This window comes from Streptomyces macrosporus, assembly GCF_039533145.1.
In the GTDB taxonomy this organism is placed as follows: Bacteria; Actinomycetota; Actinomycetes; order Streptomycetales; family Streptomycetaceae; genus Streptomyces; species Streptomyces macrosporus.
Map to the genome: position 1 here is coordinate 496,772 of NZ_BAAASZ010000017.1, position 57,270 is coordinate 554,041.

A 57,270-nucleotide genomic window follows, 5' to 3' on the forward strand; every position below is an offset into this window, starting at 1 on the left:
CTCCCGGGTCGGGGAGGACGGCCGCCGGTCCGGGGGCGGTCGGGGACGTCCGGGTGTGTTCCGTCCAGGCGGAGCCGTCCCACCAGCGGTCCGGCGCCGGCCCGGGGCCCGTGTGCCCGGGGTCCGGGTACCAGCCGGGCGGTGTCGTCGTGCTCACGCCGTGAACAGTATCGGCATCCGGCCCGGCCGGCACAGGTGTGCTACAGCGGGGTCACGTAGGCGCCGGAGATGCCTCCGTCGACCAGGAACTCGGCGGCGTTGACGAACGAGGAGTCGTCGCTGGCCAGGAAGGCGACGGCCGCGGCGATCTCCTCCGGCTCGGCGAAGCGGCCCACGGGGACGTGGACCAGGCGGCGTCGGGCGCGCTCGGGGTCCTTGGCGAACAGCTCCTTCAGCAGCGGGGTGTTGACCGGGCCCGGGCACAGGGCGTTGACCCGGATGCCCTCGCGGGCGAACTGCACGCCCAGTTCGCGGGACATCGCCAGCACCCCGCCCTTGGAGGCGGTGTAGCTGATCTGCGAGGTGGCGGCGCCCATCACGGCCACGAAGGAGGCGGTGTTGACGATGGAGCCCCGGCCCTGGCGGCGCATGTACGGCAGGACGTGCTTGCAGCACAGGTAGACCGAGGTGAGGTTGGTCTCCTGGACCCGTTGCCAGGCGTCGAGTTCGGTGGTGAGGATGGAGTCGTCGTCGGGCGGGGAGATGCCCGCGTTGTTGAAGGCGACGTCGACCGAGCCGTAGGTGTCGTACGCCGTGGCGAACAGCGCCTCGACCTGTCCGGGGTCGGTGACGTCGGTGGGGACGTAGAGGCCGCCGATCTCCTCGGCCGCCGCCTTGCCGCGCTCGGGGTCGACGTCGGCGCACACCACGCGGGCCCCCTCGGCGGCCAGGCGGCGGGCGCCGGCCAGCCCGATGCCGCTGCCCGCCCCGGTGACGACGGCGGTGCGGCCCACCAGACGGCGGCACACGGGGGTCTCGTCCGCCGCCGCGTTCCCGGCGGTTCCCGCTCCGGCTGATTCGGTCACTGCTGCTCCTCGGTGCCGATGAAGACGTTCTTGGTCTCGGTGAAGGCGGCCAGCGCGTCCGGGCCCAGTTCGCGGCCGAGGCCGGACTGCTTGTAGCCCCCGAAGGGGGTCCAGTAGCGCACGCTGCCGTGGGAGTTGACGGAGAGGTTGCCCGCGGCGACGGCGCGCGCCACGCGCAGGGCGCGGCCGACGTCGCGGGTCCACACCGAGCCGGACAGGCCGTAGTCGGTGGCGTTGGCCAGCCGGACGGCGTCGGCCTCGTCGTCGAAGGGGAGGACGACGGCGACGGGGCCGAAGACCTCCTCCACGGCCACGGGGTCGTCCGCCCGTTCGGGGGTGAGCACGGTCGCGGGGTACCAGTAGCCGGGGCCGGGGGGCACCTCGCCGCGGATGGCGGCGGGGGCGTCCTCGGGGACGTGGGAGCGGACCCGCTCGCGGTGGGCGGCGGAGATCAGCGGGCCCATCATCGTCGCGGGGTCGGCCGGGTCGCCGACGGTGAACGCCTTGACGGCCGGTTCCAGCAGTTCCAGGAAGCGGTCGAGGACCGGGCGCTGGACGAGGACGCGGCTGCGGGCGCAGCAGTCCTGTCCGGTGTTGTCCAGGAAGGAGGCGGGGGCGGCGGCCGCGGCGCGCTCGACGTCGGCGTCGGCGAAGACGATGTTGGGGCTCTTGCCGCCGAGTTCGAGCGTCACGCGCTTCACCCGCGCGGCGCACCGGGCCATGATCTCCTTGCCGACGGCCGTCGACCCGGTGAAGACGACCTTGGCGACCCCGGGGTGCTCCACCAGCGCGGTGCCCGTGACCGGCCCCGCGCCGGGCAGCACCTGGAACAGGTGCTCGGGGAGGCCCGCCGCCAGGGCGAGTTCGGCGAGCCTGAGCGCGGTGAGCGGGGTGGTCTCGGCGGGTTTGAGGAGGACGGCGTTGCCCGCGGCCAGCGCGGGGGCGGTGCCCCAGGCGGCGATGGGCATGGGGAAGTTCCAGGGGGCGATGACGGCGACGGTCCCCAGCGGTTCGGCGAAGGTGACGTCGACGCCGCCGGGCACCGGGATCTGCCGGCCCGTCAGCCTCTCCACTCCCCCGGCGGCGTACTCCAGCAGGTCCCGGACGTTGCCCGCCTCCCAGCGGGCGTTGTTCACCGGATGGCCGGCCTCGCGGACCTCCAGGCCGGCGAGTTCCTCCAGGTGGTCGTCGACGGCGTCGGCGAAGCGGCGCAGCAGCCGGGCGCGGTCGCCGGGGGCGAGGGCCGCCCAGCGCTCCTGCGCGGCGGCGGCCCGGCGGACGGCCGCGTCGACCTCGGCGGGCGTGGTGGCGGGGACGGTGGCGATCACCTCCTCGGTGGCCGGGTTCACCACGTCGTGCTCGTGCGCGTACTCCGCTTCGAGCGCGGTCGCGGTCACGGTGTCGGTGTCGGTGGGGCTGTCGGTCGCGGTGTCGGTCGCGGTGTCGGTCGGGCTGTCGGGCAAGGTCGCGTCCCTCACATGCGCTCGAAGGAGCGGTAGCGCTCCCAGTCGGTGACGGCCGTGTCGTACGCCTCCTGCTCGACGCGGGCCATGTTCGTGTAGTGCTCGACCACCTCGTCGCCGAAGGCGTCCCGCGCGAGCCGGCTGCCCCGCCACAGCTCGGCGGCCTCGCGCAGGGTGGCGGGCACGCGTTCGGCCCCGGCGGTGTAGGCGTTCCCGGTGCAGGGCTCGGGGAGTTGCAGTCCGCGGTCGATGCCGTACAGGCCGGCCGCGACCATGCCCGCGACGGCCAGGTAGGGGTTGACGTCCCCGCCGGGGAGGCGGTTCTCCAGCCGGAGGGAGGCGCCGTGGCCGACGACCCGCAGGGCGCAGGTGCGGTTGTCCGGCCCCCAGGCGACGGCGGTGGGGGCGAAGGAGCCGGGGCGGAAGCGCTTGTAGGAGTTGATGTTGGGCGCGTGGAGCAGGGTGAACTCGCGCAGTGCGGCGAGCTGGCCGGCCAGGAAGTGCCGCATCAGCGGCGACATGCCGTGGGGGGCTCCGTCGTCGGCCAGGACCGGCCGCCCGTCGGCGTCGCGCAGCGAGAGGTGGATGTGGCAGGAGTTGCCCTCGCGCTCGTCGTACTTGGCCATGAAGGTGAGCGCCATCCCCTCCTGGGCGGCGATCTCCTTGGCGCCGGTCTTGTAGACGGAGTGCTGGTCGCAGGTGGTCAGCGCGTCGGCGTAGCGGAAGGCGATCTCGTGCTGGCCGAGGTTGCACTCGCCCTTGGCCGACTCCACCGTCATCCCGGCGGCGCCCATCTCGTTGCGGATGCGGCGCAGCAGGGGCTCGACGCGGCCGGTGCCGAGGACGGAGTAGTCGACGTTGTACAGGTTGGCCGGGGTCAGTCCGCGGTAGCCGCGTTCCCAGGCCGACTCGTAGGTGTCGCGGAAGACGATGAACTCCAGCTCGGTGCCCGCGTACGCCGTCCAGCCGCGCTCGGCGAGCCGGTCGAGCTGGCGGCGCAGCACCTGGCGCGGCGAGGCGGCCACGGGCGAGCCGTCGTGCCAGGCCAGGTCGGCGATGATCAGCGCGGTGCCCGGGGTCCAGGGGGTCGGGCGGAGCGTGACGGGGTCGCCGTGCAGGGCGAAGTCGCCGTAGCCCTTCTCCCAGGAGGACATGGCGTAGCCGTCGACGGTGTTCATGTCGGCGTCCACGGCCAGCAGGTAGTTGCAGCCCTCGGTGCCGTGTTCGAGCACCTCGTCGAGGAAGAAACGGGCGGCGAACCGCTTGCCCTGGAGTCTGCCCTGCATGTCGGTGAAGGCGAGGACGACGGTGTCGATCTCCCCCGCGGCCACGCGCCGCCGGAGTTCCTCGACCGTGAGCGGGGGTCTGCGGTCTGCCACGGGAGACCTCCTGTCGGGAGCCTGGGTCATAAGGTATTCACCGATACCTTTGATTGGGAAGCGGATGCCATGAACGACTCGCCGAGCGGTACGGACGTCTCGCCGGAGCCGGCCGCGTCCGAGACGGGCCCGGACCGGCTGGCGCGCGTCCTGCGGCCGGTGCGGGCGGGCAACGGCTTCGAGGAGGCGCTGGAGCGGATACTCCGGGTCATCCGGCTCGGCCTGGTGCCCCACGGCGGACGCCTGCCCGCCGAGCGGGAGCTGGCCGAACGGTTGGGCATCAGCCGGGTGACGCTGCGGGACGTGCTGCGGGTGCTCCAGGACGAGGGCCTGGTGGAGAGCCGGCGCGGACGCTACGGCGGCACGTTCGTGCGGTACCCCGGAGGACCGGCCGGCGCGGCCGGCCGGTCGCGCCGGCCGGCGGAACCGAGCCGGGCGGAGGTGGAGGACACCCTGCGCTTCCGGGAGGTGCTGGAGGTGGGCGCGGCCGGGTTGTGCGCCGCCGAGAGGCCGACCGGCGAGCGGGCGCGGCGACTGCGCGACGCCCTGGCCGCCACCGGCGACGCGCCCCCGGCCGACTACCGGCGGCGGGACACGCTGCTGCACCTGACCCTGGCCGAGCTGTCCGGCTCGCCGACGCTGGCGACCCAGTACGCGGCGGTGCGGGCGGACCTCAACGACCTGCTGGACCGCATCCCGCTGCTGGTGCGGAACCTGGAGCACTCCCAGCGGCAGCACGCCGCGCTGGTCGAGGCGGTGCTGGAGGGCGACGAGGAGGGGGCGCGCGCGGTGATGCGCGAGCACTGCGCGGGGACGGCGGCGCTGCTGCGCGGCTTCCTGGCCTGACCCCGGCCGACCCCGATCCGGCCCCGGTCCGGCCGCGCGCCCCCGCGTCCGCACCGCGCTCCTCCCGCACGGGGGTTGCGCGGCGCCTCGGAAACCGCAAAGGTGTGCGGTCACACCTTTACGGCATGTTCCACGGCATCCTCGGGGCGGGAGCGGCCCATGACCGACGGCGTCCGATCGCCCTCGTCCGCCACGCGGGGTGGGACCACGCCGCAACCGTGCCCGGCGCGATCGACGCCGCCGGCTTCGGCCCGGCGCCCGGACCGGGAGGACTGCGCCGGCCCCGCCGCACGCCCGGTGGCATCCTTAACCTTCCCGCCGGCGCCGCGCCGGAGGAGGAGCGCGCGGCGCCGGCGAGGACGGAGGCAGGGTCCGGAACGCGACCGAGGGACGCCCGACGGACCGCACACCCGACACCCAGGAGGTTTCCGTGCCCACCCCGCTCATCGGTGTCAGCACCTATCTGGAGCCCTCCGTCCGGTGGGGGGTGTGGCGACAGCCCGCCGCGCTGCTGCCCGCCGGGTACCACCGGCTGGTCCAGCGCGCGGGCGCCCTGGCCGCGCTGCTGCCGCCGGACGACACTCCCGGCGCCGCCGCGGCGGCGGTGGCCCGACTGGACGGCCTGGTGATCGCGGGCGGCCCGGACGTGGAGCCGGTGCGGTACGGGGCCGCGCCGCATCCGGAGACCGGGCCGCCCGCGCGGGAGCGGGACGCCTGGGAGCTCGCCCTGATCGACGCGGCGCTGGCCGCCGGGCTGCCGCTGCTGGGGATCTGCCGCGGGATGCAGCTGCTCAACGTCGCCCTGGGCGGCACACTGGTCCAGCACCTGGAGGGCCACAAGGGGCCGGACGGCGTCTTCGGCACGCACACCGTCACCCCGGTGCCGGGCACGGAGTCGGCCCGGGTGCTGGGCGGGGAGGACGCCCGGGGCGTGGTGGTGCCGACCTACCACCACCAGGCCGTGGGCCGGCTCGGCGACGGGCTGGTCGCGTGTGCCCACGCCGACGACGGCACCGTCGAGGCGGTCGAGCTGCCGGGCGCGGCGGGTTGGACGCTGGGGGTGCAGTGGCATCCGGAGGCGGACACCGGCGAGGACGTGCGGGTGATGCGCGCGCTGGTCGACGCCGCGGAGCGGCGCGCGGCGCGGCGGCCGGTGGCGGTCACCGCGCCGCCGTACCGGGGCCGCTGTCGGTCGGGTCGGCCATGATGTCCCCATGACCACGCCGCGAAAGTGCCTGCTGCTCGACACCGCGTCCCTCTACTACCGCGCCTATTTCGGGGTTCCGGAGTCGGTGCGGGCCCCCGACGGCACCCCGGTCAACGCGGTGCGCGGGCTGCTGGACTTCGTCGCCCGGCTGGTGCGCGACCACCGCCCGGACGACCTGGTGGCGTGCATGGACCACGACTGGCGGCCCGCGTGGCGGGTGGAGCTGGTCCCCTCCTACAAGGCGCACCGGGTGGCCGAGGAGACGGACGAGGGTCCGGACGCGGAGGAGACGCCCGACACCCTCGCCCCGCAGATCCCGGTGATCGAGGAGGTGCTGGACGCGGTCGGCATCGCCCGCGTCGGCTCGGCCGGCTACGAGGCCGACGACGTCATCGGCACCCTCGTGCGGCGCGCCGGCGGCCCCGTGGACGTCGTCACCGGCGACCGCGACCTGTTCCAGCTCGTCGACGACGCGCGCGGGGTGCGGGTGCTCTACCCGGTCAAGGGCATGGGCGACCTCACGGTCGTCGACGAGGCGGCCCTGCGCGAGAAGTACGGCGTGGCGAGCGGGGCGGCGTACGCGGATCTGGCGCTGCTGCGCGGCGACCCCAGCGACGGCCTCCCGGGCGTCCCCGGGGTCGGCGAGAAGACCGCGGCCCGGCTGCTGGAGGCCCACAAGGACCTCGACGGCATCCTCGCCGCCGTCGACGACCCCTCCTCCGGCCTCACCCCCGCCCAGCGCGGGAAGCTGGACGCGGCGCGGGAGTACCTCGCCGTGGCGCCGAAGGTCGTGCGGGTCGCGGACGACGTGCCGCTGCCGGATTTCGACCCGACGCTGCCGACCGAGCCCCTCCACGCCCAGGAGCTGGAGGAGCTGGCCGAGCGGTGGGGGCTGGGCGGCTCGTTGCGGCGGCTGCTGGACGCCTTGGCCGCGTGAGAGCCGACTCCATCGGGTAGGTTGGGTTAGGCATACCTAACCCAACCTGTCGAGGAGTCCCGTGGCAGAGCGTCCGGCCCGTCGTGCACCGCGCCTGAATCGGGCCCGAGTGGTGCGCAAGCGGTACCTGAGTCCCCGGATGGTCCGCGTGGTGCTCGGTGGTGAGAGCCTCGCCGGTTTCCCGGCGGGCGCGTACACCGACCACTACGTCAAGCTGCTGTTCCCGGCCGAGGGCGTGCGGTACCCCGAGCCGTTCGACCTCACCGCCATCCGCGCGAGCCTTCCGCGTCACCAGTGGCCCGTCACCCGCACCTACACCGTGCGCGCCTGGGACCCGCGGGCGTGCGAGCTGACCCTGGACTTCGCCGTGCACGGCGACGAGGGCCTGGCCGGGCCCTGGGCGATGCGCGCCGAGCCGGGCGAGGAGGTCCTCTTCCTCGGGCCCGGCGGCGCCTACCGCCCCGATCCGGAGGCCGACTGGCACCTGCTCGTGGCCGACGAGAGCGCGCTGCCCGCCGTCGCCGCCTCGCTGGAGGCGATGCCCGACGGGGCGTTGGTGCACGCGTTCGTCGAGGTCGCCGGCCCGGAGGAGGAGCTGGCGCTGTCCCTGCCCCCGACGGCGGACCTGCGGTGGCTGCACCGCGGCGCCGCGCGGATCGGCGACCGGCTGGTCGAGGCGGTGCGCGCGCTGGACTTCCCGCCCGGCGACGTGCAGGCGTTCGTCCACGGCGAGGCGGGCTGGGTGAAGGAGCTCCGCCGCCACCTGCGCGTCGAGCGGGGGGTGCCGCGCGAGCGGCTGTCCGTCTCCGGCTACTGGCGTCTGGGCCACGACGAGGACGGCTGGCAGGCGTCGAAGCGGGAGTGGAACGCACGGGTGGAGGCGGAGCAGGAGGGGGCGCCGGAGGCGTCCGGCGTCAGCGTTCCAGCCGTCCCGTCGGGCAGCGCGGCGGAGCGCTGACCGGGTTGCAGCGGGCGGTGGCGCCTCCCGGCAGCCGCGCGACGTAGTCGGAGCCGTACCGCGCCGCCATCCCCGGCGCGGGGAAGTCGGTGCTCACCATCTGGGCGCCGGATTCCAGCGCCGCCCGCAACCGGCTCGTGTCCCCCGACGCCGCCTGGTCCAGCGGCACGTCGGAGCGGGTGCGGACGTAGTAGCCGCGTGCCACCAGGTCCTCGATGACGGCCCGGTTCTCCCCGGTGGGGTCGTTCCACTTCACGAAGGCGGCGTCCGGGCGCCCGGGGCGGGAGTCGGTGAACAGCACCCGCCCCTGGAGGCTCTCGCGGCCCCCGGCCCGGTAGGCGTCCTGGAGGGTCCGGTCGTCGTTGTCCATCAGGAACATCACCGTGCCGCGGGAGGCGGCCAGGGTGGGCCAGCCGTGGCGGAGCACGGACTGCTCCAGGGTCTCGCCCCGGCGGCGGACGTCGTCGGGGGTGATGGTGGCCTCGTCGCCGAAGACGGTGCGGATCTCCGCGTCCAGCGCGTCGAGCATCGCGGTGTCCCACGGCGGGCTCTTCGCCCCGCCCCTCTCCTCCAGCCGCGGGTCGGTCCGCTTCAGCTCCAGCAGGATCGGCACGGTGACGTGGCCGGGGTTCCGCCGCGACCAGTCCCTGACCTGGGTGAGGCACGTCCGCAGGGTGACGCAGCTGGTCTCCTGGTCGAAGTCGGCCCAGTGCAGCACCTTGAAGCCGGGCGTCCGCCAGGCGGGGTCGGTGGGCGCGGGCAGGCCCGCCTCCTCACGGACCAGGGGGTCGGCGTAGAGGCCGCCCTCGGGGTCGGGGAAGACGTCCAGCTCGATGCCGCGGACGCGCTGCTCGGCGAACTGCGCCGGCAGCGAGGCGTGGCTGTACAGCAGGGTGCCGAAGTTCGGGTCGTACCGCTCCATGACCTTCTGCTCGGCGAAGGAGACCTCGCGGTGGTAGCTGTTGTGCGTGGCCATCACCTGGATCTGGTTGATCCTCGGCTCTCCGGCGGGGGCGCCGGGCCGGGCCTCGGCCGCCGACGACGCCGACAACGCCGACAGCAGAGCCGCGACGGCGGCGAGCGCGATCGCGGCGGGGACCGGGCGGCGGAGCCGGAACCTGTTCGGGGTGCGCACATCGACCTCCCGTGGTGGCGGGCGCGGGCCCGCGGGGGGACACGGTGGAACGTGCCAGGAGCCTGCCGGGTCCGAACGACCCTCGTGTGCCCGGCAGTTGACGCACGCCTGAACATGCCCGCGGCCCGGCACGCGGTCAACACCGCGTGCCGGGCCGGGAGTTCCGTCCGGTCGGGGGCCGTCAGCCGACGGAGCTGTACGCCACCACGCCGCGCAGCAGCTTGTCGACCGCCCGGCGGGCGTTGCGCGCGACCGTGCCGCCCTCCGGAGCCGCCGCGGCGATCTGGCCGAGGACGTCGACGAGTTGCTTGCACCAGCGCACGAAGTCGCCGGCGGGCATGTCGGTCTCGCGCAGCACCTTGTCCAGGCCGTCGCCCTCCGCCCAGCGGTGGGCGGCCCAGGCGAAGCCGAGGTCGGGCTCGCGCTGGCCGACGCCCTCGGCCTGGTTGATCCGGTGCTCCTCCTCCAGCGCGTCCAGCCGGCCCCAGATGCGGACCATCTCGCCGAGCGCGTGCCTGGCCTTCCCCCCGGGGAGGGTGGGCGGCAGCGCGTCGTCGACGTTGCGGGACTCGTAGACCAGGGCCGAGGCGCAGGCGGCCAGTTCGGTCGGGGACAGCCCCTCCCAGACGCCCTCGCGCAGGCACTCGCTCGCCAGCAGGTCCAGTTCGCCGTAGAGCCGGGCCAGCCGCCTGCCGTCCTCGGTGACCTCGTCGCCGCGCAGGTAGCCGAGGTCGGAGAGCACGCCGCAGACCCGGTCGAAGGTGCGGGCGATGGTGTTCGTCCGGCCTTCGATGCGGCGCTCCAGTTGGCGGGTGTCGCGCTTGAGGCGGTGGTAGCGCTCGGCCCAGCGGGCGTGGTCCTCGCGCTGGTCGCAGCCGTGGCAGGGGTGGGCGCGGATGGCCTTGCGCAGCCGGGCGATCTCGGTGTCGTCGGCCGCCGCCGAGCGCTGCCTGCGGCGGTTGCGCGCGGGCTCGTGGTGACCGGCCTTCGTCCGCAGCGCGGAGGCCAGGTCGCGGCGGGACTGCGGGCTGCGCGGATTGAAGGACTTGGGGATCCGCATCCGCTCCAGCGGCTCGACGGGCACGGGGAAGTCCGCGGAGGCCAGGCGTTTGACCTGCCGTTCGGCGGTGAGCACCAGCGGGCGCGGACCGTCGCCGTGGTCCCAGCCCCGGCCGCCGGGGCTGCGCCCGGCCGGAACGCCCGGGTCCAGCACCAGTGCCAGCCCCGCGAACTTGCCGGTGGGCACGTGGATCACGTCGCCCGGCCGGAGCTTCTCCAGGGAGTCGGCCGCCGCGGCGCGCCGCTGGAGGGCGCCCTGGCGGGCCAGTTCGGTCTCGCGGTCCTTCAACTCGCGGCGCAGCCGCGCGTACTCCTCGAAGTCGCCGAGGTGGCAGGTCATCGCCTCGCGGTAGCCCTCCAGGCCCTCCTCGTTGCGCTGCACCCTGCGGGAGATCCCGACGACCGCGCGGTCGGCCTGGAACTGCGCGAAGGAGGTCTCCAGCAGCTCGCGCGAGCGGTGCCGCCCGAACTGCGAGACCAGGTTGACCGCCATGTTGTACGACGGCCGGAAGGAGGAGCGCAGCGGGTAGGTGCGGGTGCCGGCGAGTCCGGCCAGGGCGCCCGGGTCCATGCCGCGCTGCCACAGCACCACCGCGTGTCCCTCGACGTCGATGCCGCGCCGCCCGGCGCGCCCGGTGAGCTGGGTGTACTCGCCGGGGGTGATGTCGACGTGCTGCTCGCCGTTCCACTTGACCAGCTTCTCCAGGACCACCGACCGGGCGGGCATGTTGATGCCCAGCGCCAGGGTCTCGGTGGCGAAGACGGCCTTGACCAGGCCGCGCACGAACAGCTCCTCGACGACCTCCTTGAAGGTGGGCAGCATGCCCGCGTGGTGCGCGGCGATGCCCCGCTCCAGGCCCTCCAGCCACTCGAAGTAGCCCAGGACGTGGAGGTCCTCGTCGGGGATGGAGGCGGTGCGCTCCTCCACGATCTCGCGCACCCGGGCCCGCTGCTCCGCGGTGTTCAGCCGCAGCCCGGCGTACAGGCACTGCTGGACGGCCGCCTCGCAGCCGGCGCGGCTGAAGATGAAGGTGATCGCGGGCAGCAGTCCCTCGGAGTCCAGCTTCTCGATCACCTCGGGGCGGCTGGGCGTCCAGATCCGGCTGCGCTGGCGCCGCTCGCGCTCCCGGTCGGCCTCGCGCACCAGCCGCCCCCGGCGGCGGTCGCGGAAGGCCGGCAGGCGGCTGTTCTCCAGCTGCGCCATGCGCACCAGGTCCGGGTTGACCTCGCGCCGGCCGTTCCTCTCCTCGAACAGGTCGTACATCCGCCGTCCGGCCAGGACGTGCTGCCACAGGGGCACGGGCCGGTGTTCGGAGACGATCACCTCGGTGTCGCCGCGGACGGTGTCCAGCCAGTCGCCGAACTCCTCGGCGTTGGAGACGGTCGCGGAGAGGGACACCAGGGTCACCGAGTCGGGGAGGTGGATGATGACCTCCTCCCAGACGGCGCCGCGGAAGCGGTCGGAGAGGTAGTGGACCTCGTCCATCACCACGTATCCCAGGCCGCTCAGGGCCTGGGATCCGGCGTAGAGCATGTTCCGCAGCACCTCGGTGGTCATCACGACCACCGGCGCGTCGGAGTTGATGCTGTTGTCGCCCGTCAGCAGGCCGACCCGCTCCACGCCGTAGCGTTTGACCAGGTCGTTGTACTTCTGGTTGGACAGCGCCTTGATGGGCGTGGTGTAGAAGCACTTGCGGCCCTGGGAGAGGGCCAGGTGGACGGCGAACTCGCCCACGATCGTCTTGCCGGAGCCGGTGGGCGCGGCGACCAGCACGCCCTTCCCGGCCTCCAGGGCCTTGCACGCCTCGATCTGGAACGGGTCCAGCTCGAAGTCGTACATCTCGCGGAAGGGAGCCAGAGCGGTGGCCTGTTCGGCGGCGCGTTTCCGAGCGGCGGCGTAACGCTCTGCGGGGGACATGTCCTCGGTCATCGTATTTACGAGCCTACCGGCCGGCACCGACACAACAGCCGATCTTCACGGGACGCCGGCCCGCGGCGCGGTGAGCACCCGCACGGCCCGGGGCACCGCCTCGGCCGTCAGCGGCAGGCGGCCCAGCGGCTCGCCGTCGGCGTAGCCGGTCACTCCGGGTGCCTCCAGGGTGACCTTCGCCACCCGGTGCACGGTCACCGCGGGGTGGTCGAGGTGGGTGCCGGAGTAGACGCGCGGGAAGACCCGCAGCAGGGTGGTGCGGCTGCACTTCCCCACCACGGTGACGTCCAGCAGCCCGTCGTCCAGCCGGGCGCCGGAGCAGATCCGCATCCCCCCGCCGTAGGAGGGCCCGTTGCCGACCGCGACCAGGGTGGCCTCGATCTCGCGCGCCGGCCCGTCCTCGAAGGCGAGGCGGTAGGGGATGGGGCGCAGGGAGGCCAGCTCGACCAGCATCGCGAGGTCGTAGCGGAGCCGGCCGGCGGGCCGGCGCATGCGGTTGCCGCGGTCGTTGACGCGGGAGTCGAAGCCCGAGGCGAGCACGCTGCCGAACCAGCGCCCGCCGACGCGGCCGAGGTCGACGGTCCTCTCGTGTCCGGCCTTGAGGGCCTCGGCGATCACCCGGCCGGCACCGGCCGGATCGCGGATCGGCAGGTCCAGGGCGCGGGCGATGTCGTTGCCGGTGCCGACCGCGACCACGCCCAGCGGGGTCCGTGTCCCCGCCACCGCCTGGAGGGCGAGGGAGGCCATGCCGTCCCCGCCGACGGCGATCAGGGCGCCGGTGCCGCCGCGGACGGCCTCCCGCGCCCGCTCCAGCGCGTCGTCGGCGGTGACGCCGACGACCGTCCGCACGGCGAAGCCCGCCTCCCGCAGGGCGCGGGCGGCGGGCTGGGCGGCGTGCGCGCCGCGGCCACGGCCGGCGGTGGGGTTGACGAAGAGGGTGATCTCGCTGGTCACGCGCGGACGATACCGACTCAGGTGGCGTCGTCGTAACCGTTCCGCCTGGTCGGACCGTCGTCGGAGGAGCTCTCGGGCAGCGCCGCGGGGGCCTCGACGGGCTCGATCGCGCCGACCGCCTCCGGAGTGTGGTCGAGCGGGGACGCCTCGTCGTCGCTCAGCCCGGCGTAGGGGTCCTTGCGCCTGCGGCGGCGGTCGTTGACGAGACAGACCCCGACGGCGGCGAAGTACAACAGCACGATCGGCAGGGCCAGGGCGCCCATGGTCAGCGGGTCACCGGTCGGGGTGGCGACGGCGGCGAAGAGCGTGATGCACACCACCATGATCCGCCACCAGCCCAGCAGCTTGCGCCCGGTGACGATGCCGCCGAAGTTCAGCATCACCAGCAGCAGCGGCAGCTCGAAGGCCAGCCCGAAGACGATGACGAGCCGCGTGACGATGTCGAGGAAGTCGTCCAGCGGGATGAGGTTGCCGGCGGCCTCGGGGGTGAAGCCGATGAGGGTCTTGGCGGCGGCGGGCAGTGTGAGGTACGAGAGGTAGGCGCCGCCGAGGAAGAGCGGCACACCGGCGCCGACGAAGGCCCGCGCGTACTTCTTCTCGTGGCTGTGGAGGCCGGGCGCGAGGAAGGCCCACAGCTGGTAGAGCCACACCGGGGAGGCGAGCACCACACCGGTGGTGAGCGACACCTTGAGCATGATCGTGAAGGGCGCGATCAGGCCGTTGACCGTGATCTCGGCGCAGGCCTCGCCCTTCTCCGCCGCCCGGCCGAAGCCCTGGGTGCAGCCGACGGACTCACGGACGGGCTCGGTGATGAAGTCGGCGATCTCCTTGTAGTAGAGCATCGCGACCACGGTGACGGCCAGGATGGCCAGCACCGACTTCATCAGGCGGTTGCGCAGCTCCCGCAGGTGTTCCGCGAGCGGCATGCGCCCTTCCGGATCCCTCTGCGGCTTCCCCTGTTTACGGGCGGACTTGAGCAACCCACGTCCTCGGTGTCAGCGGTCTTGGGATGTGCGAGCGGTGTCGGTACCGGCTCGGGTCAGTTCTTGCCGGCCTGCTGGTTGGGCTCGGTCACCGGGCGGGAGCTGGTCACGTCGCCGGGCGCGGCCTGGATGGTCTTGGGCGCGGACTGCTGGGCCGAGGTGTCCTGCCGGGCGGTGGCCTCGTCCTCGCTCTCCTTCTTCATCGCCTTGGCCTCGCTCTTGAGGATGCGGGCCGACTTGCCGAGCGAACGGGCCATGTCGGGGAGCTTCTTGGCGCCGAACAGCAGCAGGATGACGAGGAGAATCAGAACGATCTCCATGGGCCTCAGATTGCCGATCATGTGCCACTACCTTCTCGCCGGGGCGGCGGTGTCCGTGCCTGCCCTACTGATGCGGACGGGCTCCTCGTGCTGGTGCGCTGGCAGCGATCGTAACCCTGAGGGGTGAACAGGGGGCAATGCCTCTGCGTCATCCCGGTGCCGACCACGGTCGCCGCCCTCACGTCATTTTGAAGAGTACCGCCCCGGCGCCCGGGTATGGAGAGCGCGCCGGCCGCGGTGTTCCGCCGGGCGCGTCCGCGGCGGGGACCGGACGGTCAGCGCTTGGTCCGCCCCGCCCGTGCGGCCGTCGGGGTCGCGGCCCGCTCCAGGTCCTCGGCGGCGCGGGCGAGGCGCTCGCAGCCGTCGCCCACCGCGCGGGCGAGGCGCCGCACCTCCAGTCCGACCCGTACGGCGAGCACGCCGAGCACGGCGATTCCGCAGAAGGCGAGGGTGAGGAAGATCATCGGCCAGGCCATGGGGCGAGCGTAGTGGACGAACCGGTTCCGCCGGCCCCGGGCCCCTCCCCCGGAGTCAGTCCCCGTACGCCGCCAGGGCCGCCCGCGCCGCGTCGCGGGCGCTGTCGGCCAGCTCCTGGGGCGAGACGATCCGGCCGTCGCGCCCCAGCCGCAGGGCCAGGCGCTTCAGGGAGGCCGGGTCGGGGGTGCGCAGGGTGATGCGCAGGCCCCCCTCGGGAAGTTCCTCGGCGCTGTCGTGCGGGTAGTACTCGGCGACCCAGCGTCCGCCCGGCCCCACCTCGACCACCACCTCGGGGTCCGTGGCGGAGGGCTGGACCAGCCCCTCGGACAGGTCGCGCAGCTCGACCGGCGGCGGGTCGGAGGGCTCGTCGAGCAGCTTGATCTCGGCCACCCGGTCCAGCCGGAAGGTGCGGCGCGCCTCGGACAGGCGGCACCACGCCTCGACGTAGGTGTGGCCGACGGCGAACAGCCGGATCGGGTCGATCTCGCGCTCGGTGAGCTCGTCGCGCGCCGGCGAGTAGTAGCGGATCCACAGCCGCCGCCGCTCGGCGATGGCCCGGTCCACGTCCGCGAAGACCCCGCCCTCGGACTCGAAGGTCACCGACAGCCGGGAGCTGGCCCCGGCGCTCTCGCCGGCCGCCGCCTCGATCTTGGCGGTGGCGCGCTGGAGCGCCTCGCGGTCGCTCTCGCGCAGCCCCGGCAGGGTGGCGACGGCCCGGGCCGCGACCAGCAGGGCGGTGGCCTCGTCGGCGGCGAGCCGCAGCGGCTCGCCGGTGCCGGAGCCGACCGCGTCGGCGTTGTGCCACCAGATCCGCTCGCCGTCGGTGTCGATGTCGAGCAGGTCGCCGCCGCGGAAGCTGGTGCCGCACATCGGCAGGACGTGGAGGTCGGAGATCAGTTCGTCGGTGGTGATGCCGAAGGCGCGGGCGACGTCCTCCACGCGGGCGCCGGGGCGTTCGCGCAGGTACGTCACCAGGGACAGCATCCGGCGGGTCTGGTCGATGGCGTTGCCGGCCATGTCGGTGGTCCCCTCCTCAACCCTTGGCGACGGCGCGCAGCCGGTCCACCACGTCGGCCCGCAGCTCGGCGGGCTCCAGCACGATCACGTCCGGTCCGAACTCCACGAGCCAGGCGTCCAGCCCGTGGCCGTAGGGGATCTCCAGCTCGTCCCAGCCGTCCCCGACGTCCCTCACCTCCGTGGCCCGGGCCCGCAGCGGGTAGCCGGCGCCCTGCCTGAGCCTGATGCGGGCGGTGGCGGTGGCGATCTCCCCGGCCCAGCGCTCCACGGTCTCGCGCACGGTGACGTGGTCGGGCACCTCGGCGGTGTAGGACCCGGCGCGGGAGCGGACCGGGCCGGTGATGCGGGACAGCCGGAAGACGCGCTCGGCCCCCCGGTCGCGGTCGAAGCCCGCCAGGTACCAGTGGCCGCGCCAGCACTCCAGCGTCCACGGCTCGACGTGCCGGGTCTCGGGGTGGGCGGCGTTGGACTTGCGGTACGCGAAGGTGACCGGACGCCGGTCCCGGCACGCGAGCATCAACGGCTCGAAGGCGGGCTCGCGGGCGGGGATGCGCGGCTCCAGGGCGCTGTGGCCGCCGTAGGGGTCGCCGGCGTCGTCGGTGTCGGTCAGCGGCATCCCGGCGGCGCGCAGCTTCTGCAGGGCGCCGCTGGCGGCCCCGGCGAGGCGGGCCTGCTGCCAGACCTTGGCGGCCAGGGTGAGGGCGGCGGCCTCCTCGGCGTCCAGGGTGATGGGCGGGAGGCGGTTGCTGTCGCGGCGGGCCTGGTAGGCGATCTCGCCGTCCAGGTTCTCCACGGTCTCGATGACCATGCCGAGCTCGCGCAGGTCGTCCTTGTCGCGCTCGAACATCCGGTTGAAGGCGTCCTCGCCGCCGGCCCGGCCCGGTCCTCCCCCGACCTCCAGGTACGCCTCGATCGACGCCCGCAGTTCGCGCTTGGTCAGCGGGCGCCTGGCCCCCAGCAGGCACAGCGCCAGATTCATCAGCCGCTCGGCCTTGGCAATGGCCATCGACGCCCTCTCTCGTGCTCGTCCCGATCGTCGACCGTACCGCTCCGGGGACGCCTGGTACAAAGCCAGGGCCCGTGCCGTACGGCACGGGCCCTGGCGCGGCTTCCGGCGTCCTCCGGGGCGTGCGGCTCGCGCCGGCTCCCCTCGGACCGGAGGTCTCAGACGGAGACCAGGTCGCAGACGAAGATGAGCGTCTCGCCCGGCTTGATCCGGCCGCCGGCGCCCCGGTCGCCGTAGGCCAGGTGCGGCGGGATGGTCAGCTGCCGGCGGCCGCCGACCTTCATGCCCTGGACGCCCCGGTCCCAGCCGGGGATGACCTGGCCGACACCGAGCTGGAAGCGCAGCGGGGTGCCGCGGTTCCAGCTCGCGTCGAACTCCTCGCCGGTGGAGAAGGCGACACCCACGTAGTGCACGGAGACGGTGTCCCCGGCCTTGGCGACCGGCCCGTCGCCCTCCCAGATGTCCTTGATCTCCAGGTCCGCCGGGGGCTCGCCGCCCGGGAAGTCGATCTCGGGCTTGTCGATGCTCACGAAGTTGCTCCTACGAAGTTCTTTCGGTCAACCGTGCCAGTCTCGCAGACCCGGCCCCGCGGCGACCGCCGGGAACCGTCAGACCTTGCCGACGATGTCCACGACGAACACCAGGGTGTTCCGGGCCAGCTCGGACTGCGGGTTGTCGGCGTAGGCCAGGTTCGGCGGGATGACCAGGAGCACGCGGTCGCCGACCTTCTTGCCGACCAGGCCCTGGTCCCAGCCCTTGACGACCGAGCCCGTGCCGATCTGGAAGGCGGTGGCGCCCCCGTGGTCCCAGGAGGAGTCGAACTTCTCGCCGTCCTCCCACTTGACCCCGGTGTACTGGGCGATCAGGCCCTCGCCGGCTTCGACCTCGGGCCCGTCGCCCTCGATCAGCACCTGCTGCTTGAGTTCCTTGGGAGCCTTCTCGCCCTTGGGGACGGTGATGGTGGCGGCCTTCCGCTCGCCGGCCTTCACCGCGGGCATGCCCTCCTCGGCGGGAGCCTGCTCACCGCTGACCTCGGCCTTGGCCTCGGCCTTGGTGGCGGCGACGGCGTCGACCACCCAGACCATGCTGTCCGACTCGTTGATCCCGAGCTGCGGGTTGATCTGCTTGCCCATGATCGCCCCGGCGGTGCCCTCGACCAGGACACGGCCGCCGGTGCGCTCGCCGATCAGGGCGTTCATGACCGGGGCGGGCAGCCCCTGCTGCTCCCCGTCGAGCCGGACGACCTCCTGGCGCCGGGGGTCGCCCTTGCCGGCGCCCTCCGGCTGCTGCTTCCAGGTGTTGATCAGCTCTTGCCCGTTGTTGGTCATGAGGACGTTCATGCGGACGAAGTCGCCCTCGTCCATCGTGTCGCCCTTGCCCTCGGCCACGACCTTCGTGGCGGCCTCGTCGGGGGCCTCCGCGTCCTCCGGAACGGTGACCTTGGGCTCCTCGCCGACCTTGCCGCTGACCTGCGTGACGGCTTCGGGGGAATCACCCTCGTCGCCCGAGCCGCACGCCGCGGTGAAGAGCAGGGCGGGTACGGCCAGGGCCGCGGCGACGCGGCGGCCGACCGTCCCGAGGGAGCGGGAGTGTGGGGGACGTGCCCCGGGATTTTGCTGCATCAGTCCAACTCGTGGTGTAGGAGGTGTCCGGGCGTTCCGGGCGCGTGTCGGCCACTCTACGGGCAGCCCGGCCCACCTCCCACAACTCGCGGAAGAACCGATTTCGTTCCCGGTCCACGCCCCGGGTCACATTCCGGCGATCAGTTTCTCCACGCGCTCGTCCACCGAACGGAACGGGTCCTTGCACAGCACCGTGCGCTGGGCCTGGTCGTTCAGCTTCAGGTGCACCCAGTCCACCGTGAAGTCGCGGCGCTGCTCCTGGGCCCGGCGGATGAAGTCGCCGCGCAGCCGGGCGCGGGTGGTCTGCGGCGGCACGGACTTGCCCTCGAAGATCTTCACGTCGTTGCAGATCCTGGCCGCCTGCCCCTTGCGCTCCAGCAGGTAGTACAGCCCGCGGCGGCGGTGGATGTCGTGGTACGCGAGGTCTATCTGGGCGATCCGCGGATGCGACATGGTGATGTTGTTCTTGGCCCGGTACCGCTCGATGAGCTGGTACTTCATCACCCAGTCGATCTCGGTGTTGACCTTGTCGAGCTCCTGGGTGCGGATCGCCTCCAGGGTGCGTCCCCACAGCTCCAGGACCCGGTCCACCACGCCGGTGCGGATGCCGCGGCGCTCGCAGAAGTCGGCGGCCTTCTCGTAGTACTCCTGCTGGACCTCCAGTGCCGAGGCCTCGCGCCCGTTGGCCAGCCGGACCTTGCGCTGGCCGGTGATGTCGTGGCTGACCTCCCGGATCGCCCGGATGGGGTTCTCCAGGGTGAGGTCGCGCATGACCGTGCCCGCCTCGATCATGCGCAGCACCAGGTCGGTGGCGCCGACCTTGAGCAGCATGGTCGTCTCGGACATGTTGGAGTCGCCGACGATGACGTGCAGGCGCCGGTAGCGCTCGGCGTCGGCGTGCGGTTCGTCGCGGGTGTTGATGATCGGCCGGGAGCGGGTGGTCGCGGAGCTGACGCCCTCCCAGATGTGCTCGGCGCGCTGGCTGACGCAGTAGACCGCGCCGCGCGGGGTCTGGAGCACCTTGCCGGCGCCGCAGATGAGCTGCCGGGTGACGAGGAACGGGATGAGGACGTCCGCCAGGCGCGAGAACTCCCCGTGCCGGGCCACCAGGTAGTTCTCGTGGCAGCCGTAGGAGTTGCCCGCCGAGTCGGTGTTGTTCTTGAACAGGTAGACGTCGCCCGCGATGCCCTCCTCGTGCAGGCGGCGCTCGGCGTCGACGAGGAGACCTTCGAGGATGCGCTCGCCCGCCTTGTCGTGGGTGACCAGTTCGATCACGTTGTCGCATTCCGGAGTGGCGTACTCCGGGTGCGAGCCCACGTCCAGGTAGAGGCGTGCGCCGTTGCGGAGGAAGACGTTGCTGCTGCGGCCCCATGACACGACACGGCGGAAGAGGTACCGCGCCACCTCGTCAGGAGACAGGCGCCGCTGTCCCCGGAACGTACACGTGACGCCGTACTCGTTCTCCAGCCCGAAGATTCGGCGGTCCATCAGACTCCTAACGAGGGAACTACCCGGTTTCGGCCGGTGGAGAAGTTCATTCCCTGGTTCGTGGTGATTTACGTCAGTCCCCGCGAGGGATCGGTTCGAGCCGGACCGCGACCCCGGGTCGAAGGCCCCCTTCCTGGCACGGGGAGCGGAGTCACGATGGAACTTTACGCCCGATGGCCGGTCGTGAAACCGGGTTCGGCGCTCTCGTTCCGATCACTTTTCACCCGGGCGACGGCTCCCGCGGCGGAGGCGGGGGCCGCCAGGACGCGGCGGGTGGCCGACAGCACGAGCAGGGCGGTGAAGCCGCCCGCGCCGGCGACGGAGAAGCCCGCCGCCGGGCCGCCCCACTCGATGACCGGGCCGACCACGGCCGTGCCCGCCGACGCGCCGACGCCGAAGGCGGTCACCAGCCAGGAGAACGCCTCGGTGACCGTGCCCGTCGGCGCGTGCCGGTCCACGACGACGAAGGCGCAGGCGATCGAGGGGGCCAGGAAGAGGCCGGCGACCCCGGCCAGGACGGTCATCGCCGCCGGCCCGGGGACCAGCACCAGCGGCAGGTAGCCCACCGCCAGGGCGGCCACCAGCGCGCGCAGCCGCGTCTCCGGCTCCCCCGGCCACTCCCGTCCACCGTAGACCAGGCCGCCGACGAGGGCGCCCGCTCCCAGCGCCGAGAGCAGGTGGGTGGAGATCAGGCTGTCCCCGTGGGCGTCGGCGTAGGCGACCGCGGCCACCGAGATCGTTCCGAGGGCGAGGCCGACGAAGAAGAACGCGCCGAACAGGGCCAGCAGGCCGCCCGAGCGCAGGGCGCCCAGCCAGTGCGCCTCGCGCGGGGCCGAGCGCCACCGGCGGGAGGGCGGCGAGACCACCACGGACAGGGCGCCGAGGACCCCCAGGGCGTTGACGACCAGCAGGGCGGCGGCCTCGTTCCAGACGGCCACCAGCACGGTGACGGCCAGCGGACCGAGGGTGAACATCACCTCCTGGGCGACCGCGTCGAGCGCGTAGGCGGCGTGCACCCGGTCGGGCCGCTTCAGGACGCTGGGCCACAGGGCCCGCAGGCCCCCCTCCAGAGGCGGGGTGAACAGCCCGGCGACGGCCGTCGCGGCGTAGGCGACGGGCAGGGGCGCGATGCCGACGAGAGCGAAGACGGCCATGCCGGCGCCGGAGAGCAGCGCGGCGGGCAGCATCACCCGCGGCTGGCCCCACAGGTCCACCGCGCGGCCCAGCAGGGGCTGGCCGACGGCGTTGGACAGGCCGTAGACGGCCGACAGGACGCCCGCCAGCGTGTAGCCGCCGCCCTCCGCCCGGGTGAACAGCACGATGGCCAGGGCGGCCGTGGCGTTCGGCAGCCGCCCGACCAGGGTGCCCACGAGCAGCCGCATCGCGTGTCTGGCGCGCAGCAGATCGGCGTAGCCCGTCGCCATGCGTCGGCTCCTCTTCCCCGGTTCTTCCCGGCAGTCGCGAAGTGTTACGTATAACTGACTCCGTCATACGTACCATGAGGCAGCCCCGGGGTCCATGCCCGACCGCCGGCGGCGTCCCTTCCGACCCCGTACGTCCCCCCCGCGAGGAGCCGGCCGATGACCACCGACCGTTCCCGGCCGACGAGCCGGGACGTGGCGCGCGCGGCCGGGGTCTCGCAGGCGGCCGTCTCCCTGGTGCTGCGCGACAAGTGGCGCGGCCGGGTGTCGCCGGGGAAGGCCGAGGCGGTGCGCGCGGCCGCGCGCGAGCTGGGCTACCGGCCCAATCCGGCCGCGCGCAGCCTGCGGCTGGGGCGGACCCGCACCGCCCTGCTGGTCGTCCCGGCGCTCACCAACGAGTTCTTCGCCCGCCTCCACGCGGGCACCGCCCGAGTGGCCGCCGAGCACGGCTTCGGGGTGGTGCTCTACCCCTCGCCGGAGGGGATCGGGCCCGCGCGGGACCCCTTCGACTCCGCGAGCGCCGCGCTGGACGGCGTGATCGCCTCCTCGATGGCCTCCGAGGCGCCGGCCGCCCTGCGCGCCGACGGCGACCTGCCCCTGGTCATGCTCGACAGCGAACCGGAGCGGACCCAGGCGGCGGCGACCGTCAACCTCGACATCGCCGACGGCATGCGGCAGGTGGTGGCGCACCTGCTGGACCTCGGGCACCGCCGGCTGGCCCACATCGCCGCGGCCGTGGACTCCTGGACCTTCGAGGTGCGGGCGAGGACCCTGGCCGAGGCGGTGCGCGCGGCCGGGTGCGCACCGCCGCTCACCCGACCGTCCGCGCTGACCGTCGCCGACGGGACGCGGGCCGCCCTGGAGGCGCTGGCGGCCGATCCCCGCCCGACCGCGCTGGTGTGCGACGACGACCTGCTCGCCGCGGGCGCCTGCAAGGCGGCCCGCCGGCTGGGGCTGCGGGTGCCGGAGGACGTCTCGGTCACCGGCTTCGACGACCTCTCGCTCGCCACCGCGCTGGAGCCGGAGCTGACGACCGTGCGGCTGCCCGCCGAGGAGGCGGGCGCGGCCGGGATGCGGGCCCTGCTGGCGGTCCTGGGCGTCGAGGGCGCGGGCGACCGCGGGGGCGTCGGAACCGGCGGGGACGTCTCGGGCGGTCCGGCGGAGGTCACCACCCTTCCGGTGGCGCTGGCCGTGCGGGGCTCCACCGCCCCGCCGCCGCGGACGCCCGCGCGCCCCGGCGGGCGCTGAGCACTGCCGGGGCGCGCGGGCGTCGAGCGGGGATCACTTCCCGGAGGCGTCCCCCGGGGTGTCCGGGGAGCCGGAGGACCCGCCCCCGTTCTCCTCGGCCGCGGTGCCGGCGGCGGACGTGTCGCCCTCCTCCAGCAGCCGGGAGAGCTGACGGCCCAGGATGCGCTTGAACTTGCGCTGCCGGGGCCGGGTGCGGTCCAGGACGGCGACCTCCAGCTGATCGGCGGTGAGCGTGCGCTCGCTGCCGTTGTTGTCCCGGCTCAGGGACTCCACCGCCAGCTTCAGCGCCTCGCCGAGGGTCATCCCGTCCCGGTGGCGCTGGCCGAGGTAGCTGCTGATCTGGTCGGCGTTGCCGCCGACCGCCACCGAACCGTGCTCGTCGACGATCGAGCCGTCGTGCGGCAGCCGGTAGATCTGGTCGTCGTCGGGGCCCTCCCCGACCTCGGCGACGATCAGCTCCACCTCGTACGGCTTCTCCGCCACGCTGGAGAAGATGGTGCCCAGCGTCTGGGCGTACACGTTGGCCAGGCCCCGTGCGGTGACATCGGTACGGGCGTAGGTGTAACCCCGCAGGTCGGCGTAGCGGACGCCGCCGATGCGCAGGTTCTCGAACTCGTTGTACTTGCCCACCGCCGCGAAGGCGATCCGGTCGTAGATCTCACTGACCTTGTGCAGTGCGCGAGAGGGGTTCTCGGCGACGAACACGATGCCGTCGGCGTACTGCAACACGACCACGCTGCGGCCCCGCGCGATGCCCTTGCGGGCGTACTCGGCGCGGTCCGCCATGGCCTGCTGGGGTGAGACATAGAACGGCGTCGACACCGGCTATCCGTCCCTTCCTGTGTTAGAGCACCGGGGCCTGGGGCCCGTTGGGCGACTGGAGCCGGCCTTCGTGCACCGAACGGGCGACCTCGGCGACCTCTTCCTCGGTGAGTCTCCTGAAGCCGTCCTCCGTGATCACCGCGACGACGGGGTAGATGCGGCGGACGAGGTCGGGACCGCCGGTCGCGGAGTCGTCCTCCGCGGCGTCGTACAGCGCCTGGACGACCACCGTGGTCGCCTCCTGCTCGGTGAGGTCGTCCCGGTGCAGCTTCTTCAGGGAGCCACGGGCGAAGACGGAACCGGAGCCGACGGCCGCGAAGCCCTGTTCCTCGGAGCGTCCACCGGTCACGTCGTAGGAGAAGATGCGGCCCTTCTCGCCGTCGATGTCGTACCCGGCGAACAGGGGGATCACCGCGAGGCCCTGCATCGCCATGCCGAGGTTGCCGCGGATCATCGTGGACAGGCGGTTGGCCTTGCCCTCCAGGGAGAGGGTGGCGCCCTCCACCTTCTCGAAGTGCTCCAGCTCCAGCTGGAAGAGCCTGACCATCTCCACGGCGAGCCCGGCGGTCCCGGCGATGCCGACCGCGCTGTACTCGTCGGCCGGGAAGACCTTCTCGATGTCGCGCTGCGCGATCATGTTGCCCATCGTCGCCCGCCGGTCACCCGCCAGCACCACGCCGCCGGGGAAGGCGACCGCGACGATCGTCGTGCCGTGCGGCGCCTCGACGGCGCCCTTCACGGGCGGCAGCGGACGATTGCCCGGAAGCTGCTCGGGCGCGTACTCGGACAGGAAGTCCATGAACGAGGACGAGCCCGGCGTCAGGAAGGCAGCCGGCAGACGCCCTGAGCTACGAGTGTTGGCTTCCACACGTTTCCTTCCACCAGATCATGAGACCAGATCGTCGAACACTGCACGGACCTTACCCGTGGCGGCGGATGTCATCCGTCCCGCACCCCCGCCGCTGCGGGGGTGCGGGACGGGGGAACGCGTCCTACTCTCCGCCCTTCTGTACGAAGGACCGCACGAAGTCCTCGGCGTTCTCCTCGAGCACGTCGTCGATCTCGTCCAGCACGGAGTCCACCTCGTCCGACAGCGCCTCGTGGCGCTCCTTGAGGTCCTCCGAGACCTGCGCCTCCGGCGCCTGCTCGTCGACCTCCTCGGTGGAGCGTGTCGCCTTCTGCTGGCCGCCGGTGTCCTTGGTCGCCATATACCTCACCCCGCTCGGTTGGACGGTACAAGATCAGACCCTACAAGCCGGGTCCGACATCGGCCCTTCTCTCCTGCTCGGTGACGCGTCACCGTCATAACGTCCGGAAGCCACTTCCATGATTCCCTGATACGGAGGTCTTCAGCCGTCCCGCGCGCCCCCGGTCAGCGCCCGGAGAGCGTGCGGACCAACTCCTCCGCCGTGCGGCAGCGGTCCAGCAGTCCCTCGACGTGGGCGCGCGTACCGCGCAGCGGCTCCAGGGTGGGTACCCGCTGGAGGGAGTCCCGACCCGGCAGATCGAAGATCACCGAGTCCCAGGAGGCGGCGGCCACCGCGTCGGCGTACTGCTCCAGGCAGCGACCCCGGAAGTACGCCCTGGTGTCCTCCGGGGGCTTGGTGCGGGCCCGCTCCACCTCGGCCTCGTCCAGCAGCCGCTTCATCCTGCCGCGGGCCACCAGACGGTTGTACAGGCCCTTGTCGGGCCGCACGTCGGCGTACTGCAGGTCCACCAGGTGCAGCCGGGCGGCGTCCCAGTCGAGGCCGTCGCGGCGCCGGTAGCCCTCCATCAGCTCTCTCTTGGCCACCCAGTCCAGCTCGCCCGCCAGACTCATCGGATCGCTCTCCAGCCGCCCCAGGACGTCCTCCCAGCGGACCAGGACGTCCCTGGTCTGCTCGTCGGCGTCCGCGCCCCAGCGCTCCTCCACGTACTTGCGGGCCAGCTCGTAGTACTCCATCTGGAGCTGTACCGCGGTGAGCCTCCGTCCGCTGCGCAGCGTGATCAGGTGCCGCAGCGAGGGGTCGTGGCTGACCTCGTGCAGGGTGCGCACGGGCTGGTCCACGGCCAGGTCGACGGCGATGAAGCCGTCCTCGATCATGGACAGCACCAGGGAGGTCGTGCCGAGCTTGAGGTAGGTGGAGATCTCCGACAGGTTGGCGTCGCCCACGATCACGTGCAGCCGGCGGTACTTCTCGGCGTCCGCGTGCGGCTCGTCGCGGGTGTTGATGATGGGCCGCTTGAGCGTGGTCTCCAGACCGACCTCGACCTCGAAGTAGTCGGCGCGCTGACTGATCTGGAAACCGTGCTCGGCGCCGTCCTGGCCGATCCCGACCCGCCCGGCGCCGGTGACGACCTGGCGGGAGACGAAGAAGGGCGTCAGGTGGCGCACGATGTCCGAGAAGGGCGTCTCCCGCTTCATCAGGTAGTTCTCGTGCGTCCCGTAGGAGGCGCCCTTGTTGTCGGTGTTGTTCTTGTAGAGGTGGATCGGCTGGGCACCGGGGGTCTCGGCCGCGCGGCGCGCGGCCTCGGCCATGATCCGCTCGCCCGCCTTGTCCCACAGCACGGCGTCGCGCGGATTGGTGACCTCGGGCGCGCTGTACTCCGGGTGGGCGTGGTCGACGTACAGCCGCGCACCGTTGGTGAGGATCACGTTCGCCAGGCCGATGTCCTCGTCCGTGAGCTGGCTGGCGTCGGCGGCCTCGCGCGCGAGGTCGAATCCGCGGGCGTCCCGCAGCGGGTTCTCCTCCTCGAAGTCCCAGCGGGCGCGGCGCGCCCGGTGCATCGCCGCCGCGTAGGCGTTGACCACCTGGGACGAGGTGAGCATGGCATTGGCGTTCGGGTGGCCGGGGACGGAGATCCCGTACTCCGTCTCGATGCCCATTACTCGCCGTACGGTCATGCGACCCTCCTTGCCCGGCGGCGGCCCGCCCTCGGGTCACCGCTCAAGTCCCGCTGCGCATCCGGCCCGCACCTGGTTCCCGGGCCCGCACTGCGCAAGGCGGCAGTACGGACGAGCCTAGGACGATCGGGCCGCGGTTGGGAGATCACTGCGGACTTCCCCGCTTTTCCTCGGAAAAGATCCGGCTGCGGATGCCTTTCCCCTCCTCGTGGGAGAGGAATCCGGGCATCCGCAGCCGGACGGTGTCTTGTTACAGGTACTGACCGGTGTTGGCCACCGTGTCGATGGAGCGTCCGGTGTCCGCGCCCTGCTTTCCGGTGACGAGGGTGCGGATGAAGACGATCCGCTCGCCCTTCTTGCCGGAGATGCGGGCCCAGTCGTCGGGGTTGGTGGTGTTGGGCAGGTCCTCGTTCTCCTTGAACTCGTCCACGCACGCGGCGAGCAGGTGGGAGACCCTGAGGCCCTTCTGGTTGTGGTCGAGGTACGCCTTGATCGCCATCTTCTTGGCCCGGTCGACGATGTTCTGGATCATCGCGCCGGAGTTGAAGTCCTTGAAGTACAGGACCTCCTTGTCACCGTTGGCGTAGGTGACCTCCAGGAAGCGGTTCTCCTCGGACTCCGCGTACATGTGCTCGACGACCGACTGGATCATCGCGGCGACGGTGGCCTCGGGATCGTTGTTGTGCTCCGCGAGGTCCTCCGGGTGCAGCGGGAGGTTGGGCGTCAGGTACTTCGAGAAGATGTCCTTGGCGGCCTCGGCGTCCGGGCGCTCGATCTTGATCTTCACGTCGAGGCGGCCGGGGCGCAGGATCGCCGGGTCGATCATGTCCTCGCGGTTGGAGGCGCCGATGACGATGACGTTCTCCAGGCCCTCCACACCGTCGATCTCCGACAGCAGCTGCGGGACGATGGTGTTCTCCACGTCCGAGCTGACACCGGAGCCGCGGGTGCGGAAGAGGGAGTCCATCTCGTCGAAGAAGACGATGACGGGCGTGCCCTCGCTCGCCTTCTCCCGTGCCCGCTGGAAGACCAGCCGGATGTGCCGCTCGGTCTCGCCGACGTACTTGTTGAGCAGCTCGGGGCCCTTGATGTTGAGGAAGTAGCTCTTCCCCTGGGGCCGTCCGGTGACCTCGGCGACCTTCTTGGCAAGGGAGTTGGCCACGGCCTTGGCGATGAGCGTCTTGCCGCAGCCGGGCGGTCCGTACAGCAGGACGCCCTTGGGTGGACGGAGTTCGTGCTCCTTGAACAGGTCCGGGTAGAGGTAGGGCAGCTCCACCGCGTCGCGGATGAGCTCGATCTGCCCGCCCAGGCCACCGATCTTGGTGTAGTCGATGTCCGGGACCTCTTCGAGGACGAGCTCCTCGACCTCGCTCTTGGGGACGACCTCGTAGACGTACCCCGAGCGCGGTTCCAACAGCAGGGCGTCGCCGGCGCGCAGCGTGCTGTTCAGCAGCGGCTCGGCGAGCCGCACCACACGCTCCTCGTCGGTGTGCCCTATCACCAGGGCGCGCTCGCCGTCCTCCAGGACTTCCTTGAGAGTGACGATCTCCCCGGCGCGCTCGAACTCCATGGCCTCGACCACGTTGAGCGCCTCGTTCAGCATGACCTCCTGGCCACGCTTGAGCTCACCGAGGTCGACGCTGGGGCTGACGTTCACCCGGAGCTTGCGCCCTCCGGTGAAAATGTCGGCCGTACCGTCCTCGTTCGCCTGCAGAAAGACCCCGAAGCCGGCCGGTGGCTGGGCCAGCCGATCGACCTCCTCCTTGAGGGCCACGATCTGGTCGCGGGCCTCACGGAGCGTGTTGGCCAGCCGCTCGTTCTGCGCGGACACGCTGGCCAGGTTCGTCTGCAGCTCGACGATCCGCTCCTCGAGAATCCGAGTGTGCCGCGGAGAGTCGGCGAGCTTGCGGCGCAGGACGGCGATCTCCTGCTCGAGATGGGCAACCTGGCCGGCCGGGTCGCCGGTACCCCGCTCGGGCCGGATGCCGCGGTTGATGTCGTCGTCGTGGGCTGCCACGGTCCTCACCTCCTCCAAGGGGAGCTGGACGCTTCCTGACCCTACCTGGAGTGATGGGGGTTGAAACCCCTAGATCACAAAGACGGTCGGGGTGTGTCCGATCTTCACCCTTGCGCACTCCCTTACCCCGGGTGAATACCCACCCAACCCTCCCGGAAAGCGGCCGGTTGTATCGTCGAGACCGTCAACCCCCGTCACGGGTGGCTCTATTCCGTCGACATCACGGCGGGTTTTCCTTACACAGTCCGGTCACGAGGGCAGGAACGGCAGGCAGCACATGGGCGCGCAGAACGAGCAGGTCGAGGAAGTGGAAGTCTGGATCGACCAGGACCTGTGCACCGGGGACGGCATCTGCGCGCAGTACGCACCGGACGTCTTCGAGCTGGACGTCGACGGGCTCGCCTACGTCAAGCCCCCGGCCCCCGAGGGCGGGGAGGCGGAGCTGCTGACGGAGCCGGGGGCGGCCGCCCCCGTGCCGCTGCCGCTGCTCAACGACGTGGTGGACTCCGCCCGGGAGTGCCCGGGCGAGTGCATCCACGTACGACGAGTTTCGGACAAGGTCGAGATACACGGCCCCGACGCGCGGTAGCGGGTCACACACTCCGCGCCGTCGGCGCGGCCTTCAGCACGAACTTCCCGTCCCGCCAGTTCCATTCGACGTCCCGCATCCGGTCGGGGCAGCAGCGGGGCACCTCGTCCGAGGAGTAGCCGAGCAGCCGGGCGTGGATCGTGCGGTCGCGGACGGTGAGCTCCTGGACCGTCATGTCCTCCCCCGGGTCCACCAGGGTCTCGGCGATCCGCGGCCGGGCGCCCTCGCGCGTGGGGTGCGCCAGGACGTACATCCCGCTGGGCGGGGTGCCGATCCCCACGGCGCAGCGGACCACGGCGACGGTCTCGGCCCGCCCGTCGCCGTCGAAGTCCACGGCGGCCCGGTCGATCACCTCGGGGTCCGCCGGACCGCAGTCCAGCGGGTAGCGGGCCTCCTCCGCGTCCGGGCCGGGGGCCGCGACGGCGTCGGGGGTGGGCGTGGCCGTGGCGTCGGCCGGGCGCAGGAGCGCGGAGCCGCCCAGCACGGCGCCCAGCGCCGCGGCCGTGACGACCCAGTGCACCGCGCGGGCGCGGGTGTGGGGGAGCGCGGGGCGGGAAGGCGGCGGGGAGGACGGCGCGGGGGTCGGCTGGGAGGGGACGTATGCGGAGGGTGTGGAACGGGGCGCGGAGGAGGGCGCGGAGGACGGCACCGAGGGGGATGCCGAGGGGGACGACGCAGAGCCTGCCGGAAGCTGCACGCGGGTCGACTCCTGTGAGTGCGGGCGGCCGGGGGTGCCCAGCATCGTGCCACACGTCACACCGCGGCGGAACGGCCGGGTCCCGCTCTCCTCGCCCGGCCCGCCCACCGGGGCTCCGGACGCGCCGGCGCCGCCGGGCTCCGGGGAGCCCGGCGGCGGTGGACGTGCGTCGCGAGGGGTCGGTCAGCCCCGGCCGGAGCCGCTGCCCGGCCCGGTGTAGTCCTCCCCGTAGGCGCCCTTCGCGGGACGGCGGCGGCGCATGGGGGGCTCGACGCCGTCGGCGAGGCGGCGGGCGGTGAGCAGGAAGCCGGTGTGGCCGACCATCCGGTGGTCGGGGCGGACGGCCAGGCCCTCGACGTGCCAGGTGCGGACCATGGTCTCCCAGGCCGTCGGCTCGTTGAAGGTGCCGTGCTCGCGGATCGACTCCACGGTGCGGGCGAGCTGGGTGGTGGTGGCGACGTAGGCGCACAGGATGCCGCCGGGGACGAGGGCCTTGGAGACCGCGTCCAGGCACTCCCAGGGGGCGAGCATGTCCAGGATCACCCGGTCGACGTCGGTGTCCGACAGGTTGTCCTGGAGGTCGCCGACGGTCAGTCGCCAGGCGGGGTGCGGGCCGCCGAAGTAGCGCTCGACGTTCTGCCGCGCGATGTCGGCGAAGTCGGCGCGGCGCTCGTAGGAGTGCAGCATGCCCTGGTCGCCGACGGCACGGAGCAGGAAGGTGCTCAGCGAGCCGGAGCCGACGCCCGCCTCGACGACGCGTGCGCCGGGGAAGATGTCGGCCATCGCCAGGATCTGCCCCGCGTCCTTGGGGTAGACGACGGCCGCGCCGCGCGGCATGGACAGGACGTAGTCGGGGAGCAGGGGACGCAGCGCGAGGTAGGCGACGTTTCCCGTGGTACGGACGACCGTGCCCTCGGGCGCGCCGATCAGCTCGTCGTGGGGGAAGGCTCCCTTGTGGGTGTGGAAGCTCTTTCCCTCTTCGAGCGTGAAGGTGTAGTGGCGTCCCTTGGGGTCGGTGAGCTGGACCTGGTCCCCGACCTGGAAGGGCCCGCGACGGCGGGCGGCACCGGTCGGTTCGGACATGGGTGCAAGCGTAGTCGAGCACGGCCCACGGTCCGTAATCGAGGTCCCGTAGCCCGCCCGGGACCGCTCCGTCAGGAGGAGGCGGGCTTGGCCATGGCGGCCACGAAGGCCCGCTCGACGTCGGCCGCCGAGAGCACGCCGTAGATCTCGCCCGTCTCCTCGACCACCAGGTACTCCGTGGCCGGGGTGGCCCGCAGGTGCTCCAGGAGCTCCTCCCCCGCCAGCTCGGTCCACACCCGCATGCCGTCGGTGATCTCCTGGGCGAGGGTGCTCACGGCGACCCAGGGGCGGCGGTGCTCGGGCACGCCGACGATGGCCGCCTCGCGGACGATGGCGATCGGGTCGCCCTGGCCGTCCACGACCACCAGCGCGCGGGCCCCGGCCTCGTTGGCGCGGCGCAGCCCCTCCGACAGGGGGGTGTCGGAGGTGACGGGGACGGCGCGGCGGGTGAGGGCGCGGGCGCTCAGCTCGGGCAGGCGCTCGCGCAGCCGGGCCATCCGCAGGCTGTTGCCGGCCCCGGTCCAGATGATCGCGGCGAGGATCGCGGCGAGCAGGGCGTCGATGAGCGACTCCTGGCTGCCGAATCCCTCGTCGGCGTAACCGCCGGCGTAGCCGAGCAGCGGCATCCCGACGAGGACGGCGACGGCGAGGGCGCGCCCGGTCCAGGCGGCGGCGACGGTGCCGGTCATGGCCTTGCCGCTGAGCTTCCAGATCACCGCGCGCAGCATCCGGCCGCCGTCCAGGGGCAGGCCGGGCAGCAGGTTGAACACGGCGACGATGAGGTTGGAGATCATCAGTCCGGCGAGCAGCACCGCGGGCACGGTGCCGGGCTCCACGGCGAACAGGCCGAGGTAGAACACGCCCGACAGGACCAGGGAGAGCAGCGGCCCGACGAAGGCCAGGACGAACTCCCGGCCCGGCGTCTCGCTCTCCCGCTCGATCTCCGACACGCCGCCGAAGAACTGCAACTGGATGCGGCGCACGGGGAGCTTGAAGCGGAGCGCGGCGACGGTGTGCGCCAGCTCGTGGACGAGGACGGAGGCGTAGAAGGCGACCGCGAAGAACAGGGAGACCAGATAGCGGGCCGCGCCCAGTTCCGGCAGCACGCGCTCCAGCTGGCCGCCGAAGACCCAGGTGATCAGCGCCGCGATGACGAACCAGCTCGGTGCCACGTAGACGGGCACGCCGAAGGGGCGGCCCATGAGGATGCCGCCGCCGCTCTCTCGTGGGCGGCCCGGCCCGTTCTTCGCCGGTCCGCCGGAGCCGGGCTCCCGCCGCCCGCTGTTGTCCGTGTCCGCCACGGGTTCCCCTCGTAGAAGGTGCCCTCGCACCCGTTGGTGGTACCCCCGCGATCGTGCGGCGCGAGGGGGGTGCGAAGGGGTACTTCATCGATGGTAAGCGGCGGCGTGTCGGTGTCGGGCCGTAGGGTCTTCACCATGGTCTCCCCATCGGCTTCCGGCAAGGCGCCCTCTCCGGCCTCGCCGCCCAATTCCCTGTCACCGTCGCGGGCCGCCGACTTCATGCAGTGTCCGCTGCTGTACCGCTTCCGGGTGATCGACCGGATCCCCGAGAAGCCGACGCCCGCCGCCACCCGGGGGACGGTGGTGCACGCGGTGCTGGAGCGGCTCTTCGACTCCCCGGCGTCCCAGCGCAACGTGCGGCGGGCCAGGTCGATGGTGGTCCGGGAGTGGGAGCGGCTGCTGGCCAGACGTCCGGAGCTGGCGGAGCTGTTCGCCGGCGACGGCGAGGAGGACGCGGCGGACGGCGCCGAGCTGGCCCGTTGGCTGGCCCAGGCGGAGGAGCTGGTCGAGCGGTGGTTCTCCCTGGAGGACCCGACCAGGCTGGAGCCCGCCGAGCGCGAGCTGTTCGTGGAGGCCCGGCTGGAGTCGGGGCTGCGGCTGCGCGGCATCATCGACCGGGTGGACGTGGCGCCCACCGGCGAGGTGCGGATCGTCGACTACAAGACGGGCAAGGCGCCCCGGCCCGAGTACGCGGCGGATGCGCTGTTCCAGATGAAGTTCTACGCCCTGGTGCTGTGGCGGCTGCGCGGCACGATCCCGCGCCGGCTGCAGCTCGTCTACCTGGGCAGCGGGGACGTGCTCACCTACGACCCGGACGAGGGCGACCTGCGCGGCGTGGAGCGCAAGCTGCTGGCCCTGTGGGACGCGATCCGGCGGGCGACCGAGACCGGCGACTGGCGGCCCCGGCCCGGCCCGCTGTGCGACTGGTGCGCCCACCGGGCGCTGTGCCCGGAGTTCGGGGGTACGCCCCCGCCGTACCCGCTGATGATCCAGCCCCGGCTGCCCGTCGAGCCGCCGGACGACGTCCCGGACGGGGCCGGCGCGACCCCTTAGGCAAGAATGGGTCCGTCCCAAGCCGTAGGCCCCGTGAGGAGTTTCCGTGGCAATCCGCGTTCTGCTGGTCGACGACCAGCCGCTGCTGCGCACCGGTTTCCGGATGATCCTGGAGGCCGAGGGCGACATCGCCGTGGTGGGCGAGGCCGGGGACGGTCAGCAGGCGCTGGACCAGGTGCGGGCGCTCCAGCCCGACGTGGTGCTGATGGACATCCGGATGCCCCGCATGGACGGGGTGGAGGCCACCCGCCGGATCACCGGCCCGGCCAAGGACGGCCCCGCGAAGGTGCTGGTGCTCACCACGTTCGACCTGGACGAGTACGTGGTGGAGGCGCTGCGCGCGGGCGCCAGCGGCTTCCTGCTCAAGGACGCCCCGGCCGCCGAACTGGTGCAGGCGATCCGGGTGGTGGCCGCGGGCGAGGCGATGCTCGCGCCCAGCGTCACCCGCAAACTGCTGGACAAGTACGCCGGGAAGCTGCCCTCGGGCGAGGAGCAGGTGCCGGAGACCCTCCACACCCTCACCGAGCGCGAGGTGGAGGTGCTCAGGCTGGTGGCGCGCGGGCTGTCGAACGCCGAGATCGCCGCCGACCTCTTCGTCAGCGAGACGACGGTGAAGACCCACGTGGGACACGTGCTGACCAAGCTGGGCCTGCGCGACCGGGTGCAGGCGGCGGTGTACGCGTACGAGAGCGGACTGGTCCGTCCCGGCGACCGGTGACGGAAACGGGGCCGGAAACGGAGCGGGGCGGACCGGCGGGATGCCGGTCCGCCCCGCGGGGCTCGTGCGGGCCCGTCAGCCCTCGACGCCCTTGCCGATCTCCCAGAAGCGGAAGACGGTGGAGGCGTCCAGCGTCCACTCCAGCCCGAAGATGTCCTCGTGCGCCACGATGTACTGCTTGCCCTGCCAGACGGGCAGGACCGGCAGGTCCCGGGCGACGATGTCCTGGATCGCGCCGAAGTCCTCGACGGTGGCGGCACGGTCGCTCGTCGCGGCGGTGCGCGGCAGCAGTTCCTCGGTGATCCGGCCGGCGTCGTAGCCGTTGCCCAGCACGTTGTCCTTGCCGAAGAACGGCGCGGTGAAGCTGTCGGCGTCGGGGTAGTCGGGAATCCAGCCCTTGACGTACACGCCGTACTTCCCCGCCTCGATGTCCTTCTCGTACTGCTCCAGTTCGACGCTCTCGACCTTGGCCTCGAACAGGCCGCTGGCGTTGAGCTGCTGGGCGATCTCCTCGAACTCCCGGACGGTGTCGGGCCCGTAGCGCACCGGGGTGGCCCACAGGGTCAGCTCGACCTTCTCCGTGATGCCCTCGGCCCGCAGGGCCGCCTCGGCCTTCTCCGGCCGCGGGCGGTCGCCGTAGAGGTCGAAGAAGGCCGTGTTGTGGCCGGTGATCCCGGCGGGGACGATCGAGTACAGCGGCTCGGCGGTGCGCCGGTAGACGTCGCGGATCAGCGTGGAGCGGTCCAGCAGGTGGGCGATGGCCTGGCGGACGCCCTTCTTCCCGGCGACCGGGTGGTCCATGTTGAACACCAGGTGGTGCACCTCGGCGCCGGAGCCGTCGACGACCTCGATCCCGGTGTCCTCGGCCGTCTCCTCCAGCTCCGCGATGTCGTCCGTGGCCAGTCCGCGGTAGGCGAGGTCCACCTCGCCGGACTGCACGGCCTTCTTCAGCGCCTTCTGGTCGCCGTGGAAGAACCGCATGGTCATCCCGGAGTTCTTGACCTCGGCCGGCCCGACGTAGTCCGGGTTGACGGAGAAGACGGCCTCGTCGTCGCCGAAGGACTCCAACTCGTAGACGCCCGAGCCGACGGCCTTGCCGTCGGTGCGCAGCTCGTCGGCCGGGTAGGCGCGGTGGTCGACGATCGACCCGGCGCCGGAGGCGATCTTCTGCGGGAAGGTGGCGTCCGACCGGCTGAGCCGGAAGACGACGGTCCTCTCGTCCGGCGTCCGGATCTCCTCGATGGTCGACAGCAGGACGGCCGGACCGTTGGGGTCGTTGATGCGCAGGGTCCGCTCGAAGGAGAACTTCACGTCCTCGGAGGTGAGCGGGTTGCCGTTGGTGAACTTCAACCCGTCCTTGAGCGTGCACCGGAAGACCCGGCTCTTGGCGTCGGTGAACTCGCACTTCTCCGCCGCCTCGGGCTGCGGGGACGTGCCGCCCTTCGGGAAGGCGAGCAGCGACTGGAAGACGTTGTTGAAGACCAGCCAGGAGCCGGGATCGTAGCCGGAGGCGGGATCGGTGGACAGGACCTCGTCGGTCATCCCCATCACGATCCGCGCGCCCTCGCCCGCGCTCGTCGCCTCCTGCTCACCGCATCCGGTGAGCAGCACGGCCATCAGAGCCGTGCCGATCGGCAGCGCCCGCCATGGGCCCCTTTTCCTCACGTGTCCGTCCTCGTCCGCTCTCTGTCCGGATGTTCTCTGTCGTTGCCTCCCCCGTTTTCGCGGTCCGCGCCGCCCTGGCGGGGGCGGCGCGGACCCGCCGTCAGCCCTGCACGCCTCGTCCCAGTTCCCACAGTTGGAGCACCGAGGAGGAGTTGAGTGCCCACTCCACTCCCGTGACGCCCTCGCGGGCGGCGACGTACTGCTTGCCCTGCCACAGCGGCAGCACGGGCACCTCGTCGGCGACGATGTCCTGGGCGCGGACGAAGTCGTCGACGGCCGCGTCGCGCTCCTCCTTCACCCGGGTCCGCGGGATGAGCCGGCTGCGGATCTCGTTGTTCGCGTACCGGGAGCCCAGGAAGTTGTCCTTGCCGAAGAACGGGGCGATGAAGTTGTCCGGGTCCGGGAAGTCCGGGAACCAGCCCATGCCGTAGACCTCGTACTGCTGCTTCCTGGCGGCGGGCAGGTACGTCTTCCACGGCACGCCCTCGACGGTCGCCTCGAACAGCCCGGAGTCGTTGAGCTGTTTGGCCAGCGTCTTGAACTCCTCTGCCGTGGCCGGACCGTAGTGGTCGGTGGTGTAGGTGAGCCGGATCCGGACCGGGGTGTCGACGCCGGCGCTCTCCAGGGTCTCGCGGGCGGCCTCCACGTCCGGCTCGCCGTAGCTGTTGAAGAAGGAGTTGTGGTGGCCGGTCAGCCCGCTGGGGACGATGGAGTACAGCGGCTCGGCGGTCCGGTCGTACACGTCGCGCACCAGTTCGCCGCGGTCCACGATCCGGGCGATGGCCTGACGGACGGCCTTGCGGCCGACGGTCTTGCCGTCGGTGGCGAAGACGAGGTAGCGGATCTCCTGGCCGGACATCTCGAAGACCTCGATGCCGTCGCCCTCCTGGACGCTCAGCCGTTCGATCTGCTCGGGCGACAGGCTCCGGTTCATCACGTCGATGTCGCCGTCGGCCATGGCCTTCTCCATGGCCTCGGAGTCGTCGAAGAACCGCAGTTCGACCCTGTCGTTCTTCACTTCCAGGTTGCCCTGGTACCGCTCGTTGCGGGCGAGGACCACCCTGCCGCTCTCGGTGTCGAAGGACTCCAGGACGTAGGGGCCGGAGCCGGCGATCTCGTAGCCCTCGCGGACCTTGTCGGCCCGGTAGACCTCGCTGTCCACGATCGCCGCCGCCGGGGTGGCGAGCTTGTGGGGGAAGGTCGCGTCGGGCTGCTTGAGGTGGAAGACCACCTCGTGCTCGGAGGGGGCCTCGACGCGGTCGAGGGTGTCCAGCAGCGACGCCGGGCCTCCGGGGGCGGCGATGCCGAGCATCCGCTTGACGGAGAAGACGACGTCCTCGGCGGTCAGGTCGTGACCGTTGGAGAACGTCAGGCCCTCGCGGAGGGTGCAGCGGTACTGCTCGCTGCGCTGGTCGGTGAAGCCGCACTTCTGGGCGGCCTCCTCCTCCGGCTGGGTGCCCGCGCGGGGCAGCCGCATGAGGGTCTGGAAGGTGTTGCGGAAGACGTTCCAGGTGGTGACGTCGTAGACGGCCGCCGGGTCGAGCGGAGCGGGTGTCTCCGCCGTCGCCTCGATTCGGTCGGTGGTACCGACAACGATCGTCCCGCTGTTTTCGCTCCCGCTCTCGTCGCCACATGCGACGAGCCCCGGAGCGAGCAGGCCCACCACGGCGGGCAGCACCAGCAACTTACGGTTCATCGGTGACGGTCTCCTCATCCGGCCTGTTGTTGCGGAATTTATGGCCGGGGCACAGACATTAGTAGCCGTGCCCCGCACCTCCCGTCCGGGCCGATGACGAGGAAATATCACGCTCCGATAACGGAGGAGCATCATCCGATAACCGGACGCCGGAGCGATAGACGCGAGCGGGCACCAACCAGGACACATGGACGCCCCGAAAAAGGGCGAACACCGCTCATGATCATGGTGGGGCCCGCTTGTCGAGCCGCGGTCACGTGACAAATGTCACGCCCTCAACTGCCAGACGAAAAGCGGGAATTCAGCCACCCTATTCGTCACGGAAAATAAGCGGACCACTGCCCAGAGTTTTCCGCGTATTCGCCGCGCGGCGATCGGCACACGCTCAGTGCGCGATCGTGATCAGAGAGCGCAGAAAAGGCAGATCCACTTCTTCCAGGGACGTCACGACCGTCCGCCCTTCCGCGGGTTCGATGTGCGTCACCGACGGCACCGCCACCACCGGGCAGCCGGCCGCCTCCGCCGCCGCCACCCCCGTCGCGGTGTCCTCCACCACGACACAGCGCGCCGGGTCCGCCCCGAGCCGGGCGGCGGCCAGCAGGTACGGGTCCGGGTGCGGCTTGGTGCGCTCCACCTCGTCCCCCGCCACGGTCAGGGCGAAGTGCTCCGGCCCCAGCGAGACCAGCATCCGCTCGATCACCCTGCGGTGCGAGGCCGAGACCAGCGCCGCCGGCACCCCGTGCGCGACCAGCTCCGTGAGCAGCCGCCGGGCCCCGGGCATCAGGGACACCCCTCGTTCGACGCGCTCGATGAACCTGGTGTTCAACAGCACTGTCAAGTCCGCCAACGAGATGTCCGCCCCGGTGGCCTGAATGAGATACGTGGCGCTCCGGCTCATCGGACCGCCGACCACGACCTCGCGGTGCTCCTCGGCCAGCTCGTACCCCAACTCGGCGAACACCTCGACCTCGGTCTCCCACCAGAAGCCCTCGGTGTCCACCAGGGTGCCGTCCATGTCCAGCAGGACGGCCTGGAGACCGGTGGCGGTGGTGGTGGAGACGGCGTCGACGGCGGGGGCGACGGCCTGCGCGGGCGCCCGCCTGCCGAGGAGGGGCAGGGACGCACCCCCGTCGAAGGCGGGCGGCAGGGCCCCACCGCCCAGGCCTCCGCCCAGGTTGGAAGACGTCTCGGTGCGGGAACGGGGACGGGTCATCCGATACCTCCTGCAAGGGGCGCGAAGGCCGGTTGCCCGCTCCTGCTGGGATCGGGCAACCGGCCTCTACCGGACAGATCAGTCTACGACGGACCGACGACTATCGCGCGTTGAAGTATGTGGCCTCGGGGTGGTGGACGACGATGGCGTCGGTGGACTGCTCGGGGTGGAGCTGGTACTCCTCCGACAGCTTCACCCCGATGCGCTCGGGCCGGAGCAGATCGGCGATCTTGGCCCGGTCCTCCAGATCGGGGCAGGCGCCGTAGCCCAGGGAGAACCGGGCGCCGCGGTACTTCAGGGCGAACATGTCCTCGATCGCCGCCGGGTCCTGCCCGGCGAAGCCCAGCTCGGCACGGACCCGGGCGTGCCAGTACTCGGCGAGGGCCTCGGCGAGCTGCACCGACAGACCGTGCAGCTCCAGGTAGTCGCGGTAGGAGTCGGCGGCGAACAGCTCCGCGGTCGCCTCCGAGATCCGGTTGCCGACGGTGACCATCTGCAACCCCACGACGTCGGTCTCGCCGGACTCCTTGGGGCGGAAGAAGTCGGCCAGGCACAGCCGGCGCCCGCGACGCTGCCGGGGGAAGGTGAACCGACACCGCTCGGTGCCGTCCTCCTCCAGGAGGACCAGGTCGTCGCCCTCGGAGTGGCAGGGGAAGTACCCGTAGACGACGGCGGCCTCCAGGAGGTTCTCGGTGTGCAGCCGCTCCAGCCAGCCCCGCAGCCTCGGACGGCCCTCGGTCTCCACCAGCTCCTCGTAGGAAGGCCCCTCGCCGGTGCGGGGGGCCTTCAGCCCCCACTGCCCCTTGAACAGCGCGCCCTCGTCGAGCCAGGAGGCGTACTCCTTCAGCGGGATGCCCTTGACCACCCGGCTGCCCCAGAACGGCGGGGCGGGCACGGGGTTGTCGACCGCCACGTCCGAGCGCACCGGCCCGGACTCGGGCCGCTCCTCGACCACCGCGCTCGCCGTGGCCCGCACCCGCCGCGGGCGCAGCTCGGGCAGCGCGGCGCCGGGCACGCCCCGCTTGACGGCCATCATGGCGTCCATCAGCCGCAGCCCCTCGAAGGCGTCCCGGGCGTAGCGGACCTCCCCCCGATAGATCTCGTGCAGGTCCTGCTCGACGTAGGACCGGGTCAGCGCCGCGCCGCCGAGGATGACCGGGTAGCGCTCGGCCAGCCCGCGGGCGTTGAGCTCCTCCAGGTTCTCCTTCATGATCACCGTGGACTTCACCAGCAGCCCGGACATGCCGATCACGTCCGCCCCGTGCCGCTCGGCGGCCTCCACGATCGCCGAGACCGGCTGCTTGATGCCCAGGTTCACCACGGTGTAGCCGTTGTTGGACAGGATGATGTCCACCAGGTTCTTGCCGATGTCGTGGACGTCGCCGCGCACGGTGGCCAGCACGATCGTGCCCTTGCCCTCGGCCCCCTCGACCTTCTCCATGTGGGGCTCCAGATAGGCCACCGCGGCCTTCATCACCTCGGCCGACTGCAGCACGAACGGCAGCTGCATCTGCCCGGAGCCGAACAGGTCGCCGACCACCTTCATCCCGGCCAGCAGGGTGTCGTTGACGATCTCCAGCGCCGGCCGCGTCCGGAGCGCCTCGTCCAGGTCGGCCTCCAACCCGTTGCGCTCGCCGTCGATGATCCGCCGCTGGAGCCGCTCCTCCAGCGGCAGCGCCGCCAGCTCCTCGGCCCGGGAGGCCCGCACGCTCTTGGCGTCCACGCCCTCGAACAGGGCCAGGAACCTCTGCAGGGGGTCGTAGCCCTCCCGCCGCCGGTCGTAAATCAGGTCCAGGGCCACCTCGACCTGCTCCTCCGGAATCCGGGCGATGGGCAGGATCTTCGCGGCGTGGACGATGGCCGAGTCCAGCCCGGCCTTGACGCACTCGTCGAGGAACACCGAGTTCAGCACCATCCGGGCGGCCGGGTTCAGCCCGAAGGAGATGTTCGACAGCCCCAGGGTGGTCTGCACCGCCGGGTGGCGCTTCTTCAGCTCGCGGATCGCCTCGATGGTGGCGACGCCGTCCTTGCGGGACTCCTCGGTGCCGGTGCAGATGGTGAACGTCAGACAGTCGATGAGGATGTCCGACTCGGCGATGCCCCAGTTGCCGGTGAGGTCGGCGATCAGCCGCTCGGCGATCTCGACCTTCTTCTCGGCGGTGCGGGCCTGGCCCTCCTCGTCGATGGTCAGCGCGATCAGCGCCGCCCCGTGCTCCTTCGCCAGCGCCGTGATCCTCGCGAACCGCGAGTCCGGGCCGTCGCCGTCCTCGTAGTTCACCGAGTTGATCACCGCCCGGCCGCCCAGCTTCTCCAGACCGGCCGCGATCACCGCCGGCTCGGTGGAGTCCAACACGATCGGCAGCGTGGAGGCCGTCGCCAGCCGCCCGGCCAGCTCGGCCATGTCCGCCACGCCGTCCCGGCCCACGTAGTCCACGCACAGGTCGAGCAGGTGCGCGCCCTCGCGGATCTGCTCCCGCGCCATCTCCACGCAGTCGTCCCAGCGGCCCTCCAGCATGGCCTCGCGGAACTTCTTCGACCCGTTGGCGTTGGTGCGCTCGCCGATCGCCAGGTACGCCGTGTCCTGCCGGAACGGCACCGCCTGGTACAGCGACGCCGCCCCCGGCTCCGGACGGACCTCCCGCTCGGCCGGGCTCAGCCCGCGCACCCGCTCCACGACCCGCCGCAGGTGCTCGGGGGTGGTGCCGCAGCACCCGCCCACCAGGGACAGCCCGTACTCGGTGACGAACGTCTCCTGCGCGTCGGCCAGCTCGGCGGGGGTGAGCGGGTAGTGGGCCCCGTCGGCGGTCAGCTCCGGCAGCCCGGCGTTGGGCATGCACGACAGCGGGACGCGGGCGTGGCGGGCCAGATAGCGCAGGTGCTCGCTCATCTCGGCCGGGCCGGTGGCGCAGTTCAGGCCGATCATGTCGATGCCCAGCGGCTCCAGCGCCGTCAGCGCCGCGCCGATCTCGCTGCCCAGCAGCATCGTGCCGGTGGTCTCCACCGTCACCGAACAGATCACCGGCAGGTCCAGCCCCGCCGCCGCGAGCGCCCGACGGGCGCCCAACACCGCGGCCTTGGTCTGCAGCAGGTCCTGGGTGGTCTCGATCAGCAGCGCGTCCGCGCCGCCCGCGATCAGCCCCTCGGCGTTGCGCCGGTAGGCGTCCCGCAGCGTGACGTAGTCCACGTGGCCCAGGGTGGGCAGCTTGGTGCCCGGCCCCATCGAGCCCAGCACCCAGCGCGTCCGGCCGTCCCGCGCCGCGAACTCGTCGGCCGTCTCGCGGGCGATCCGCGCCCCGGCCTCGGACAGCTCCACGATCCGGTCGGCGATCCCGTACTCCCCCAGCGCCGCGTGGTTCGCGCCGAAGGTGTTGGTCTCCACGCAGTCCACGCCCACCGCGAAGTACGCTTCGTGCACCGAGCGCACGATGTCCGGCCGGGTGACGTTCAGGATCTCGTTGCAGCCCTCCAACTGCTGGAAGTCCTCCAGCGACGGCTCGGCCGCCTGCAACATCGTGCCCATCGCCCCGTCGGCCACCACCACGCGCGACGCCAACGCCTCGCGCAGGGCATCGGCACGGGGATTCTTCGACGGACCCGCCGAGGCGGACGAGGACACGGCGACGGACGAGGACGGCAAGGCTGCCATGAAGGGCTCTCCCTGGGATGCGACGGCTGTCGGCTATGCGTCTTCCGTACGGAAGCGCACCCAGCCAGGGTATCCGTCGACGCCTTCCGGACCGGGGGGCGTCCCGAGGGGTGGACGTCCGGGACGCGGGGACGGCTACCACGACATCGCCATGATCCGATAGCGTTCGACATTGTCGAATTCTGTTTCCGGTCCACCGGAGCGAGAACCGAACAGAGAAGAGGTGCGCGATGGCCCGGACCATCCAGTCGCTGGAGCGGGCGGCGGCGGTGCTGCGATTGCTCGCCGGAGGTGAGCGACGCCTGGGACTGTCCGACATCGCCTCCGCGCTGGACCTGGCCAAGGGCACCGCGCACGGCCTGCTGCGCACACTCCAGCGGGAGGGCTTCGTCGAGCAGGACCCGACCTCGGGCAAGTACCAGCTGGGCGCCGAGCTGCTGCGCCTGGGCAACAGCTACCTGGACGTGCACGAACTGCGGGCCCGCGCCCTGGTGTGGACCGACGACCTGGCCCGCTCCAGCGGGGAGAGCGTCTACCTGGGCGTGCTCCACCAGCAGGGCGTGCTGATCGTGCACCACGTCTTCCGCCCCGACGACAGCCGCCAGGTGCTGGAGGTCGGGGCGATGCAGCCGCTGCACAGCACCGCCCTGGGCAAGGTGCTGGCGGCGTACGACCCGGTGGCGCACAGCGAGGCGATGGACGCCGAGCGCAAGGCCCTGACGGCGCGCACGATCACCGAGCCGGAGGCGTTCGAGGAGGTCCTGGAGCTCACCCGGGCCCGCGGCTGGGGCTCGGACGTGGAGGAGACCTGGGAGGGCGTGGCCTCCATAGCCGCCCCGATCCACGACCACCGCCGGATGCCGGTGGGCGCCGTGGCCGTCACCGGCGCGGTGGAGCGGGTGTGCGTCGACGGGGCGATCCGGCCGCGGCTGGTGGCCGCCGTGCGGGACTGCGCCCGGGCGGTCTCGCGCGACCTGGGCGCGGGCCGTTTCTGAGTCCGCCCCCTCTCCCGCTTCCCTTCGCGTTCCCCTTCGCGTTCCCCTTCTCGTTCCCCGCGCGTCTTCCCGCGCCCGCCGTCCCGCCGACCCGTGTTCGCGGGACGTGTCCCATCGGAGACGTCCGTCGTCCGCTTGACACGCTTTTCCCGCCCGGAAGGACCCCTGTGCCGTCGCCCCGGGGCCCGGGCTTCGGGGCATCGAGGTCTTTCATCCACTTTTGTCGTTTTGTTTCCTTTCCGGGCGCTCTCTCCGTCCGTCCACACCCTTGACGGGATGTTCGCCGCACATAAAACTGCCGTTCGGCGGTCGACAATGTCGAACACCGAACGGGACTCGGTCCGCCTTCCGCCACGTCCTCCATCTGGCTCCCTCCGGACACGAACAAAGGAGTCGCGGGTGTCCAGCTCCGACATATTCCTGGGCGAGACCATCGGTACCGCCATCCTCATCCTGCTCGGCGGCGGTGTCTGCGCCGCCGTCACGCTCAAGCGCTCCAAGGCGATGGGCGCGGGTTGGGTCGCCATCACCTTCGGGTGGGGTTTCGCCGTTCTCACCGCCGCCTACACCTCCCTGGGCCTCTCCGGGGCCCACCTCAACCCGGCCGTCACCGTCGGCATCGCCGTGCAGAGCGGGAAGTGGGGCGACGTGCCCGTGTACGTCGCGGGCCAGATGCTCGGCGCCATGGTGGGCGCCGCCCTGGTGTGGATCTGCTACCTCGGACAGTTCCGGGCGCACCTGACCGACCACGAGGTCGTCGGCGGTCCCGGCGCCCAGGCGACCGCCGCCGCGGACGGGCGGCGCTCCGTCGCCCCCGGCCCGGTGCTCGGCGTCTTCTCCACCGGTCCCGAGATCCGCAACCCCCTCCAGAACCTGGCCACCGAGACCATCGCCACCGCCGTGCTGGTCCTGGCGATCCTCACCCAGGGCCTCACCAAAGGACTGGCCCTGTCCGGCACCGGCGTGCTCATCACCGCCCTCGTCGTCGTCGGAATCGGCCTCTCGCTGGGCGGCCCGACCGGGTACGCCATCAACCCGGCCCGCGACCTCGGCCCCCGCATCGTGCACGCCCTGCTGCCGCTGCCGAACAAGGGCGGGTCGGACTGGGGCTACGCCTGGGTGCCGGTGGTCGGCCCCCTGCTGGGCGCGGTCCTCGCCGGCGGCCTCTACCGCCTCGCGTTCGCCTGAGCGCCCCCGTCCCGACGTTCGACCGCCTCCTCCCCCGCCCCCGACGGCTCCTCCCCACTCCCCTCCCCACCGACACCTCGCGCCTCCTTGGAGCACCCACCATGAGCGACACCCGCCGCGAGTTCATCGCCGCCATCGACCAGGGCACGACCTCCAGCCGCTGCATCGTCTTCGACCGGGACGGCCGCATCGTCTCGGTCGGCCAGAAGGAGCACGCGCAACTCTTCCCCGAGCCGGGCTGGGTCGAGCACGACGCCGCCGAGATCTGGGCCAACGTCCAGGAGGTGGTCGCCGAAGCCCTCGACAAGGCCGGGATCACCCGCGAGGACGTCCGGGCCCTCGGCATCACCAACCAGCGCGAGACGACGCTGCTGTGGGACAGAGCGACCGGCGAGCCGGTCCACAACGCCATCGTCTGGCAGGACACCCGCACCGACGCCCTCTGCCGGGAGCTGGGCCGCAACGTCGGGCAGGACCGCTTCCGCCGCGAGACCGGCCTGCCGCTGGCCTCCTACTTCGCGGGGCCGAAGATCCGCTGGCTGCTGGACAACGTCGAGGGGCTGCGCGAGCGCGCCGAGGCCGGCGAGATCCTCTTCGGCACGATGGACTCCTGGGTCGTCTGGAACCTCACCGGCGGCCCCGACGGGGGCGTGCACGTCACCGACGTCACCAACGCCTCCCGCACCCTGCTGATGAACCTCCACACCCTGGACTGGGACCCGCGCATCTGCGAGTCCATCGGCGTGCCCATGGCGGTGCTGCCCGAGATCCGCTCCTCCTCCGAGGTGTACGGCGAGGCCCGGGGCGCCCTGGCGGGCGTGCCGGTGGCCTCCGCCCTCGGCGACCAGCAGGCCGCGCTGTTCGGCCAGACCTGCTTCTCGCCGGGCGAGGCCAAGTCGACCTACGGCACCGGCACCTTCCTGCTGCTCAACACCGGCTCCCAGGTCGTCAACTCCTACAACGGCCTGCTGACCACCGTCGGCTACCGCATCGGCGACCAGGACCCGGTGTACGCGCTGGAGGGCTCGATCGCCGTCACCGGTTCGCTGGTGCAGTGGATGCGCGACCAGATGGGGCTGATCAACAGCGCCGCCGAGATCGAGACGCTGGCGAGCTCGGTCGAGGACAACGGCGGCGCCTACTTCGTCCCCGCCTTCTCCGGACTCTTCGCCCCCTACTGGCGCTCCGACGCGCGCGGGGTCATCGCCGGTCTGACCCGCTACGTCACCAAGGCCCACATCGCGCGGGCCGTGCTGGAGGCCACCGCCTGGCAGACCCGCGAGATCGTCGACGCGATGGCGAAGGACTCCGGCGTCGACCTGACCGCCCTGAAGGTGGACGGCGGCATGACCAGCAACAACCTGCTGATGCAGTACATCTCGGACGTGCTGGACGCCCCGGTGGTGCGGCCCATGGTCGCCGAGACCACCTGCCTGGGCGCCGCCTACGCCGCCGGTCTGGCCGTCGGCTTCTGGCCCGACACCGACGCGCTGCGCGCCAACTGGCGGCGGGCGGCGGAGTGGACGCCCCGGATGGCGGCGGACGTCCGCGAACGCGAGTACAAGAACTGGCTCAAGGCCGTGGAGCGGACCATGGGCTGGATCGAAGAGGAGAAGTGACCCACATGAACACCCTGCGAGGCGTCCCCACCCTCGGGACGCGCCCGGCCACCGGACCCAATCCGGGCCGCGACGAGACCAGGGAGGTGCTGCGGAACGCCGTCTTCGACCTGCTGGTCGTCGGCGGGGGCATCCTGGGCACCTCGGTCGCCTGGCACGCGGCGCAGTCGGGACTGCGGGTGGCGATGGTGGACGCCGGCGACTTCGCCGGCGCCACCTCCTCCGCCTCCTCCAAGCTCGTCCACGGCGGGCTGCGCTACCTGCAGACCGGGGCGGTGAAGCTGGTCGCGGAGAACCACCACGAGCGGCGGGTGCTGGCCCGGGACGTGGCCCCGCACCTGGTCAACCCGCTCACCTTCCACCTGCCGGTCTACAAGGGCGGCCCGCACGGCGCGGCCAAGCTCGGCGCGGGCGTCTTCGCCTACTCCGCCCTGTCGGCCTTCGGCGACGGGGTCGGGCGGCTGATCTCCCCGGCGAAGGCCGCCGCCGACAACCCCGCGCTGCGCACCGAGAACCTCAAGGCGGTCGCGGTCTACGGCGACCACCAGATGAACGACTCCCGGGTCGCGGTGATGACCGTCCGCGCCGCCGTGCACTGCGGTGCCGTGGTCCTCAACCACGCCGAGGTCACGGGCCTGCGCTTCACCCACGGCCGGGTCACCGGCGCCGAGGTGAGGGACCGGCTGGACGGCACCGAGTTCGGCATCGACGCCCGCCTGGTGCTCAACGCCACCGGCCCGTGGGTGGACCGCCTGCGGCGGATGGAGTACGCCGGCGCGGCCCCCAGCGTCCGGCTCTCCAAGGGCGCCCACCTGGTGCTGCGGCGCAGGACGCAGTGGAAGGCCGCCCTGGCCACGCCCGTCGACAAGTACCGCATCACCTTCGCCCTCCCCTGGGAGGACCACCTGCTGCTGGGCACGACGGACGAGGCGTACGAGGGCGACCCGGCCGACGTCGCCGTCACCGACGCCGACATCCGGCAGATCCTGGACGAGGCCGCGTTCTCCGTGCGGGACGAGCACCTGTCCCGCGACCTGATGACGTACGCCTTCGCGGGCCTGCGGGTGCTGCCCGGCGGTCCGGGCGGCGTGGAGTCGGCCAAGCGGGAGACGGTGGTCTCCGAGGGGCGCGGCGGGATGCTCTCGGTCGCGGGCGGCAAGTGGACCACCTACCGGCACATCGGCCGCACGGTGCTGCGGAAGCTGGCGAAGCTGCCGGGGGTCTCGGCGGCGGGGATCACCGAGGACGCCGTGCCGGTCTCCGAGCTGGTGCGCCGGGTGCCGCTGCCGGGGGTGGCCAACCCCGACGCGGTCGCCCACCGGCTGCTGGTGGACCGCGAGCCGGGCGTCCCGCTCGACCCGCCGACCGCCCGGCACCTGGCGACCCACTACGGGGCGCTGGCCTTCGACATCGCCCGTCTGGTGCACGAGGACCCGGCGCTGGGCGAGCGCGTCCACCCGGACGCCCCGGAGATCTGGGCCCAGGTGGTCTACGCCCGGGACCACGAGTGGGCCGTGACGGCGGACGACGTGCTGCGCCGCCGCACCACGCTCACCGTCCGCGGCCTGGACACCGAGGAGGTCCGCGCGAGGGTCGAGGAGCTGCTGGCGGCGCGTCCGGACTGACGCCCGCCCTCCCCGCGTGCCGCGGGCCCGTACGGCGTCGCCTCCCCGCCCGTACGGGCCCGCACCCGTAAGCACCGCTGAACCTTCCGGTGAAGGGACGCTCGCTGGTGCCGGGCCGCCGGTTGCGGAATGCCGGCGGGCATGGTCACACCCGACACCGGGAACCGGACCCGGGTGCCGGAGCGCCCCTGCCCCGAGTGCGGCCTCGACACCCGGTCCGTCCGGGGCGAGGACGTGGCCGCACTGCTGCGCGAGAACGCCGCGGCCCGGCGGCCGGTGCCGGAGCGCGCCGACGTGCGCGAGCGCCCGGCGCCGGACGTCTGGTCGCCGCCGGAGTACGCCTGTCACGCGAGGGACGTGCTCCGGGTCTTCGACGGGCGGCTGCGGCCGATGCTCTCCGAGGAGGGCCCGTCCTTCCCCGCCCGGGACCAGGACGCCACCGCCCTCGCCGAGCGCTACGGCGAGCAGGATCCGCACCGGGTGGCCCGCGAGCCGGAGGAGGCGGGCGAGTCCCTGGCCGCCCGGTTCGCGACGGTGACGGGCGAGCAGTGGCGGCGCACCGGCGACCGGAGCGACGGCTCCCGCTTCACCGTGGAGACCTTCGCCGGTACCTGATCCACGACCCCGTCCACCACCTCCACGGCGTGACCCGCCGAACCCCCGCCGGTCATCCCGCGGTCGGCAGCGGGACGTCCTCCGGGAGCAGTCCGCGGTCGACCAGGGCGTGCCACAGCTCGTCCGGCACCTCGCGCGCGAACATCCGCGCGTTGTCCCGCACCTCCTCCGCGTCGGCGCAGCCGACGACCACCGAGGCCACCGCCGGGTGCCCGAACGGGAAGCGCAGGGCCGCCGCCCGCAGCGGCACCCCGAACTCCGCGCACACCTCCCGGAGCCGCCGCGCCCGCTCCAGCGTCTCCGGCGGCGCCTCGCGGTAGTCGAAGGTGGCGCCGGGGCGGGGGTCGGCGAGCAGGCCCGAGTTGTAGACCCCGCCGACGATCACGGAGGTGCCGCGCCGGGAGCACACCGGCAGCAGGTCGCCGGCCGCCCGGTGGTCCAGCAGGGTCCAGCGGCCCGCGCACAGCACCACGTCGACGTCGAGATCGGCGACGAACCGGGCGAGGTGGTCGCTGTGGTTCATGCCGAAGCCGATCGCCTCCACCAGCCCCTCAGCGCGCAGCTCGGCCAGTGCCGGGAAGCCGGTCTCGTACACCTCGCGGACGTGGTGCTCCACGTCGTGCAGCAGCAGGATCTCCACCCGGTCGGTGCCCAGCCGCTCCAGGGACGCCTCCACGGTCGCCCGTATGCCGTCCCGGGTCAGGTCCCACACGCGCACGCGCGGCGGGGCGTCGACGAAGCCCTCGCCGTCGGGCGGCTCCTCGCCCGGGGCGAGCGGGCGCAGCCGCCGCCCGACCTTGGTGGAGAGCGTGTAGGAGGCGCGGTCGCGCCCGGCCAGCGCGCGGCCGAGGCGCTCCTCGGAGAGGCCGACGCCGTAGTGCGGCGCGGTGTCCAGGTGGGTCCAGCCCTCCTCCAGGGCGGCCTCGACCACCGCGCGGGCCCGCTCCTCGTCGACGGGCCGGCCGAAGTTGCCGATGGGGGCGCAGCCGAGGCCGAGGGGCGGCACCCGCACCCCGCCACGTCCCAGGGCGCGTGTTCCGTCCGGTCTCGTCATGGCGGTCGTGGTCCCTTCCGTGTCCCGCCCGCCGTGCGCGGGCGTCCCGGTGATCAGCACTGCCCCGCGCACCGCCCCCGGACACCCGCGGCGGTGGGCGGACGCCCCGCGCACCGCCGGCCCGGAACCCCGGTCCGAAACCCCGGTCCGAAAGGCGTGCGGGGGCTGCGGAGCGGGCACGGTCACGCCGTAGGCTGGGGCCGCACGGTAATGAGACGTCAGCCGGTGTGGAGCGAAGCACTCCGCACCGGCCGGAAGGAGGCACTGGGTGATCGAGCTCGAGGGGGTTCCCGAGCTGGTCGACCCGGTCATGGTGGCCGCGTTCGAAGGCTGGAACGACGCCGGTGACGCCGCCTCCGCCGCGGTCGCCCATCTGGAGCGGGAGTGGAAGGGAGAGGTGTTCGCGGCGCTGGACGCCGAGGACTACTACGACTTCCAGGTCAACCGCCCCCAGGTGTGGCTGGAGGGCGGCGCGCGCAGGATCACCTGGCCCACGACCCGTTTGTCGGTGGTGCGGCTCGGCGAGGCCGACGGCCGCGGTCGGGCCCGCGATCTGGTGCTGGTGCGCGGCATCGAGCCGAGCATGCGCTGGCGGTCCTTCTGCAACGAGATCCTGGGCTTCGCCCACGAGCTCGGCGTGGAGATGGTCGTCGTGCTCGGTGCCCTGCTCGGCGACACCCCGCACACCCGGCCGGTCCCGGTCACCGGAACGACCTCCGACCCCGACCTGGCCCGCACGCTGGACCTGGAGGAGTCGCGCTACGAGGGGCCCACGGGGATCGTCGGCGTCCTGCAGGAGGCGTGCACGCACGCGGGCGTGCCGGCCGTGAGCCTGTGGGCCGCGGTGCCGCACTACGTCTCGCAGCCGCCCAACCCGAAGGCGACCCTCGCCCTGCTCAACCGGCTGGAGGACCTGCTGGACGTGCGGATTCCGCTGGGCGAGCTGCCGGAGGACGCCCGGGCCTGGCAGCTCGGGGTGGACCAGCTCGCCGCCGAGGACAGCGAGGTGGCCGAGTACGTGCAGTCGCTGGAGGAGGCGCGGGACACCGCGGACCTGCCGGAGGCGTCGGGCGAGGCGATCGCCAAGGAGTTCGAGCGCTACCTGCGGCGGCGCGACGGCCACACCGCCGCCGGCGGTACGGCCTCCGAGAGCGGCTCGTACCTGCGCGACACCTCCGGCGACCTCGGCGGCCGGGGACGCCCGAAGTCCTCCGAGGAGGGCCCGGAGGAGGGCTCCGGGGACGACGCGGAGGGCCGTTCGAAGGACTCCGGCGGCGAGGGCCCGGAGGACTCCGACGACGGGAGCCGGGACGGGGACGACTGACGACCGGAAGACCGCAGGACCGGAAGGGACACGCCCCGGTCGGCCCGTGCACGGGCCGACCGGGGCGTGTTCGCGTGGGGCGCGGGGCGCGTCCGGAGGCGTCGGGAAAGCGTCAGAGCGCGACGCCGAGCAGGGCGTCCACGGCCCGCGTGACCAGACCGGGGGCGCCGGTGTCCGAGCCGCCGGCCTCGCTCTGGCGGTCGGCCCAGCGGTCGACGGCGGCCAGTGCGGCGGGGGCGTCGAGGTCGTCGGCGAGGGCCTCGCGGATCTCCTCCACCAACGCGTCGGCCGGCGGGCCGTCGGGGCGGGAGACGGCGGCGCGCCAACGGCCGAGGCGGGCGACCGCCTCGTCGAGGACGGCGTCCGTCCACTCCCAGTCCGAGCGGTAGTGGTGGGCCAGCAGCGCCAGGCGGATGGCGGCCGGGTCGACCCCGTCGCGGCGCAGCCGGCTGACGAAGACCAGGTTCCCTCTGGACTTCGACATCTTCTCGCCGTCGAGCGCGACCATCCCGGCGTGGACGTACGCCTTGGCGAAGGGGTGCCGCCCGGTGAGGACCTGGGCGTGCGAGGCGCCCATCTCGTGGTGGGGGAAGGCCAGGTCGGAGCCGCCGCCCTGGACGTCGAAGCCCATGCCGAGGTGTTCGAGGGCGATGGCGACGCACTCGATGTGCCAGCCGGGCCGGCCGCGGCCGAGCGAGCCGCCGTCCCAGGAGGGCTCGCCGTCGCGGGCGGCCATCCACAGCATCGGGTCGAGCGGGTTCTTCTTGCCGGGACGGTCGGGGTCGCCGCCGCGCTCCGCCGACAGGTGCCGCATCGTCTCGGTGTCCAGGCGGGAGACCTCGCCGAAGTGGGGGTCGGAGGAGACGGAGAAGTAGACGTCGCCGTCGATCTCGTAGGTGGCGCCGGCGTCGCGCAGCCGCTCGATGAGCGGGACGATCATGGGTATGGACTCGACGGCGCCGACGTAGTGCTTCGGGGGGAGCATGCGCAGGGCTGTCATGTCCTCGCGGAAGAGGGCCGTCTCGCGCTCGGCCAGTGCGGTCCAGTCGTCGCCGGTGGCGGCGGCCCGCTCCAGCAGCGGGTCGTCGACGTCGGTGACGTTCTGCACGTAGTGGACCTGCCGCTTGGTGTCGAGCCACACGCGCTGCACGAGGTCGAACGCGTTGTAGGTCGCCGCGTGCCCGATGTGGGTCGCGTCGTACGGCGTGATGCCGCAGACGTACAGGCGGGCGACGGGGCCGGGGGCGAGGGTCACTCGTCCCCCGGTCGCGGTGTCGTGGAGGCTGAGGTCGCGGCCCTGACCTGGCAGGGCGGGCACCTCGGAAGCGGGCCAGGCATGCATGGTCATGAGCGTAACCGGCGATTGGTGGTGCCCACGAGTGGGATACGCGCGGCGATCGGGGCGCGCGGCCGGCCCCGGACCGCCGGCGGCGCCGGAGCGGCGGGCGCCGGGCGGGCGGCCGGAGGGGCCTCAGACGGGCGGCCAGGGGATGGCGGGCCAGTCCCCTCCGGGCAGCGGGTGGCGGCCGGAGGCGAGCAGGTCGTCGACCCGTTTGCGCAGGGCGTCCAACTCGGCCGGGGTGATCAGGTCGGCCAGTCGGGCGGCGAGCGGGGCGCCGTCGGCCAGGGCGGCGGCCAGGGCGCGCAGCGGCCCCAGCGTCTCGGTGGGCAGCGGCTCGCCCGCCCAGCCCCACAGCAGCGTGCGCAGCTTGTCGTCGGTGTGGAAGGTCACTCCGTGGTCGATGCCGTACAGGTGCCCGTCCGCGGTGGTCAGCAGGTGGCCGCCCTTGCGGTCGGCGTTGTTGATCACCGCGTCGAGGACGGCGAGACGGCGCAGCCGCGCGTCGTCGGCGTGCACCAGCAGTGCGGTGCGCCCTTCGCCCACGTCGACCAGGCCGATGGGCCTCCAGCCGTCCTCCGGCTCCTCGCCCTCCACGAGCGCGAGGAGGCCGCCCGCCTCCCCGGCCTCGTCGGGCTCGTCGGCCTCGTCTCCGTCGGGCTCGTCGGGCTCGGCTCCGTCGCCGGACCGCTCCCCGCCGTCCGGCGAGGGGCCGATCCACAGTTGGCACATGCCCTCGCCGTAGGGGCCGTCGCGCAGCACGGTCGGCGGCACCAGGTGCCAGCCGAGCGCCTCGGACACCTCGTACGCCGCCACCTCGCGCTGCGCCAGGGTGCCGTCGGGGAAGTCCCACAGCGGACGCTCGCCGCGCACCGGCTTGTAGACGCAGGGGACCTCGCGCCCGGCGTGGGAGACCGTGCAGTACAGCACCGCGTTGGAGGCGTCCCGGAGGCGTCCGCGCACCGTCAGCTCGCCGCGGGCCAGCAGGTCGACCGTCTCGTTCCGTGTCACGGCCGGCGACGGTACCCGTTCTGGCGCGGGCACACGTGTCCTTCCGGATCGAGCGGCAGGCTGCACAGCGGGCACGGCGGGCGGCCCGCCCGGACGACCTCCATGGCGCGCTTGGCGAAGGCCCGGGCCATGGCGCCGCTGATCCGCACGCGCAGCACCGGCGGGCCGTTCTCGTCGTCCCGCAGCAGCCGTTCCTCGGCCTCGACGAGCTCCTCCTCGGACTCCACGTCCAACTCGACCAGGGCCTGGGCCTCCACGACCACGCACTCCTCCTCGCCGTCCCAGGCGAGCGCCATGGTGCCGACCCGGAACTCCTCCTCGACGGGGGTCTCCAGAGGGGCGGTGTCGGCCGCCTCGGCGGGGGCGACGGCCGGGACGGGGGCGCTGCCGCCGGTGCGCCTCACGACCTCGTCCAGGAGCTCGTCGATGCGCTCGGCCAGGGCCTCGACCTGCGCTTTCTCCAGGGCGACGCTGGTGATGCGGCCGGCCGCGGACGCCTGGAGGTAGAAGGTGCGGCGGCCAGGCAGCCCGACCGTACCGGCCACGAAACGTTCCGGGGGGTCGTAGAGGAACACCTGACGGGACACGTCCTGCTCCGTTGGGTCGACTGCTGGGTCACTGGCACCCTACTGCGCCCGGCGATCACCGTGCCGACCACCGCGCGCCGTCCGGGCCTAGGCCCCGCCCCCCACGGCGGCGGTCCCGTCGCCGCCGGCCCGCGGCACGCCGCCTCCCGCGTCCTCCTCGCGCGGGGCGAGGGAGGCGAGGTCCCCGGTGTCGCCCAAGCGCAGCAGGAAGGGCCGCAGCGGGGTGTAGCGGATGGCGGTGATCGAGCAGGGCTCGACGTGGACGCGCTGGAAGAGGTCGAGGTGCATGCCGAGGGCGTCGGCGACCAGGGCCTTGATGATGTCGCCGTGGGAGCACATCAGGTACGTGGCGTCGGCCCCGTGCTCCCTCTCGATCCGCTCGTTCCAGTCGCGCACGGCCTCCACCGCTCTGGCCTGCATGCCGCGCATCGTCTCGCCGCCGGGGAAGGAGACGGCGGAGGGGTGCTGCTGGACGCCGGCCATCAGCGGTTCGTCGTTGAGCTCGGCGAGCTTGCGGCCGGTCCACTCGCCGTAGTCGCACTCGTTGATCCGCTCCTCGACGTGCAACGGCAGCTCCGGCCGTGCCCGGGCCAGCGGGGCCAGGGTCTGGCGGCAGCGCTCCAGCGGGCTGTGGACGGCGGCCGCCAGCGGAAGCGGGGCCAGGCGGGCGGGGAGCGCGGCGGCCTGGGCGGCGCCGTGCTCGTCCAGGCGGACGTCGGGGGTGCGCCCGGCGAGCAGCCCGGAGGTGTTGGCGGTGGACCGGCCGTGCCGGACGAGGAGCAGCGTGGGCATGGCAGCCAGCGTAGGCGAGGAGCGCACGGCGGTCTTCACCCGCATGTCCCCTCCACATGTCCCGTCGGGGCCGGGGCACCATACGGGGGTGATAGTGGACTGCGCCACCTACCGCGACGGGCGCCGCACCGAGGGCCCCACCGACCTGGCCGAGGCGGTCGGGACGGCCCGCGCGGCCGGTGACACCTTCCTGTGGATCGGCCTCCACGAGCCCTCCGAGAAGGAGTTCGGCTCGGTCGCCGAGGCGTTCGGGCTGCACCCGCTGGCGGTGGAGGACGCCCTCTCGGCCCACCAGCGCCCGAAGCTGGAGGTCTACGACGACTCGCTGTTCCTGGTGCTCAAGCCGGTGGACTACGACGCCGCGGCGGACAGGGTGGACACCGGGGAGCTGATGCTGTTCCTCGGCGACGGCTTCGTGGTGTCCGTGCGGCACGGCGACATCAACCCCCTGGGCCGGGTGCGCGAGCGCCTGGAGCGGGAGCCCGAGGTGCTCCAGCACGGTCCGGCCGCCGTGCTGTACGCGGTGAGCGACGCGGTGGTCGACCACTACATGGAGGTGGCCGCGGAGTTGCAGGCGGACCTCGACGGGCTGGAGGAGCGGGTCTTCACGCCGGGCGGCGCGGACGGGAGCGCCGTCGCGGCCCTCATCTACGCTTTCAAGCGCCAGGTGCTGGAGTTCCGCCGGGCCTGCGGGCCGCTGGTGGAGCCGATGGAGCGGCTGGCGGGGGCCGGGGTGCCGTTCGTACCGGACCGCTCGCGCCCGTTCTTCCGCGACGTCCACGACCATCTGATCCGGGTGAACGACCAGGTCGAGGGGTTGGACCGGCTGCTGTCGGACATCCTGTCGGCCTATCTGGCGCAGGTGGGCGTCCGGCAGAACGACGACATGCGCAGGATCTCGGCGTGGGCGGCCATGGCCGCGGCCCCGACCATGATCGCCGGGATCTACGGCATGAACTTCGCGTACCTGCCCGAGCTGGGCCACCCGTTGGGCTATCCGGCGGTGCTGCTGCTGATGGCGGGTGTGAGCACCGGCCTGTACCGGCTGTTCAAGCGCCGGGGCTGGCTGTAGCGGCGGGGCCGGGCGGGGAGTCGGAGGCGGAGGGGGCGCCGGGCGCGCCGGTGCCGGCGGGGCGGACGGACGGGACGGGCGGGGCGGGGCGCTCGAACGGGACGAGGCCCGTGGTGCGGTGCCGGTCGACGAGCCACTCCCGGGCGTACACCGCGTGGGCGCGCGCCTCCAGCACCACCGACCGGGCCATTCGCCAGCCCAGCAGGTGTCCCAGGTGGGCCGACAGGGCGAGGCCGACGTCGCGGTGGACGCGGATCTCCGCCAGCGTGCTCTCCCGCAGCAGCCACCGGACGGCGGCGCCGTGCCCGGCGCGGACGAAGCACAGCAGGCCCTCCCGGCAGTAGGCGAGGTGGTCCCGCTTGGCCAGGGCGATCTCCCGCGCCAGACGGACGGCCTCCGGGTCGTCGGGGAGGCGTTCGGCCACCGGGGCGAGCCACGCCGCGGCGCGGGTCTCGGCGACGTACGCGTGGGCCAGGTGGGCGACGACGTCCCGCTCGTTCAGGGGCTCTCCGCGGTCCAGCTTGCCGTGCGCCGGGCAGACCCCCCGCCGCTCCAGGAGCAGGGCGTGGTCCGCTTCGGGGGGCACGGCGACCGGGTCCAGGCCGCGCCGGGCGGGCAGTTCGCCCAGCAGGCGGGCGTGCCGTTCCTGTTGGGCGCCGTGGCGGGCCATGCCGGGCGCCAGGTCGCGCCGGCAGCGCGGTATGGACGCGGCGATCCTGCCGTTCTCCCGGCCGTTGCGGGCCTCGGTGCCGGCGGCCAGGGAGCACAGCAACCGGAAGGAGACGTCGTTGTCGAGGGCCTCACGCAGCAGGTCCTTCGCCCAGAGCATGACCGGTACCTCCGTGGACGTGTCCGCAGAAGTCGAGTCAAGCCGGGCGCCCGGCCCACGGCAACGCCCGTTCCGCCGTCCGGGCGGAACGGAGGGGCCCGCCGCCGCGCCCGTAACCCGCGGCGGCCCGGGGCGTTGTGCTCGGTGACGGCCGTGGCGGGGAAGACCCCGAGCCCCCACCACGGCCGTGAACACGTCCCGGAGGCACGCGGCGCGGAGGCCGCCGCCTCGGGGTCCTCAGGAGGCGGCCCCGGAGCGCTCCAGCGCCTCCACGCCGGCGCGCAGCGCGGCGATCCGCTCCTCCAGGGTGAAGCCCGCGGGCGTGAGCGACAGGGTGGTCACCCCGGCCTCGGCGTAGGCCCGCATCCGGTCGGCGATCCGGTCGATCGGTCCGAGCAGCGTGGTGGAGTCGATGAGCTGCCGGGGCACGGCCGCCGCGGCGCCCTCCTTGTCGCCGGACAGGTACTTGTCCTGGATCTCGGCGGCCTCCTTCTCGTACCCCATCCGCTGGGCGAGCCTGTTGTAGAAGTTCTGCTTGCGGCTGCCCATGCCGCCGACGTACAGCGCGGTGTACGGGCGGAAGGTGTCGGCCAGGGCGTCGATGTCGTCGCCGACGGCCAGGGGCACGGTGGGCACCACGTCGAAGCCCTCCATGGTCTTGCCCGCCTTCTCGCGTCCGGCGCGCAGCGCGCCGAGCGTGGTCTCCTCGGCGTGTTCGGGCGAGAAGAAGATCAGCAGGGCGCCGTCGGCGATCTCGCCGGTCTGCTCCAGGTTCTTCGGCCCGATGGCGGCGATGTACAGCGGGATGTGCTCGCGGACCGGGTGCACGGTCAGCTTCAGCGGCTTGCCCGGGCCGTCCGGCAGCGGCAGCGTCCAGTGCTCGCCGGCGTGGGTCAGGCGCTCGCGGGACATCGCCTTGCGGATGATCTCCACGTACTCGCGGGTGCGGGCGAGCGGCTTGTCGAACCTCACACCGTACCAGCCCTCGGAGACCTGCGGCCCGGAGACGCCGAGGCCGAGCCGGAAGCGGCCGCCGGAGAGCGTGTCGAGGGTGGCGGCGGTCATGGCCGTCATGGCGGGGGTGCGGGCGGGGATCTGGAAGATGGCCGACCCCACGTCGATCCGTTCGGTCTGGGCGGCGACCCAGGCCAGCACGGTGGCGGCGTCCGAGCCGTAGGCCTCCGCGGCCCAGCAGACGGAGTAGCCGAGGCGGTCGGCCTCCTTGGCGACCGCGAGATTGTCCGCGTCCATCCCGGCTCCCCAGTAGCCGAGGTTGATCCCGAGCCGCATCCGCGCTCCCCTTACCGATCAGTAACGTACCTGTCCCCGGGACTCTAGCGCGCGGCCGCAAGTACGCTCAA

The 57,270-nt window shown here is 72.7% G+C and carries 50 protein-coding genes; 15 read left to right on the forward strand and 35 right to left on the reverse strand.

Features of this window, described 5'->3' with window-relative positions; translation table 11 throughout:
• From ABD335_RS30750 to ABD335_RS10715, 4 genes are all read right to left on the reverse strand, one after another.
• The coding region (locus ABD335_RS30750) for a DUF2510 domain-containing protein (protein WP_425583603.1) at positions 1-193 on the reverse strand (193 nt) is incomplete at its 3' end.
• Positions 194-200: 7 nt separating this feature from the next.
• On the reverse strand, positions 201-1,025 hold the full coding sequence (locus ABD335_RS10705) for a 3-oxoacyl-ACP reductase (protein ID WP_344321945.1): 825 nt from the start codon (positions 1,023-1,025) through the stop codon (positions 201-203).
• Entirely contained in the window at positions 1,022-2,422 is a 1,401-nt protein-coding gene (locus ABD335_RS10710) for an aldehyde dehydrogenase family protein (RefSeq protein WP_344322130.1), read from the reverse strand. Before ABD335_RS10710 ends, ABD335_RS10705 begins: the two co-directional genes overlap by 4 nt.
• 77 nt (positions 2,423-2,499) lie before the next feature.
• The gene (locus ABD335_RS10715) at positions 2,500-3,867 is read right to left on the reverse strand and encodes a glutamine synthetase family protein (RefSeq protein WP_344321947.1); all 1,368 of its coding nucleotides are present in this window, start codon (positions 3,865-3,867) and stop codon (positions 2,500-2,502) included.
• Positions 3,868-3,936: 69 nt separating this feature from the next.
• On the opposite strand from ABD335_RS10715, the gene ABD335_RS10720 reads away from it, so the two are divergent.
• The 4 genes from ABD335_RS10720 to ABD335_RS10735 all read left to right on the forward strand — a co-directional run bounded on the left by ABD335_RS10720 (position 3,937) and on the right by ABD335_RS10735 (position 7,815).
• Positions 3,937-4,713, forward strand: coding sequence for a FadR/GntR family transcriptional regulator (locus ABD335_RS10720; RefSeq protein WP_344321948.1), 777 nt, complete (start codon positions 3,937-3,939; stop codon positions 4,711-4,713).
• A 430-nt stretch (positions 4,714-5,143) separates the two neighbouring features.
• Entirely contained in the window at positions 5,144-5,920 is a 777-nt protein-coding gene (locus ABD335_RS10725; RefSeq protein WP_344321949.1) for a gamma-glutamyl-gamma-aminobutyrate hydrolase family protein, read from the forward strand.
• 28 nt (positions 5,921-5,948) lie between these two features.
• Positions 5,949-6,857 carry a 5'-3' exonuclease gene (locus ABD335_RS10730; RefSeq protein ID WP_344322131.1) on the forward strand — a complete coding sequence of 303 codons (909 nt, stop codon included), beginning with the start codon at positions 5,949-5,951 and terminating at the stop codon, positions 6,855-6,857.
• Between the two features lie 61 nt (positions 6,858-6,918).
• Positions 6,919-7,815: a siderophore-interacting protein gene (locus ABD335_RS10735; protein WP_344321950.1), complete on the forward strand. Its 897-nt coding sequence runs from the start codon at positions 6,919-6,921 to the stop codon at positions 7,813-7,815.
• Here ABD335_RS10735 and ABD335_RS10740 read toward each other — a convergent pair.
• The 12 genes from ABD335_RS10740 to ABD335_RS10795 form a co-directional block, all read right to left on the reverse strand.
• Positions 7,772-8,950, reverse strand: coding sequence for a phosphatidylinositol-specific phospholipase C1-like protein (locus ABD335_RS10740; RefSeq protein WP_344321951.1), 1,179 nt, complete (start codon positions 8,948-8,950; stop codon positions 7,772-7,774). The two genes, ABD335_RS10735 and ABD335_RS10740, sit on opposite strands and share 44 nt — an antisense overlap.
• Before the next feature lie 181 nt (positions 8,951-9,131).
• Positions 9,132-11,939 carry a DEAD/DEAH box helicase gene (locus ABD335_RS10745; protein WP_344321952.1) on the reverse strand — a complete coding sequence of 936 codons (2,808 nt, stop codon included), beginning with the start codon at positions 11,937-11,939 and terminating at the stop codon, positions 9,132-9,134.
• A 45-nt stretch (positions 11,940-11,984) separates the two neighbouring features.
• A complete protein-coding gene (locus ABD335_RS10750; protein ID WP_344321954.1) occupies positions 11,985-12,893 on the reverse strand; it encodes a diacylglycerol kinase in 909 nt (302 codons plus the stop codon).
• 17 nt (positions 12,894-12,910) lie between these two features.
• Positions 12,911-13,819: a twin-arginine translocase subunit TatC gene (tatC, locus tag ABD335_RS10755; protein ID WP_344321955.1), complete on the reverse strand. Its 909-nt coding sequence runs from the start codon at positions 13,817-13,819 to the stop codon at positions 12,911-12,913.
• A gap of 113 nt (positions 13,820-13,932) precedes the next feature.
• Entirely contained in the window at positions 13,933-14,217 is a 285-nt protein-coding gene (gene tatA, locus ABD335_RS10760) for a Sec-independent protein translocase subunit TatA (protein WP_344321956.1), read from the reverse strand.
• Between the two features lie 254 nt (positions 14,218-14,471).
• Complete coding sequence (locus ABD335_RS10765; RefSeq protein ID WP_344321957.1) at positions 14,472-14,672, reverse strand: hypothetical protein; 201 nt, start codon at positions 14,670-14,672, stop codon at positions 14,472-14,474.
• Between the two features lie 55 nt (positions 14,673-14,727).
• Positions 14,728-15,690: a helix-turn-helix transcriptional regulator gene (locus ABD335_RS10770; RefSeq protein ID WP_344321958.1), complete on the reverse strand. Its 963-nt coding sequence runs from the start codon at positions 15,688-15,690 to the stop codon at positions 14,728-14,730.
• A gap of 16 nt (positions 15,691-15,706) precedes the next feature.
• Complete coding sequence (locus ABD335_RS10775; protein WP_344321960.1) at positions 15,707-16,696, reverse strand: helix-turn-helix transcriptional regulator; 990 nt, start codon at positions 16,694-16,696, stop codon at positions 15,707-15,709.
• 158 nt (positions 16,697-16,854) lie between these two features.
• Complete coding sequence (locus ABD335_RS10780) at positions 16,855-17,226, reverse strand: FKBP-type peptidyl-prolyl cis-trans isomerase (protein WP_344321961.1); 372 nt, start codon at positions 17,224-17,226, stop codon at positions 16,855-16,857.
• 78 nt (positions 17,227-17,304) lie between these two features.
• Positions 17,305-18,318 (reverse strand): FKBP-type peptidyl-prolyl cis-trans isomerase, encoded by a 1,014-nt coding sequence (locus ABD335_RS10785; RefSeq protein WP_344321962.1) that lies wholly within the window; start codon positions 18,316-18,318, stop codon positions 17,305-17,307.
• A 126-nt stretch (positions 18,319-18,444) separates the two neighbouring features.
• Positions 18,445-19,806, reverse strand: coding sequence for a Pup--protein ligase (gene pafA, locus ABD335_RS10790; RefSeq protein WP_344321963.1), 1,362 nt, complete (start codon positions 19,804-19,806; stop codon positions 18,445-18,447).
• A 164-nt stretch (positions 19,807-19,970) separates the two neighbouring features.
• Positions 19,971-21,230, reverse strand: coding sequence for an MFS transporter (locus ABD335_RS10795; RefSeq protein ID WP_344321964.1), 1,260 nt, complete (start codon positions 21,228-21,230; stop codon positions 19,971-19,973).
• A 156-nt stretch (positions 21,231-21,386) separates the two neighbouring features.
• On the opposite strand from ABD335_RS10795, the gene ABD335_RS10800 reads away from it, so the two are divergent.
• Complete coding sequence (locus ABD335_RS10800) at positions 21,387-22,475, forward strand: LacI family DNA-binding transcriptional regulator (RefSeq protein ID WP_344321966.1); 1,089 nt, start codon at positions 21,387-21,389, stop codon at positions 22,473-22,475.
• 33 nt (positions 22,476-22,508) lie between these two features.
• On the opposite strand, the gene prcA is transcribed toward ABD335_RS10800, so the two are convergent.
• From prcA to arc, 5 genes are all read right to left on the reverse strand, one after another.
• Positions 22,509-23,297 (reverse strand): proteasome subunit alpha, encoded by a 789-nt coding sequence (gene prcA, locus ABD335_RS10805; RefSeq protein WP_344321967.1) that lies wholly within the window; start codon positions 23,295-23,297, stop codon positions 22,509-22,511.
• Positions 23,298-23,319: 22 nt separating this feature from the next.
• Positions 23,320-24,165, reverse strand: a complete 846-nt coding sequence (prcB, locus tag ABD335_RS10810) for a proteasome subunit beta (RefSeq protein WP_344321968.1) — start codon at positions 24,163-24,165, stop codon at positions 23,320-23,322.
• A gap of 124 nt (positions 24,166-24,289) precedes the next feature.
• Complete coding sequence (locus ABD335_RS10815) at positions 24,290-24,505, reverse strand: ubiquitin-like protein Pup (RefSeq protein ID WP_344321969.1); 216 nt, start codon at positions 24,503-24,505, stop codon at positions 24,290-24,292.
• A 164-nt stretch (positions 24,506-24,669) separates the two neighbouring features.
• Positions 24,670-26,181 carry a depupylase/deamidase Dop gene (dop, locus tag ABD335_RS10820; RefSeq protein ID WP_344321970.1) on the reverse strand — a complete coding sequence of 504 codons (1,512 nt, stop codon included), beginning with the start codon at positions 26,179-26,181 and terminating at the stop codon, positions 24,670-24,672.
• A 250-nt stretch (positions 26,182-26,431) separates the two neighbouring features.
• Entirely contained in the window at positions 26,432-28,198 is a 1,767-nt protein-coding gene (gene arc, locus ABD335_RS10825) for a proteasome ATPase (protein ID WP_344321972.1), read from the reverse strand.
• A 277-nt stretch (positions 28,199-28,475) separates the two neighbouring features.
• On the opposite strand from arc, the gene ABD335_RS10830 reads away from it, so the two are divergent.
• Complete coding sequence (locus ABD335_RS10830) at positions 28,476-28,787, forward strand: ferredoxin (protein ID WP_344321973.1); 312 nt, start codon at positions 28,476-28,478, stop codon at positions 28,785-28,787.
• 4 nt (positions 28,788-28,791) lie between these two features.
• Here ABD335_RS10830 and ABD335_RS10835 read toward each other — a convergent pair whose 3' ends face one another.
• The 3 genes from ABD335_RS10835 to ABD335_RS10845 all read right to left on the reverse strand — a co-directional run bounded on the left by ABD335_RS10835 (position 28,792) and on the right by ABD335_RS10845 (position 31,868).
• Positions 28,792-29,307 (reverse strand): hypothetical protein, encoded by a 516-nt coding sequence (locus tag ABD335_RS10835; RefSeq protein ID WP_344321974.1) that lies wholly within the window; start codon positions 29,305-29,307, stop codon positions 28,792-28,794.
• Between the two features lie 360 nt (positions 29,308-29,667).
• Positions 29,668-30,567 carry a tRNA (adenine-N1)-methyltransferase gene (locus ABD335_RS10840; RefSeq protein ID WP_344321975.1) on the reverse strand — a complete coding sequence of 300 codons (900 nt, stop codon included), beginning with the start codon at positions 30,565-30,567 and terminating at the stop codon, positions 29,668-29,670.
• 71 nt (positions 30,568-30,638) lie between these two features.
• Entirely contained in the window at positions 30,639-31,868 is a 1,230-nt protein-coding gene (locus ABD335_RS10845) for a site-2 protease family protein (protein ID WP_344321976.1), read from the reverse strand.
• 135 nt (positions 31,869-32,003) lie between these two features.
• Here ABD335_RS10845 and ABD335_RS10850 point away from each other — a divergent pair, with 135 nt between their 5' ends.
• Together ABD335_RS10850 and ABD335_RS10855 are read left to right on the forward strand one after the other, a co-directional pair.
• Positions 32,004-32,921 carry a RecB family exonuclease gene (locus tag ABD335_RS10850; RefSeq protein WP_344321978.1) on the forward strand — a complete coding sequence of 306 codons (918 nt, stop codon included), beginning with the start codon at positions 32,004-32,006 and terminating at the stop codon, positions 32,919-32,921.
• A 46-nt stretch (positions 32,922-32,967) separates the two neighbouring features.
• Positions 32,968-33,639: a response regulator gene (locus tag ABD335_RS10855; protein ID WP_344321979.1), complete on the forward strand. Its 672-nt coding sequence runs from the start codon at positions 32,968-32,970 to the stop codon at positions 33,637-33,639.
• A 75-nt stretch (positions 33,640-33,714) separates the two neighbouring features.
• On the opposite strand, the gene ABD335_RS10860 is transcribed toward ABD335_RS10855, so the two are convergent.
• The 4 genes from ABD335_RS10860 to metH form a co-directional block, all read right to left on the reverse strand.
• Positions 33,715-35,304: an ABC transporter substrate-binding protein gene (locus tag ABD335_RS10860; protein WP_425583597.1), complete on the reverse strand. Its 1,590-nt coding sequence runs from the start codon at positions 35,302-35,304 to the stop codon at positions 33,715-33,717.
• Positions 35,305-35,404: 100 nt separating this feature from the next.
• Positions 35,405-37,000, reverse strand: a complete 1,596-nt coding sequence (locus ABD335_RS10865; RefSeq protein ID WP_344321980.1) for an ABC transporter substrate-binding protein — start codon at positions 36,998-37,000, stop codon at positions 35,405-35,407.
• A gap of 385 nt (positions 37,001-37,385) precedes the next feature.
• A complete protein-coding gene (locus ABD335_RS10870; protein ID WP_344321982.1) occupies positions 37,386-38,213 on the reverse strand; it encodes an HAD family hydrolase in 828 nt (275 codons plus the stop codon).
• A gap of 100 nt (positions 38,214-38,313) precedes the next feature.
• Entirely contained in the window at positions 38,314-41,859 is a 3,546-nt protein-coding gene (gene metH, locus ABD335_RS10875) for a methionine synthase (protein ID WP_344321984.1), read from the reverse strand.
• Between the two features lie 230 nt (positions 41,860-42,089).
• Between metH and ABD335_RS10880 the strand changes: the two genes are divergently transcribed.
• From ABD335_RS10880 to ABD335_RS10900, 5 genes are all read left to right on the forward strand, one after another.
• Positions 42,090-42,854 (forward strand): IclR family transcriptional regulator, encoded by a 765-nt coding sequence (locus ABD335_RS10880; protein WP_344321986.1) that lies wholly within the window; start codon positions 42,090-42,092, stop codon positions 42,852-42,854.
• A 399-nt stretch (positions 42,855-43,253) separates the two neighbouring features.
• Positions 43,254-44,042, forward strand: a complete 789-nt coding sequence (locus tag ABD335_RS10885; RefSeq protein ID WP_344321987.1) for an MIP/aquaporin family protein — start codon at positions 43,254-43,256, stop codon at positions 44,040-44,042.
• A gap of 101 nt (positions 44,043-44,143) precedes the next feature.
• A complete protein-coding gene (gene glpK / locus ABD335_RS10890; protein ID WP_344321988.1) occupies positions 44,144-45,661 on the forward strand; it encodes a glycerol kinase GlpK in 1,518 nt (505 codons plus the stop codon).
• Positions 45,662-45,666: 5 nt separating this feature from the next.
• Complete coding sequence (locus tag ABD335_RS10895) at positions 45,667-47,286, forward strand: glycerol-3-phosphate dehydrogenase/oxidase (protein WP_344321990.1); 1,620 nt, start codon at positions 45,667-45,669, stop codon at positions 47,284-47,286.
• 141 nt (positions 47,287-47,427) lie between these two features.
• On the forward strand, positions 47,428-47,901 hold the full coding sequence (locus ABD335_RS10900; RefSeq protein WP_344321991.1) for a DinB family protein: 474 nt from the start codon (positions 47,428-47,430) through the stop codon (positions 47,899-47,901).
• Between the two features lie 52 nt (positions 47,902-47,953).
• Here the strand turns inward: ABD335_RS10900 and ABD335_RS10905 are convergent, their stop codons facing one another.
• Positions 47,954-48,955: an aldo/keto reductase gene (locus tag ABD335_RS10905; protein ID WP_344321992.1), complete on the reverse strand. Its 1,002-nt coding sequence runs from the start codon at positions 48,953-48,955 to the stop codon at positions 47,954-47,956.
• Between the two features lie 268 nt (positions 48,956-49,223).
• Between ABD335_RS10905 and ABD335_RS10910 the strand changes: the two genes are divergently transcribed.
• On the forward strand, positions 49,224-50,279 hold the full coding sequence (locus tag ABD335_RS10910; protein ID WP_344321993.1) for a PAC2 family protein: 1,056 nt from the start codon (positions 49,224-49,226) through the stop codon (positions 50,277-50,279).
• Between the two features lie 112 nt (positions 50,280-50,391).
• On the opposite strand, the gene mshC is transcribed toward ABD335_RS10910, so the two are convergent.
• From mshC to ABD335_RS10930, 4 genes are all read right to left on the reverse strand, one after another.
• Positions 50,392-51,621, reverse strand: a complete 1,230-nt coding sequence (mshC, locus tag ABD335_RS10915) for a cysteine--1-D-myo-inosityl 2-amino-2-deoxy-alpha-D-glucopyranoside ligase (RefSeq protein ID WP_344321994.1) — start codon at positions 51,619-51,621, stop codon at positions 50,392-50,394.
• 129 nt (positions 51,622-51,750) lie between these two features.
• The gene (locus tag ABD335_RS10920; RefSeq protein WP_344321995.1) at positions 51,751-52,662 is read right to left on the reverse strand and encodes an SCO1664 family protein; all 912 of its coding nucleotides are present in this window, start codon (positions 52,660-52,662) and stop codon (positions 51,751-51,753) included.
• Complete coding sequence (locus ABD335_RS10925; protein WP_344321997.1) at positions 52,626-53,216, reverse strand: DUF3090 domain-containing protein; 591 nt, start codon at positions 53,214-53,216, stop codon at positions 52,626-52,628. The genes ABD335_RS10920 and ABD335_RS10925 overlap by 37 nt, the downstream gene beginning before the upstream one ends.
• A gap of 87 nt (positions 53,217-53,303) precedes the next feature.
• On the reverse strand, positions 53,304-54,008 hold the full coding sequence (locus tag ABD335_RS10930; RefSeq protein ID WP_344321998.1) for an MSMEG_4193 family putative phosphomutase: 705 nt from the start codon (positions 54,006-54,008) through the stop codon (positions 53,304-53,306).
• 43 nt (positions 54,009-54,051) lie between these two features.
• Here ABD335_RS10930 and ABD335_RS10935 point away from each other — a divergent pair, with 43 nt between their 5' ends.
• Positions 54,052-55,080 (forward strand): magnesium and cobalt transport protein CorA, encoded by a 1,029-nt coding sequence (locus ABD335_RS10935; RefSeq protein WP_344322133.1) that lies wholly within the window; start codon positions 54,052-54,054, stop codon positions 55,078-55,080.
• On the opposite strand, the gene ABD335_RS10940 is transcribed toward ABD335_RS10935, so the two are convergent.
• Positions 55,058-55,909, reverse strand: a complete 852-nt coding sequence (locus ABD335_RS10940; RefSeq protein WP_344321999.1) for a ferritin-like domain-containing protein — start codon at positions 55,907-55,909, stop codon at positions 55,058-55,060. The two genes, ABD335_RS10935 and ABD335_RS10940, sit on opposite strands and share 23 nt — an antisense overlap.
• Positions 55,910-56,146: 237 nt before the next feature.
• On the reverse strand, positions 56,147-57,199 hold the full coding sequence (locus tag ABD335_RS10945) for an LLM class F420-dependent oxidoreductase (protein WP_344322000.1): 1,053 nt from the start codon (positions 57,197-57,199) through the stop codon (positions 56,147-56,149).
• Between the last annotated feature and the right edge of the window lie 71 nt (positions 57,200-57,270).

Excerpts from the sequence above, each read along its gene's own strand:
- ABD335_RS10720 (WP_344321948.1), top strand. The coding sequence starts at position 3,937 with ATGAACGACTCGCCGAGCGGTACGGACGTCTCGCCGGAGCCGGCCGCG.
- ABD335_RS10745 (WP_344321952.1), bottom strand. The coding sequence starts at position 11,939 with ATGACCGAGGACATGTCCCCCGCAGAGCGTTACGCCGCCGCTCGGAAA.
- tatC (WP_344321955.1), bottom strand. The coding sequence starts at position 13,819 with ATGCCGCTCGCGGAACACCTGCGGGAGCTGCGCAACCGCCTGATGAAG.
- tatA (WP_344321956.1), bottom strand. The coding sequence starts at position 14,217 with ATGATCGGCAATCTGAGGCCCATGGAGATCGTTCTGATTCTCCTCGTC.
- ABD335_RS10765 (WP_344321957.1), bottom strand. The coding sequence starts at position 14,672 with ATGGCCTGGCCGATGATCTTCCTCACCCTCGCCTTCTGCGGAATCGCC.
- ABD335_RS10770 (WP_344321958.1), bottom strand. The coding sequence starts at position 15,690 with ATGGCCGGCAACGCCATCGACCAGACCCGCCGGATGCTGTCCCTGGTG.
- ABD335_RS10775 (WP_344321960.1), bottom strand. The coding sequence starts at position 16,696 with ATGGCCATTGCCAAGGCCGAGCGGCTGATGAATCTGGCGCTGTGCCTG.
- ABD335_RS10785 (WP_344321962.1), bottom strand. The coding sequence starts at position 18,318 with ATGCAGCAAAATCCCGGGGCACGTCCCCCACACTCCCGCTCCCTCGGG.
- pafA (WP_344321963.1), bottom strand. The coding sequence starts at position 19,806 with ATGGACCGCCGAATCTTCGGGCTGGAGAACGAGTACGGCGTCACGTGT.
- ABD335_RS10795 (WP_344321964.1), bottom strand. The coding sequence starts at position 21,230 with ATGGCGACGGGCTACGCCGATCTGCTGCGCGCCAGACACGCGATGCGG.
- ABD335_RS10800 (WP_344321966.1), top strand. The coding sequence starts at position 21,387 with ATGACCACCGACCGTTCCCGGCCGACGAGCCGGGACGTGGCGCGCGCG.
- ABD335_RS10815 (WP_344321969.1), bottom strand. The coding sequence starts at position 24,505 with ATGGCGACCAAGGACACCGGCGGCCAGCAGAAGGCGACACGCTCCACC.
- dop (WP_344321970.1), bottom strand. The coding sequence starts at position 26,181 with ATGACCGTACGGCGAGTAATGGGCATCGAGACGGAGTACGGGATCTCC.
- ABD335_RS10830 (WP_344321973.1), top strand. The coding sequence starts at position 28,476 with ATGGGCGCGCAGAACGAGCAGGTCGAGGAAGTGGAAGTCTGGATCGAC.
- ABD335_RS10840 (WP_344321975.1), bottom strand. The coding sequence starts at position 30,567 with ATGTCCGAACCGACCGGTGCCGCCCGCCGTCGCGGGCCCTTCCAGGTC.
- ABD335_RS10850 (WP_344321978.1), top strand. The coding sequence starts at position 32,004 with ATGGTCTCCCCATCGGCTTCCGGCAAGGCGCCCTCTCCGGCCTCGCCG.
- ABD335_RS10865 (WP_344321980.1), bottom strand. The coding sequence starts at position 37,000 with ATGAACCGTAAGTTGCTGGTGCTGCCCGCCGTGGTGGGCCTGCTCGCT.
- ABD335_RS10870 (WP_344321982.1), bottom strand. The coding sequence starts at position 38,213 with ATGACCCGTCCCCGTTCCCGCACCGAGACGTCTTCCAACCTGGGCGGA.
- metH (WP_344321984.1), bottom strand. The coding sequence starts at position 41,859 with ATGGCAGCCTTGCCGTCCTCGTCCGTCGCCGTGTCCTCGTCCGCCTCG.
- ABD335_RS10880 (WP_344321986.1), top strand. The coding sequence starts at position 42,090 with ATGGCCCGGACCATCCAGTCGCTGGAGCGGGCGGCGGCGGTGCTGCGA.
- glpK (WP_344321988.1), top strand. The coding sequence starts at position 44,144 with ATGAGCGACACCCGCCGCGAGTTCATCGCCGCCATCGACCAGGGCACG.
- ABD335_RS10895 (WP_344321990.1), top strand. The coding sequence starts at position 45,667 with ATGAACACCCTGCGAGGCGTCCCCACCCTCGGGACGCGCCCGGCCACC.
- ABD335_RS10900 (WP_344321991.1), top strand. The coding sequence starts at position 47,428 with ATGGTCACACCCGACACCGGGAACCGGACCCGGGTGCCGGAGCGCCCC.
- ABD335_RS10905 (WP_344321992.1), bottom strand. The coding sequence starts at position 48,955 with ATGACGAGACCGGACGGAACACGCGCCCTGGGACGTGGCGGGGTGCGG.
- mshC (WP_344321994.1), bottom strand. The coding sequence starts at position 51,621 with ATGCATGCCTGGCCCGCTTCCGAGGTGCCCGCCCTGCCAGGTCAGGGC.
- ABD335_RS10930 (WP_344321998.1), bottom strand. The coding sequence starts at position 54,008 with ATGCCCACGCTGCTCCTCGTCCGGCACGGCCGGTCCACCGCCAACACC.
- ABD335_RS10935 (WP_344322133.1), top strand. The coding sequence starts at position 54,052 with ATGTCCCCTCCACATGTCCCGTCGGGGCCGGGGCACCATACGGGGGTG.
- ABD335_RS10940 (WP_344321999.1), bottom strand. The coding sequence starts at position 55,909 with ATGCTCTGGGCGAAGGACCTGCTGCGTGAGGCCCTCGACAACGACGTC.
- ABD335_RS10945 (WP_344322000.1), bottom strand. The coding sequence starts at position 57,199 with ATGCGGCTCGGGATCAACCTCGGCTACTGGGGAGCCGGGATGGACGCG.